Genomic DNA, 52,035 nt, shown 5'->3' on the forward strand with positions numbered 1-52,035 from the left:
CCTCTACGGCCCCCCCACCCCCCCCCCCCCCCCCCCCCCCCCCCCCCCCCCCCCCAAAACCCCCCCCACCCCCCCCCCCCCCCCCCCCCCCCCCACCCCCCCCCCCACCGGCGTTCGTCGTCGGCGGGTCGCTCAGCCCAGGAGGCCTCCGAGCGCCCCGCCACCCGTGGAACCGCCCGAGGAGCCACCGGACGAGCCGCCCGAGGAGCCGCCGGTGCCGCCACCGGTGGAGCTGCCCGTCGACGAGCCCGAGGAGCTGCGCGGCGGGGCCGCGGGCGCCTGGCGGGGGCTCTGCGGGGCGGGCCGGACGCTGCCCGTGCCGCTGCTGGACTGCCCGGCGCCGGCCGTCCCGGCGGGCGTACGGGCCGTACCGGCGGGCACCGACGGGGTGGCGCTGGCGGTGGGCACCTTGCGGTTCGAGGCGCTGGGCTTCGGGGTGCCCGCGGTCGCCGGGCCGTGGGAGCCGCGCGGGGCGGACGAGGACGGCCGCTGCGGGAGCGGGGAGCCGGGGAGGCTGTTGGCCGGCGGGGTGGGCGCGCCGGGGGCCTGGGCCACCCGGGAGGAGCGCACGGCGCCGCCGAGCATCGAGCCGGCGATGAGGGAGATGCCGATGAGGACCGTGGCCATGACCGTGCCGCGGCGCAGGACGCGGCGGCGCAGCTCCCACAGCTCGGCGCGGGGGCCGAGGCGCCGCCAGGCCTCGCCGGCCAGCCGGCCGTCCACGCTGTAGAACGGGGCCCCGGCGATGACCAGGGGGCTCCAGGCGGCCAGGTAGATGAAGTCGGGGGCCTCGTAGACCGGGACGCTGCGCCAGCTGACCGTGACGATGAGGATCGCGGAGAGCAGGGCGCCGATGCCGGCGGCGAGGCGCTGCCAGAGTCCGAAGATGGTGAGGACGCCGACGACGACCTGGAGGAAGGCGACGGTGAGCCCGGCCCCGACGGGGTGGCTCAGGGCGAGGTCGCGCAGCGGCTCCGCGGCGGACCAGGGGTGGAGCTGGTGGAGCCAGGCGACCATCGAGCCGCGCTTGCCGCCGTCGAAGTAGACGGGGTCGCAGAGCTTGCCCATGCCGGCGTAGATGGAGATCAGGCCGAGGAAGACGCGCAGCGGGAGGAGGACGACGCCGAGGTTCATCCGGCGCCCGGGGTAGTAGGCGTGGCGGACGGAGTCGCCGCGCCGGCCGGGGTCGTCGTCCTCGTCGTCCTCCAGCTCCTGGTCGTCGTACTCGTCGTACTCGGGGTCGGGGTCGTCGAAGGCGCCGCGGGCGGGGCGGACGCCGCGCAGCAGCGGTCCGGGGTGCCCGGCCTCCTCGGCGGGGCCGCGGGGGGAGATGACCGTGGTGGGCGGGCCGTCGTCGACGCCGACGCGCGGCAGGACCTGGGTGGCGCCGGCGTCCCCGCCCCCGGCGGCCGTACGGAGGGACCCGGCGGTGGCGGAGTCCCTGACGGCCTGCTGGAGGAGCTGGGTGGAGGCCGCGTCGTCCGGGCCGGTCCGCCCGCTCCACACCAGAGGGGCGCGGCGCTTGGCGCCCGCGCCCTTGATCGAGGGCAGCTGTGCCGTGTCCGGCCCGCCGGCGAACTGCCGGGAGGCGCGCGGGGGCCGGGCGAGCTGCACCCGGAAGCTCAGGTGGTTGACGATGACCTGCGCCGGGTCCGAGGGGACCTTCACCGTACTCAGCGCGGGCTGGTCGTCGTACCCGGAAGAGCTTCCCCCCGTAGGTGTGCGGGGTGTTCTGGTGTCCACACTCATCTAACCGAGTGACCGGAGGTTAGGACACTGCCTTGACCGGTTCGATGTGTCCGAGACCCGTCAAGATCATGAAGTGAACGTCCGGTGGCCGGGGTTGATCACCCCGGCCACCGGACGTTTCATCTCATTCCGCTACGCGCACGCTCCGTGAGGCGGAGGTCAGGCGCGGCGGCGCGCCGCCTCGTAGAGCACGACACCGGCGGCGACACCGGCGTTGAGCGACTCGGCGCCACCCGGCATGGGGATGCGCACGCGGTAGTCGCAGGTCTCGCCGACGAGGCGGGACAGGCCCTTGCCCTCGCTGCCGACGACGATGACGACCGGGCCGTCGAGGGCGTCGAGCTCGTGGAGCTCGACATCGCCGTCCGCCGCGAGGCCGACGACCATCAGGCCCTCCTTCTGGTACGCCTCCAGCATCCGCGTCATGTTGGTGGCGCGGGCGACGGGCGTCCGCGCCGCGGTGCCGGCGGAGGTCTTCCAGGCGCTGGCGGTCATACCGGCCGCGCGGCGCTCGGGGACGACCACGCCGTGGCCGCCGAAGGCGGAGACGGAACGGACGACGGCGCCGAGGTTGCGCGGGTCGGTGATGCCGTCGAGGGCGACGATCAGCGGGTCCTCGCCGTTGTCGGCGGCGCTGGCCGTCAGGTCCTCGGGGTGGGCGTAGTCGTACGGCGGCACCGACAGGACCAGGCCCTGGTGGTTGAGGCCGTTGGTCATGCGGTCGAGCTCGGGACGGGGGGCCTCCATGAGGTTGAGGCCCTTCTCGGTGGCGAGCTGGAGTGCCTCGCGCACGCGCTCGTCGCTGTCCACGAACTGCTGGACGTAGAGCGTGTTCGCGGGCACGCCCTCGCGCAGCGCCTCGACGACCGAGTTGCGGCCGACGACGAGCTCGTTGGTGCCCTTGGGGCCGCCGCGGCGCGGGGCCGGGCGGCGGGCCGCGTGCTTGGCCTGGGCGGCGGCGACACGGTTCTTCTTGTGTCCCTTGCGCATGCTCGCGGGCGGGGTCGGGCCCTTGCCCTCCAGGCCCCGGCGCCGCTGGCCGCCGCTGCCGACCGTCGCGCCCTTCTTGTTGGACGTGCGACGGTTCCTGCGCTGGCTGTTGCCGGCCATGGGGGTCACCTATCTCTTTACTGCTGAGAGCCGCATGGGGTGCGGCCCATTAGACGTGCGTACGAAAAGTGTCCCTCAGGACAGGGTCCAGCGGGGGCCGGACGGGGTGTCCTCGATCGCGAGGCCGGACTGCTGGAGCTGGTCGCGGATGGCGTCGGCGGTGGCGTAGTCCTTACGGCCCCGGGCCGCCTCGCGCTGGTCGAGCACCAGCCTGACCAGGGAGTCCACCACGCCGTGGAGATCCTCGCCACGGGCGGCGGCGCCACCGGTCCAGCGCTCGTCGAGCGGGTCCAGGCCCAGCACGCCGAGCATGGCGCGGACCTCGGCCAGGCGGGCGACGGCCGCTTCCTTGTCGTCGGCGGAGAGCGCGGCGTTGCCCTGGCGGACGGTGGTGTGCACGATCGCCAGCGCCTGCGGGACGCCCAGGTCGTCGTCCATGGCCTCGGCGAACGCCGGCGGCACCTCGGCGGCGGGCTCGACCGGGCCGGCCTTCTCCACCACGCGCTGGACGAAGCCCTCGATGCGGGCGAAGGCGGACTCCGCCTCGCGCAGGGCCTCCTCGCTGTACTCGATCATCGAGCGGTAGTGCGGGGTGCCCAGGTAGTAGCGCAGGACGATGGGGCGCCAGTGCTTGACCATCTCGGAGACGAGCACCGAGTTGCCGAGCGACTTCGACATCTTCTCGCCGCTCATCGTCACCCAGGCGTTGTGGGCCCAGTACGCGGCGAAGTCGTCACCGAAGGCCTTGGCCTGGGCGATCTCGTTCTCGTGGTGCGGGAAGATCAGGTCGATCCCGCCGCCGTGGATGTCGAAGGCCTCGCCCAGGTACTTGTGGGCCATGGCGGAGCACTCCAGGTGCCAGCCCGGGCGGCCGCGGCCCCAGGGGGTCTCCCAGCTGGGCTCGCCCGGCTTGGCGGCCTTCCACATGGCGAAGTCGCGCGGGTCGCGCTTGCCCGTCTCGCCCTCGCCGGAGGGCTGGAGGAGATTGTCCAGCTCCTGGTTGGAGAGCGACAGGTAGCCGGGGAAGGAGCGCACGTCGAAGTAGACGTTGCCGTCGGCGGCGTAGGCGTGGCCACGCTCGATCAGGCCCCGCATCATCTCGATCATCTCCGGCACATGGCCGGTCGCGCGCGGCTCGACGGTCGGCGGCAGGCAGCCCAGCGCGTCGTAGGCATCGTTGAAGGCGCGCTCGTTCTCGTGGCCGATCGCCCACCAGGGGCGGCCCTGCTCCACGGCCTTGGCGATGATCTTGTCGTCGATGTCGGTGACATTGCGGACGAACGTCACGTCGTAGCCGCGGTAGGCGAACCAGCGGCGCATGATGTCGAAGTTCAGACCGGAACGGATGTGCCCGATATGAGGGGCGGCCTGCACGGTGGCACCGCACAGGTAGATCGAGACGCAGCCCGGGCGGAGCGGGGTGAAGTCGCGGATCTGCCGGGCGCTGGTGTCGTACAGGCGAATGGTCACGGCACAAGGGTAGTGGGCCGGAGGGGGTGCCCACGGCAATGGATGGCGTTCAATCATTCGAGCGCGGGGCGCCGGGGCATCACGTATCCGGAAGGGGAGATTCCGGATCACTCCGGGCAGCACACTTCACCGCCACTGCGGCACGTTTTGCCCCTTATTTGCCTTTTGCATCATAAAGAGAATTACTTCTGGTAGCTTCCCCGGCACAGCCCGCGGAACCCCAGGAGGGGCGCGTTGCACTCCACGCTGCCGGTGCGGCAGGAACACCCGGACCACCCGGAACACCGACTGGACCCGGCGAAGGAGCCGGTGGAGGACCCGGCGGAGCGGCCGGCGGAGGAGAGACCGGCCGCCGGGGCGGACGGGCGGCGGGAGCGGCTGGCGGCCCTCGACGGGCTACGGCTGCTGGCCGCCCTGATGGTCGTCGCCTACCACTACATCGCCTTCGACAGCGGCGCCTGGAGCGCGCCGGCGCGGACCGTCTTCCCCACCGCCCACCTGCCCGCCTCCTACGGCTGGCTCGGGGTGCAGCTGTTCTTCATGATCAGCGGATTCGTCATCTGCATGAGCTGCTGGGGCCGGGGCCTCGGCGACTTCGCCGTGGCGCGCGTGGCCCGGCTCTACCCGGCGTACTGGTTCGCGGTGCTCACCGTCGCCCTCGTCGTCCGGCTGTGGCCGGAGGTGAACGACCCGGTGGCGCTGCGCAGCGCGGCGGTCAACCTGACGATGCTCCAGGACCCCCTGGGAGTGAAACCCGTCGACGGGGTCTACTGGACCCTCTGGGTCGAGCTCCGCTTCTACCTGCTGTTCGCGCTCGTCGTGCTGCGCGGGCTGACCTACCGGCGTGCCGTCGGCTTCTGCGTGACCTGGGCCTTCGCGGCCGTCATCGCCGAGGCGTCCGGGGACGCGACGCTGCGGCAGATCCTCATGCCGCACGACTGCTGGTACTTCATCGCGGGCATCGCCTTCTACCTGATGCACCGCTTCCGCCCCAACGCCGTCCTGTGGCTGCTCGTCGCCGGCAGCCTGCTGATCGCCCAGCACGACCTGCTCTCCCTCCAGGCGAGAGCGGAGGGGCACATGGGCCACCGGGTGCCGCAGTGGCCCACCGCGGTGCTGGTGACGCTCTTCTTCCTGGCGGTGATGGCCATCGCCCTGGGCTGGACCCGGCGCGCGACCTGGCGGTGGCTGCCGGCCGCCGGGGCGCTGACCTACCCCCTCTACCTGCTCCACGAGCGCGTCGGCTGGCTGGTGATCAAACACGCCGACGGCCATGTGCCCCGCTGGCTGCTGCTGCCCGCGCTGGTCGCCGGAATGCTGCTCGCCGCCCGCCTCGTCCACGACCTCGTCGAGCGGCCGCTGGCGCGTGCGATCAAAGACGGTATGCGCCGAGCCGTACGGGACATCCGTCATGGGTGAGATGGAGGAATTCAAAAGAAAAAAGGACCGGAGGAGAGAACCGTCACGGCCCGCGGACGGCAATTCTGTGTCAGCATGCCTGCGCGAACGCCACGCGTAGGATGAGCCGACCAGTGCAATGGGAGAGGACGACATGCGCTTCGCCAGACGAGGTGATCTCGATGGCGGCCGGACAGCCGTCCGGCAGAAGTCGGCAGCCAGGCCCAGACTCTACGTACTGGACGGACTCCGTCTCGTAGCGGCCCTGATGGTCGTCGCCTTTCACTACACCGCCCTGCGCGGCGGCTGGGGACGCAGCTCCAAGGAGGTCTTCCCCGACCTGGAGATCGTCACCCGGTACGGCTGGACCGGCGTCGAGGTCTTCTTCCTCATCAGCGGATTCGTCATCTGTATGAGTACCTGGGGACGCTCGCTCGGCGATTTCGTCGTCTCCCGGGTGACCCGGATCTATCCCGCCTACTGGGTGGCGATCTTCCTGACGGCCGGAGTCGTCGCGCTATGGCCACAGGTCCGCAGCGTGAAGAACTGGGACGTCGTACTCACCAACCTCACGATGCTCCAGCAGGGCATCGGGGTCTGGGACGTCGACGGCGTCTACTGGACGCTCTTCGCCGAGCTGAAGTTCTACGTACTCTTCGCGATCGTCGTGGCCACCGGCGTCACGTACCGCAAGTGCGTCCTGTTCTGCGGCGTGTGGACGGTCGCGGCGATCACCGCCCCGTCCGTCGACAACGACCTGCTGAGCATGTGGGCGATGCCGCTGTTCGCGCCGTACTTCATCGCCGGCATCGGCTTCTACCTGATGCACCGGTTCAAGCCCACGGCGCTTCTCTGGGGCATCGAGATCATGTCCCTGCTGCTGGCACTCCACACCGTGCCCAAGCGGGTCCACGACAACGCCGAGGGCGTCATACCGACATGGCCGGCGACTCTGATCGTCGTCATCGCCTTCGTCCTGATGGCCCTGATCTCGACCGGTGCCTTCGACCGGGTGCAGTGGCGCTGGCTGGCGACGGCGGGCGCCCTGACGTACCCGCTGTACCTGCTGCACCAGTACATCGGCATGACGATCATCTACGCCCTGCGCGAGCGGATGGCGCCGGGGCTGCTGGTGAGCCTGCTGATCGTGGCGATGCTGGGCGCGGCCTACGTCATGCACCGCTGCGTGGAACAGCCCCTGGGCAAGAAGCTGCGCGTCGCCCTGCAGAAGGGCATGGACGAGATGCGGCGCAACTCGGTGGGCCCGGAGGCCACGGGCCCGGCCCGCAAGGCCGTCACCCCCGCGCTGCCGCTGCTCAAGGAGACGCTCCGGTACGAGCCGCCGGTCGGCGAGGACCAGCGGGTGGGTGCCACCGCCGCGAAGTCGTCGGACGGCGTCTGAGGCTTTTACGGGCTACGGGCCGGGGCCGTCGCGGCCGCCTCAACGGGCGGCGGCGGCGGCCCCGCGTCGTTCAGAGCGACCCCACGACCTTGCGCGGGGAGACCCGGACGACCACGCGCTGGGCGTCCTCGCCCGCCGCCGGATTGAAGTCCGCGTAGTCCTTGCCGGTGTACTTCCGCGACAGCTCGTCGATGAGCTCCGGGCCGCCCTCGGTCGTGATCTCGGCCGTGCCGCGGATCTCCGCGTAGGTGTACGGGGCGTTCGGCGGGTTCACCAGGACGGTGACGCGGGGGTCGCGGCGGAGGTTGCGCTCCTTGCGGCGGCCGACGGTGGTGGAGATCAGGATGTCGTCGCCGTCGCGCTTGATCCAGGTGACGGTGAGTTGGGGACTGCCGTCGGGTTGGAGGGTGGCGACGGTGGCGAAGACGGGGTTGTCGTCGATGTATTTCTTGAGGTCGTCGGAGAGCGACACGGTTGTCCTTACGGGGGTGGGGGGCTGACCGTGGATCTCTCCCCTGACCCGCCCCTTCCCGAAACCGGGGCTCCGCCCCGGACCCCCGGTCCGTGCTGACGCGCGTCGTCCTCAAACGCCGGACGGGCTGAAATCAGCCCGTCCGGGCAGCACCCCCCAGGAAGCGGACGGGCTACACCCGGTACACCAGCGCCGTCGCCATGGCCGCCAGGCCCTCGGCCCGGCCGGTCAGGCCCAGGCCGTCCGTCGTCGTGCCCGATACCGACACCGGGGCACCGACGGCCGCCGAAAGCGCCGCCTGCGCCTCTTCCCGGCGCTTGCCGATCTTCGGGCGGACGCCGATCACCTGGATGGCGACGTTGCCGATCCCGAAGCCGGCCGCGCGGACGATGCGGGCCGCCTCGCCCAGCAGCGTGACGCCGGACGCGCCGGACCATTCGGGGCGGTCCGTGCCGAAGTGGGCACCGAGGTCGCCGAGGCCGGCCGCGGAGAAGAGGGCGTCGCAGGCCGCGTGCGCGGCGACGTCGCCGTCGGAGTGGCCGGCCAGGCCGTGGCTCGCGTCCTCCCAGAGCAGGCCCGCGCACCACAGCTCGCGGCCCTCCTCGAAGGCGTGGACGTCGGTGCCGATGCCGACCAGCGGCAGTACGGGCTCAGAAGCCATCGTTGGCCCTCCTGCGGGCGAGTACGGCCTCGGCGAGGACGAGGTCCAGCGGGCGGGTCACCTTGAAGGCCTCCTCGTGGCCGGGGATGAGGACGACCGGCACGCCGAGCCGTTCCACCATCCCGGCGTCGTCCGTGGCGCCCTCGCCCTCCAGGGCGACCTTCTCGTGCGCCTCGGCGAGCGTCTGCCGGTCGAAGCCCTGCGGGGTCTGCACGGCGCGCAGCAGGGCGCGCTCGGGCGTGGCCACGACGGGCTCGGGCTCGCCGGCCCGGTCGCCGGTGCGTGGCTCGACCTGCTTGACGGTGTCGGAGACGGGCAGCGCGGGCACGACCGCGGGGGCGCCGGCGCGTACGGCGGCGGCGACCGCGTCGACGGTGTCGACGGGCACCAGGGGGCGCGCGGCATCGTGGACGAGGACCGCCGTGACGTCGTCGGGCAGGGCCGCGAGGCCGAGCCGCACGGACGCCTGGCGGGTCTCGCCGCCGGGGACGACCACCACGTCGGTACGGGTGCTGTCGCGGTCGGCGAGCGGGTACTCGTCGAGGAGGTGGCGGACCTCTGCGGCGCCGTCCGGCGGGGCCACGACGACGACGAGGGAGACCGCGCGGGAGGCGGCCATGGCGCGGACGGCGTGGACGAGCATGGGCGTGCCGCCGATGGCCCGCAGGGCCTTGGGGGCGCCCGGACCGAGCCGTACGCCCCGGCCGGCGGCCGGAATGACGACGGCGGTGCGCGCGGGGGCTCCGGCGGACGGAGCGGCGCCCCGATCGGACAATGGTGTGGCGTTCAGGTTTGCTTCCTCGGCCGAATTGGGTATGGCCTCAGCGTGCCGGGCACGATGCCCCGACCAGCCCCTTCCGTGACGACTGGCCGGGACGGCTGCCCGGGCCCGGCACGCCAAGCACGACATGACAACGGAGCCGGATACGCCGCAGCGCCCGCCGGCTGACAGATGTCACCACACGGGCACCACGGGGGCACTCTTTTACGCTGTGCGTCGGACGGTCGGCACCGGAGGCCGGCACCTGTCGCGTCAGGACGCGAGGACCTCGTCGAGCAGGGCCTCGGCCTTGTCCTCGTTGGTGTTCTCCGCGAGGGCCAGCTCGCTCACCAGAATCTGCCGCGCCTTGGCGAGCATGCGCTTCTCACCTGCGGAGAGACCGCGCTCGCGCTCCCGGCGCCACAGGTCGCGGACGACCTCGGCGACCTTGATCACGTCACCGGACGCGAGCTTCTCGAGGTTTGCCTTGTAGCGACGGGACCAGTTCGTCGGCTCTTCGGCGTAGGGTGCGCGCAGCACCTCGAAGACCCGGTCAAGCCCGTCCTGGCCGACCACATCGCGAACACCGACGAACTCTGCATTGTCCGCCGGCACCCGAACCGTCAGGTCACCCTGGGCGACCTTCAGCACCAAGTAGGTCTTGTCCACGCCTTTGATCTGGCGAGTTTCGATGGCCTCGATCAGCGCGGCCCCGTGATGGGGATAGACCACGGTGTCGCCAACCTTGAACGTCATGTGACAGGTACCCCTTCCGTGGCTATCCAGTCTAACACGGGGCCCGCACGTTCTGAATGGCGTTTCCGCAGGTCAGGGCATATCTCGGGGCTTGACAACAGTAACCGGAACGTGCTGCGGGAGGCTTCCGGAAGCAGGTATTCGCAGGTCGGAGCGGTTGTCCGGGCGGGGTGAAACGCGCACGTTACACGTGTCGGACAGGCCCCGCGAGCGGCTGAACGTCCCGTTTTGCCGGGCTCCGGTCGGCGCGGTTCCGGTACTCCGTTCGGGGCGCACGGGTCGCATGGGCTCCCATTCCGGAATTGATCAAGTCGAACTTGATCAATTCCGGAACGCGTTCCCCGGGAGACCCCCCGGGAGGTTCACCCGGAGGGCACCGCATTCATTCCAAGAAATCCACCCAGGAGGTCTCCGGCGTTCCCGGCCGGTTCACGATCAGCGGCCCTTCCCGGGCGCCCGTCGGGGACCGAGTTGACCATGGGGGCGGGTCGGGTGCGGCGGCCTGACGGCGGCTCGGTAACCTAAGCCCGCTGACAGAACCCTTATCCGTACGTACCCCTCAGATCCCTGTACGCACGCGTACTACCTCGTCCAAGGAGATGCCGCCGCCGTGAGCAGCAGCCTTCGACGCGGCGTTCTCGCCGCTTCCGCCCTCGTGCTCTCGATCGCCTCGCTCTCCGCCTGCGCGGCGGGCAACAGCGCGCAGACGCTTGAGGTCAAGCCGGACAACGCCGCCACCTCGGTCGGCGACGTCAAGCTCCAGAACATCAACGTGATCACCCAGCCGGACGAGAAGACGCAGGGTCCGTCCGTCGTCACGGGCCGCGTGTTCAACAACGGCCGCAAGGACCAGGAGCTGCGCGCGATCACGCTGCCCGGCAAGAACGTGACGGTGAAGCTGACGGGCGCCAAGGGCGCCTCGAAGATCGTCGTCCCGGCCGGCGGCGCGATCACCCTGGGCGGCAAGGACAACCCGTCCGCCGTGCTGCCGAACGGCCGCGAGGGCATCAAGGACGGCGAGTCCCAGGACCTCGCCTTCTCCTTCAGCTCCACGGGCGAGGTGAAGATCTCCGCCTTCGTCGTCCCGGCGAAGAGCTACTTCAAGGAGTGGGGCCCCGCCGAGGCGGCCTCCCCCGCGGGCCAGCCTGCCGGCGGCAACGCCAAGCCGGGCGGCTCCCCCGCCGCGTCCACCGCCCCCTCGGGCGCGCCGGAGGCCGGCCGCCAGGGCGCCGACAAGGCCGGCGAGAAGAACGCCTCCCCGGCGGCGAGCGGCACGCCCCAGGGCGGCCAGCAGAAGCCGAACGCGGGCCACTGAGCCACGCGAAGGGGCCCGGAAGCACTCGCTTCCGGGCCCCTTCGCATATATGGCGTACGGGTATATGGCGTACGGGCCGGGTCTACGGCTCGAACTTGTAGCCGAGGCCGCGGACCGTGACCAGGTAGCGCGGCGCGCCCGGGTCCGGCTCGATCTTGGCGCGCAGGCGCTTGACGTGGACGTCCAGGGTCTTGGTGTCGCCCACGTAGTCGGCGCCCCAGACCCGGTCGATCAGCTGCATGCGGGTGAGCACGCGGCCCGCGTTGCGCAGCAGCATCTCCAGGAGGTCGAACTCCTTCAGCGGCAGGTCGACCTTGGCGCCGGAGACGGTGACCACGTGCCGGTCGACGTCCATACGGACCGGGCCGGCCTCCAGCGCGGCCGGGGTGACCTCCTCCGGCTCGCCGCGGCGGCGCAGCACGGCCCGGATGCGGGCGACCAGCTCGCGGGAGGAGAAGGGCTTGGTGACGTAGTCGTCCGCCCCTATCTCCAGCCCGACGACCTTGTCGATCTCGCTGTCCTTGGCGGTCACCATGATCACGGGCACATTGGAGCGCCCGCGCAGCTGCCGGCAGACCTCGGTGCCGGGCAGGCCCGGCAGCATCAGGTCCAGCAGGACCAGATCGGCGCCGTTGCGTTCGAACTCGTCCAGCCCGTCGGGGCCGGTGGCCGCGACGGCGACCTCGAAGCCCTCCTTGCGGAGCATGTAGGACAACGCGTCGCTGAAGGATTCCTCGTCCTCGACGACGAGCACTCGGGTCACGAGACGACCTCCGGTGGGGTCTTTGGGCAGAGCCGTGCGATGAGAGAGAAGAAACCGGCCCCGCCGGCGCCGGTCATGGGATGACCTGCCGGGTGGGACCGGAGGAAAGCGGTTCGTCGGGGAAGGCGTCCTCGCCCTCGGTGTCCTCGCGGTCCTCGGGACCGATGAGCGGGCGGCCGCGCTCGCGCTCCCGGCGATCGCGGTCGCGGTCCCGGTCGCGGCCCACGCCCGCCTCCGGCAGGCGCAGGGTGAAGGTGGAGCCCTGGCCCTCGGCGCTCCAGACGCTGACCTCGCCGCCGTGCGAGGCGACCACGTGCTTGACGATCGACAGGCCCAGGCCGGTGCCTCCGGTGGCACGCGAGCGGGCGGGGTCGACGCGGTAGAAACGTTCGAACACCCGCTCGCGGTCCTTCTCGGAGATCCCGATGCCCTGGTCGGTGACGGCGAGCTCGATGAGATCGCCGCCGGGCGCGGCGACGCGGCGGGCCGAGATGCCTACCCGGGTCCTGGCCGCGCTGTAGTTCACGGCGTTCTCGACCAGATTGCCGAGGGCCGCGGCGAGCTGACCGCGGTTGCCCCAGACGTGGAGGTCGGCGGTGCCCCCGGTGGCCATGGTGATCTGCTTGGTGCTCGCCTGGTGGCGGCAGCGGTCGATGGCCTCGGCGACGAGCTCGTCGACGCGGACGGGCTCGGCGTCCTCCAGCGGGTCGTCGTTCTGCACCCGGGAGAGGTCGATGAGCTCCTGGACGAGGTTGGTGAGCCGGGTGGCCTCGACCTGCATCCGCCCGGCGAAGCGGGTGACCGCCTCCGGGTCGTCCGAGGCGTCCATGACGGCCTCGGAGAGCAGGGACAGGGCCCCGACCGGCGTCTTGAGCTCGTGGCTGACGTTGGCGACGAAGTCGCGCCGGACGGCCTCGATGCGGCGGGCCTCGGTGAGGTCCTCCACCAGCAGCAGCACCAGCCGGGAGCCCAGCGGGGCGACCCGGGCGGAGACGGCGAGGGCGTCGCCGCGGCCGGTGCCGCGGCGCGGCAGGTCGAGCTCGACCTGGCGTATCTCGCCGTCGCGCCGGGTATCGCGGGCCATCTGGAGCATCGCGTCGACGGAGAGCCGGCCGCCGCGGACCAGCCCGAGGGCGTAAGCGGCCGAGCTGGCCTTGACCACGGCGTCGGCCTCGTCGAGGACGACGGCCGAGGAGCGCAGGACGGAGAGGACGGTGTCGACGCCGGGCGGGAGCACGGCGTCGGTGTGCAGGGAGCTACGGGTGGGGCGGGCCTGGTCGCGCTCGCTCCAGCGGAACGCCAGCATGGCGATCACACCGGTGCACACTCCGGCGATCGCTGCCGCTGCGGCGAGGGCCGCGTCCAGGTTCATGTCTCCAGGTTATGCGGGTGCCGGGCCGTGACCACAGCCAAATGGGTGCCGCCTCGAACACACGTTGCCGAGAGTTCACCTTGGCGTCGGTGGTGGTTCACTCCTGCGGTCTTCGGACGTCGGGTTCCGGCCGGACCGTGGGAGCGTGGGTGGACGAACGCAGTCCTCCCACCGGTAGTACTCGAGGCGAGAGAAGGTCACCAATGCGGGACGCGTACCACGAGGAGCTGGATTCGATCGGCGACGGCCTGGTCGAGATGGCCCGGCTCGTCGGCTCCGCGATCGGGCGCGCCACCACGGCGATCCTGGACGCGGACCTCAAGCTGGCGGAGTCGGTGATCGCGGCCGACAGCAAGGTCGACGACCTCCAGCGGGACCTGGAGGCGCGGGCGATCGCGCTGCTGGCCCGGCAGCAGCCGGTCGCCACCGACCTGCGGATCGTCGTGACGTCGCTGCGCATGAGCGCGGACCTGGAGCGCTCGGGCGACCTCGCCCAGCACGTGGCCAAGCTGGCCCGGCTGCGCTTCCCGGAGACGGCGGTGCCGCGCGACCTCCACGCCACGATCCTGGAGATGGGCCAGCTCGCCCAGCGCCTGATGGCCAAGGCGGCCGAGGTGATCATCACCAAGGACGTCGACCTGGCGCTCCAGCTGGAGCAGGACGACGACGCGATGGACCTGCTGCACCGGGCGCTGTTCCAGCACCTGATGGACGACCGCTGGCAGCACGGCATCGAGACGGCCGTCGACGTGACGCTGCTGGGCCGCTACTACGAGCGGTTCGCCGACCACGCGGTCTCGGTGGCCAAGCGCGTGGTCTACCTGGTGACCGGCGAGCACGCCGACGAGCTGACCCAGGACGCCGGGCGCCAGGGGGAGCCCGCGTAGCTCCGCGCGCCCCTCCGACTCTCGCCGAATGCTCCAACGCGCCCCCGTCGCGCCCGCACATGCGTGCGCGACGGGCATTGACGGTCGGTGCCGTCGGCCCTTGACTGGTTGAAGGCAGACATCCTTCGAGGAGGTAAGCGAATGAGCGGCTGTCAGTGTGGACCCGGGTGCTCGTGCGGCTGCCAGAACGGCGGCTCCTGCCAGTGCGGCGGCGGTTGCTGACGGCGCCCGCGCACGTCACTCATGGATGAGGGCCCCCGGCCGGTGGTGACACCGGCCGGGGGCCCTTCCCATGGAGCGTGACCCCTGGGGCGTGACCCCTGGGGCGTGACTACTTCTTCTTGCCCTGGTTCTTCACGGCCTCGATGGCGGCCTTGGCGGCCTCCGGGTCGAGGTACGTGCCACCCGGCTCGACCGGGCGGAAGTCGGCGTCGAGCTCGTAGGCGAGCGGGATGCCGGTGGGGATGTTCAGGCCCGCGATGTCGGCGTCGGAGATGCCGTCGAGGTGCTTGACCAGGGCGCGCAGGCTGTTGCCGTGGGCGGCGACCAGGACCGTGCGGCCGGCGAGCAGGTCCGGGACGATGCCGTCGTACCAGTACGGCAGCATGCGCGTGACGACGTCCTTGAGGCACTCGGTGCGCGGACGCAGCTCGCTCGGGATCGACGCGTAACGCGGGTCGTCGCTCTGCGAGAACTCGGAGCCGTCCTCGAGCGCCGGCGGCGGGGTGTCGTAGGAGCGGCGCCAGAGCATGAACTGCTCCTCGCCGAACTCGGCCAGGGTCTGGGCCTTGTCCTTGCCCTGCAGAGCACCGTAGTGGCGCTCGTTCAGACGCCAGGAGCGGTGGACCGGGATCCAGTGGCGGTCGGCGGCCTCCAGGGCGAGCTGCGCGGTGCGGATCGCGCGCTTCTGCAGGGAGGTGTGGACCACGTCCGGGAGCAGGCCGGCGTCCTTCAGCAGCTCACCGCCGCGGACCGCCTCCTTCTCGCCCTTCTCGTTGAGGTTGACGTCCACCCAGCCGGTGAACAGGTTCTTCGCGTTCCATTCGCTCTCGCCGTGGCGGAGGAGGATCAGCTTGTACGGTGCGTCGGCCATGCCCCTGAGCGTAATCGACGCGCCGAGATGCCCGCGCCCGGGACGTTTGACGGCAATCGTCAATTCATTGGCGTGCACACGCTCACCCGAGTAAGTTGCCAATCCGGATAGTGCCACTTACATCTCGGGGGGTCGCCGCCATGCCGGCAGCGAAGGTCGGACAAGCCGTGAGGCGCAACGTGTCGGGGCTCCCCCGGGAGTTCTGGTGGCTGTGGACCTCCACCCTCATCAACCGCCTCGGCGCCTTCGTCGCCACCTTCCTGGCCCTCTACCTCACCCTCGACCGCGGCTACTCGGCCTCCTACGCCGGCCTGGTCGCGGCCCTCCACGGGCTGGGCGGCGTGATCTCGGCGCTGGGCGCCGGCGTGATGGCCGACCGGCTGGGCCGCCGGCCCACCCTGCTGATCGCCCAGTTGTCCACCGCCGCCACCGTGGCGCTGCTGGGCTTCGTGACCGACCCGGTGCCCATCGCGGCCGTCGCCTTCCTGGTGGGCATGGCGAGCAACGCCTCGCGGCCCGCCGTCCAGGCGATGATGGCCGACATCGTCGCCCCCGCGGACCGCGTCCGGGCCTTCGCCCTCAACTACTGGGCCATCAACCTCGGCTTCGCGTTCTCCTCGCTCGCCGCCGGTCTGGTCGCCGAGTACAGCTATCTGATCGGCTTCCTCGGCGAGGCCGCGCTCACCTTCGCCTGTGCCGTCCTGGTCTTCGTCAAGCTGCCCGAGTCCCGGCCCGCCGCGGCGGACGGCGGCGCGGGCGCCGCGGCCGGCGAGCCGCCGGTCAGCATGCTGACCGTGCTGCGCGACCGGCGCTTCATGGCCGTGGTGTTCCTGTCGTTCCTGATGGCCTTCGTCTTCATGCAGCACACCACCGCCCTGCCGGTGGCCATGGGCGAGGACGGCTTCTCCCCGGGCGACTTCGGCACCGTCATGGCGATCAACGGCGTGCTGATCGTGGCGCTCCAGATCCCCGTGACGCGCCTCCTCGAGAACCGCGACCCGCGCACCCTCCTCACCGTCGCCGCGCTGCTCGCCGGCTACGGCTTCGGGCTCACCGCCTTCGCCGACTCGCTCGGCTTCTACGCGCTGACCATCGTCGTCTGGACGCTGGCGGAGATCATCAACTCGCCCATCCAGATGGGCCTCGTCGTCCGCCTGTCCCCGGCCCACGGCCGGGGCCGCTATCAGGGCATGTTCACCATGTCCTGGTCCGGGGCCGCCCTGATCGCCCCGCTGGTGGGCGGCTGGCTGATCGACGGCTACGGCGCGGGGGCCCTGTGGGCGACCTGTGCCGGCGTGGGCACCGTCGCCGCCGTGGGGTACTGGCTGCTCATGCGCGGCCTGCCCACGGAGGCGAAGGACGGCGGCTCCCAGGAGACGGCGGGCGCGGCGGCCCCGTCGGAGCCCGCTGCGGCCTGATCCCCCGTCACCGTCCGCGCGGAGCGCGGCGCATCAGCCCTCCTCGCGCGTCAGCCCTCCTCGCGCGTCAGCCGTTCGAACGCGTCGAGGTTGCGCGTCGACTCGCCGCGCGCCGTGCGCCACGCGTACTCCTTGCGGATCGCGCTGGCGAAGCCCATCTCCAGCAGGGTGTTGAAGCTGCCGTCCGCGTGCTCCAGGACCTGGCCCAGTATCCGGTCGATCTCCGGCGGGGTGACCGCGGCCAGCGGCAGCCGTCCGACCAGGTAGATGTCGCCCAGTCGGTCGACGGCGTAGGCGAGGCCGTAGAGCCTGGTGTTGCGCTCCAGCAGCCAGCGGTGCACCGCCTCGTGGTTCTCGTCCGGACGGCGGACGACGAAGGCGTTGACGGACAGCGAGTGCTTGCCGACGACCAGGGAGACGGTCGTCGACAGCTTGCGCGTACCGGGCAGCGCGACGACGTACGTGCCGTCGGAGCCGGACGGGGTCTCCCACTCGAGCCCCGCCTCGCGCAGCGCGTGCTCGATGGTGGTCTTCGGGTCAGTCGGGTCAGACATGAGCCGAGCGTAGGCGACGCCGCCGCTCGCCCATCGCCGCGGTGTACACCTCGGCCGTGCCGGCCGCCGCCGTGTCCCAGCCGAAGGACCGGGCGTGCCGGGCCGCCGCCTCACCCATCCGGCCCACCAGCGCCGGCTCCTCGGCGAAGCGGAGCAGGGCCGCGGCGTAGTCGGCCGGGTCGTGGCCGTCGACGAGGAAACCGCTGACGCCGTCGCGCACCGCCACCGGCAGCCCGCCCACCGCGGCCGCCACCACCGGCGTGCCGCAGGCCTGGGCCTCCGCCGCCACCAGCCCGAACGACTCGCTGTGGGACGGCATCACGAGCACGGACGCCGCCCGGTACCAGTCGGCCAGGCGCTCCTGGCCCACCGGCGGGCGGAACCGGACGACATCGGTGATGCCGAGCCGGGCCGCCAGCTTCTGCAGGCCCTCGGGCTTGGCCAGGCCGCTGCCGCTGGGGCCGCCGACGACGGGCACCACCATCCGGGCCCGCAGCTCGGGCCGCCGGTCCAGCAGCTCGGCCGTCGCGCGCAGCAGCACGTCGGGGGCCTTGAGGGGCTGGATGCGGCCGGCGAACAGCGGGATCAGGGCGTCGGCCGGCAGCCCGAGCCGCTCCCGGGCGGCGGCGCGGCCGTCGGCGGGCCGGAAGCGGTCGAGGTTGACGCCGGGGTGCACCACGGCGACCTTGGCGGGGTCGGCCTCGTAGTGGTGGACCAGCTCGGCGGCCTCGCCGTCGGTGTTGGCGATGAGCCGGTCGGCGGCCCGGACGATCTGGGTCTCGCCGATCACGCGCGCGGCGGGCTCGGGCGCGTCGCCCTCGGCGAGCGCCGCGTTCTTGACCTTGGCCATGGTGTGCATGGCGTGGACGAGCGGCACGCCCCAGCGCTCGGCGGCCAGCCAGCCGACGTGGCCGGACAGCCAGTAGTGGGAGTGCACGAGGTCGTAGTGGCCGGGGCGGTGACCGGCCCAGGCACGCATCACGCCGTGGGTGAAGGCGCACAGCTGGGCGGGCAGCTCCTCCTTGGCCAGCCCCTCGTACGGGCCCGCGTCGATGTGCCGGACGAGCACGCCGGGGGCCAGCTCCACGCTGGGCGGCAGGGCGCCGGTGGTGGCGCGGGTGAAGATCTCCACCTCGATGTTGATCGCGGCCAGCCGCTTGGCCAGCTCGACGATGTAGACGTTCATCCCGCCCGCGTCGCCCGTGCCGGGCTGGTGCAGCGGGGAGGTGTGGACACTGAGCATCGCCACGCGCCGGGGGCGGCGGGGGCTGCCGAGACGGAGCCGCTGGGGCTTGGGGAAGGGACCGAGCGTACGGCCGCGGCGGGCGCCGAGACGGGTTGCGTACTGGCTCACCGTGCGTTTCCTCCGTCCACCTCGGGGGCTGTCCGCCCCTGGGGACGTGCTCTGTGCGTCTGTGCTCTGTGCGGCTGTGCTCTGGGCGTCTGTGCTCTGTGCCGGCGTTCGTGCCGGCGCTCTGTGGTTCTCCACCCTCCCAACACGGGAGGGCGGGTCGCCATTTCCACTTTGCCAAAGCGTGATGAAGCGCCACTCCCGGGGGCTACCGACGGGTCAGCGCGATCCCGGCGGCGAGCTGCGCGGTGGCCGTGACCAGCAGCGCGGCCAGCGGTGCCGTCCAGCCCCCGGTGGCGCCGTGCAGCAGGCCGACCGCCAGCGGGCCGAGGGCCGCCAGGAGGTAGCCGGCCGACTGGGCGAGCGTCGACAGCGCCGTGGTCTCCTCCGGGGTGCCGCCGCTCCGCGCGATCACGGCGAGCACCAGCGGGAACGAGCACATCCCCAGCCCCAGCAGCACCGCCCACACCCAGACCAGCGCCACGGGCGCCACCAGCAGCCCGCCGAACCCCGCCAGCATCGCCACGGACACGACGACGAACGCGCCGCGCGGCCCGCCGCGCCCCTTGGCCGGCGCGATGACGGCGAACGAGAGGGGGATGCCCACGGCCTGGGTGACGGCGAGGACCGCGCCGGCGGCCGCGTCGGACATGCCCTGACCGGACAGCAGGGAGGGCAGCCAGCCGTTGACGGCGTAGGCGTTGAGCGCCTGGAGGCCGAAGTAGACGGTGATCAGCGCGCCGGCGCGGGTACGGGCCAGGGCCGCCACGCCGCGCGGGCCGGAGGCCGTACGGGCGGCCGGGGCGGAGCCGGGCGCCGGGACGCGGCTCGCCGCCGCCCAGACGAGCGCGGCCGCCAGCGCCGGGAGCGTCCAGACGGCGAGCCCGGAGGACGGCGACCCGGCGGCATCGGCCACGGGCACCGCGGCGGCGGAGGCGAGGGCGGCCCCCAGGGCCAGCACGGTCGTGCAGACGCCCGTGACGAGCCCGGTACGGGTGGGGAAGCGGGTACGGACGAGGGTGGGCAGCAGGACGTTGCACAGCGCGAGCCCGGACATGCCGAGCACGGTCCCGGCGAGCAGCGCCCAGCCGGCGGGCACGGCCCGGACGGCGAGCCCGGCGGTGAGCGCGGCGAGCGCCAGCGCGACTGTGCGGTCGGTGCCGAGCCGCCGGGCGAGGGCGCCCGTGCCGGCCCCGGCGGCGGCGAAGCAGAGCATCGGCAGGGTGGGCAGCAGGGCGGCGACCGGGCCGGGCAGGGCGAGCGCGGCGCGCAGGGCGTCGAGGAGGGCGGCGGCGCTGCTGATGCCGAGCCGGAGGTTGAGGGCCACGAGGACGACGGCGACCGCGACGAGCCGGGCCCGGCGAGGGGCGGGCATCGGGGCGGAGGCCTGCCGCCGCGGCTGGGGCGCCCGGCCCGTCCGGTGCGCCTGCTGGGTCTGCCGCGTAGGAATCACCTCGTAAACGTAAGACGTCTGACGTCTGATGTCCAACGTTCGCCCATCGGCCCTGCCCGTCCCCGGCCCGGTACCGTGTCCGCATGACTCTGGAACCGGTCCGCCGCGCGGCGCTGTCCGACGAGGTCATCGACCGGATCCGGGCCCACATCGCCTCCGGCGAGTGGCCCGTCGGCAGCCGCATCCCGCCCGAGCCCGAGCTGATGCGGCGGCTCGGCGTCGCCCGCGGCACGGTCCGCGAGGCCGTCCGCGCCCTCGCCCACGCCGGCCTCCTGGAGGTGCGCCGCGGCGACGGCACGTACGTCCGGGCCACCAGCGAGCTGTCCGGAGCCGTCGCCCGCCTCTACGGCACCAGCGGCCTCGGCCAGCTCCTGGAGGTCCGCGAGGGCCTCGACGCCCAGGCCGCGCGGCTCGCCGCCGCCCGGGCCGACGCCGCCGCGCTCGACGGGCTCGCCGACGCGCTGGAGCGCCGGCGCGCCGCCTGGGAGGCACGGGACTTCGAGGGCTGGGTCGCCGCCGACTGGGACTTCCACCTCGGCGTGGCCCTCGCCTCCGGCAACGACCTGCTCGCCGAGCTCTACCGCGACCTCGCGGGCCCGCTGCGCGGCGCCATGGCCGACGCCTGGGCCACCCCCGGCTTCCAGGGCGCGGACCCCGTCGGCCACGACGCGCTGCTCGCCGCCCTGCGCGACCGCGACCCGGCCCGCGCCCGCCGCGAGGCCGAGGCCAACATCTCCGACTCCCGCGCCTGGGACGAGCGCGCCCACGAGGCATCGGACGGCGCCCGGTGACCGCCCGGACGCGCCCGATCGGCTCCGCCACCCGGGGCACCACCAACCCCAACCGGCTGCGCCGCATGGACCGCTGGATCGCCGCCACCCACGCCGCGGCCCTGCGCCGGTCCGCCGACCCCGTCGCCGTGGACCTCGGCTACGGTGCCGCGCCCTGGACCGCCGTCGAGCTGCTCGGCCGGCTGCGCACCGTACGGCCGGACGCGGAGGTCGTGGGCATCGAGATCGACCCGGAGCGGGTCGCCGCCGCCAAGCCGTACGAGGGCGCGGGCCTGTCCTTCGCGCACGGCGGCTTCGAGGTGCCGCTGCCGGGCCGCCGGCGCCCCCTGCTGATCCGGGCCGCCAACGTCCTGCGGCAGTACGACGAGGACGAGGTCGCGGAGGTCTGGGCGCGGCTGTGCGGGCGGCTGGCGCCGGACGGCCTGCTCGTCGAGGGCACGTGCGACGAGATCGGCCGCCGTCACGTCTGGGTCGCGCTCGGCCCCGAGGGCCCGCGGACCCTGACCTTCGCGGCCCGCCTCGGCTCCCTCGACACCCCCTCCGACCTGGCCGAACGCCTGCCGAAGGCGCTGATCCACCGCAATGTGCCGGGCGAGCCGGTGCACGCCTTCCTGCGCGACTTCGACCGCGCCTGGGCGGCCCTGGCCCCGTACGGGGCGCTCAGCGCGCGGCAGCGGTGGATCCGTACGGCCGCCGCGCTGCGCGCGGACTGGCCCGTCGTCGACGGCCCGGGCCGCTGGCGGCAGGGCGAGCTGACGCTGCGCTGGGACGCGCTGGCCCCCAGAAGCTGAGCCCGCCCCAGAAGCCGAGGCCCCCAGAAGCCGAGGCCCCCCGAAGCCGAGGCCCTCAGGAACCGGGCCCGCCCCGCCCGGGTGGGCCGGCCGTCAGCCCAGGACGTCCAGCAGCGCGTCCACCAGCGGCCGGTCCCGGTCGTGGGTGAGCCGGAGCCGCGCGGCGGCCGGTGGCAGCCATTCGATCCGGTCCACCTCCCGGCTCGGGACGAACATCCCGCCCACGGCCTCGGCCAGCCAGTAGCGGACCTCCTTGGGCCGCCCGTCGACCTCGTACCGGGAGGTCTCCAGCGCCGCGCCCGGCACGCACCGCATGCCGGTCTCCTCCAGCACCTCCCGCACGGCGGCCCGCAGCGCGTCCTCGCCGCGCTTGAGCTTGCCTTTCGGCCACGACCAGTCGTCATATTTCGGCCGATGGACCAGCGCCACCTCGATGGGGTGGGGGTCGCCGCGCCGCCACAGGACGCAGCCCGCCGCCCGCACCACCCCGCCGTCGCCAGTACCGGGGCCGTCGCTCACGTCGCCACCCGCAGCCAGATCCGCCCGAACGCGTACCGTGCCGACTCCACCTCGTGCCGCTGGTCGGCGTGGAGCACGCCGAGGGCGTAGGCCGTCGCCGGGGCGATGCGCGGGGTCCGGGCGGCGGCCGCCGCGGCAGCCGCCGCCTCGGCCGCGTCCCGGTGCCGGTCCAGGGCCTGCCCCGCGCTCAGCAGCCGCACCGACAGCGCGGGCTCGGCCTCGGCCTGCTCGTGCTCGTCGAGGACCTCCTGGGCGTAGCGCCGCAGCCGCACCAGGCGTCGCGCCTGGTGCCAGGGCGCGTCCTGGCGGCCCTCGGCGGGCGGCGCGTCGGCCGCGGACGTGGCCGCCAGGCCGTGGGTGAGCGCCTCCGCGTTGTACGGCCGTCCGGCCAGTGCGAGCGGCAGCGCGTCCACGGCGTCGGTCAGCCGCCGGTGGGTCTGCTCCACCAGGCAGGGCAGTGCCTCCCGCGCCGCCAGCTCCCGGGCAGACGGGTCCAGCGGCGCCTCGGAGGCCAGGACGGCCACCGCGTCGGCCACCGCGTGGAAGCGGGAGGAGCCCAGCGCCTGCAACGCCGCCGAGTGGGAGCGGGTACGGGCCAGGCCGATCTGCCGGTCCAGCAGCGCCCCGGCGCGCGCGGCGCCCACGGTCGGCGCCGGGGGGCCGTCCGCCTCCCCGTCCGCGCCCGCCAGCCGGTGCAGCGCCCCGCGCAGCCGGGCCAGCCGGGCCGCGTACGCGTGCTCGCGGCCCAGGACGCCGGTCAGCCAGACCAGCTCGGCGCCCAGCGGGTCGGTCCACGTGGTGTCGGTGAGCGGCCGGTAGACGCGCAGCGCCCCGGCGATGCGGCGCGCGGAGCGGCGCAGCAGCCGGGCGGCCTCCCCCGCGTCCTCCGCGTCCGATCCGCTCTCCGCGTGCAGCCGCAGGCTGCGCAGGAATTCCGTCGCCTGTGCGTGGAGGTAGCCCGACAGCACGTCCCCCGCGGTCGCCGTGTCCACGGCCCCGGCCCCCGTCACCCTCGCCGGGCCGACGGGGCCCGGTCGTTCCGTCATCATCGTTTCCTGCCCCCCAGAGGCGGTCGCCGCGACCGTAACCGGCGGGTCATGAGGTCGGTGAGCCACGCCGGCGCCTCCGGGCGTCGATGAGCATCTCCTGCACGTTCCGCAGCGGCCGGCCGTCGGCGTCGGTGGCCCGTCGCGTCCAGTCGCCGTCCGGGCCCAGGTGCCAGGAGGCGGTGCCGTCGGACACCCCGAGCTCCAGCAGCTTGCTCAGCGAGGCCCGGTGGGCGGGGTCGGTGACCCGTACCAGCGTCTCGATGCGCCGGTCGAGGTTGCGGTGCATCATGTCGGCGCTGCCCAGCCAGACCTCGGGCTCGCCGCCGTTGCCGAAGGCGAAGACGCGCGAGTGCTCCAGGAAGCGCCCCAGCACGCTGCGCACCCGGATGTTCTCCGACAGCCCCGGCACGCCCGGCCGCAGCGCGCAGATGCCGCGCACCCAGATGTCCACCGGCACCCCGGCCCGGGCCGCCCTGTAGAGGGCGTCGATGACCGCCTCGTCCACCATCGAGTTGACCTTGATGCGTACGGAGGCGGGCCGGCCGGCCCGGTGGTGGGCGACCTCCTTGGCTATCCGCGCGACCAGCCCGTCGCGCAGCGACCGGGGGGCGACGAGCAGCCGCCGGTAGGTCTCGCGCCGGGAGTAGCCGGAGAGCCGGTTGAAGAGGTCGGACAGGTCGGCGCCCACCTGCGGGTCGGCGGTCAGCAGCCCGAAGTCCTCGTAGAGCCGGGCGGTCTTGGGGTGGTAGTTGCCGGTGCCCACGTGGGAGTAGCGGCGCAGGGTGTCGCCCTCCTGCCGCACCACCAGCGACAGCTTGCAGTGCGTCTTGAGGCCCACCAGCCCGTACACGACGTGGCAGCCGGCCTCCTCCAGCTTCCGCGCCCACTTGATGTTGGCCTGCTCGTCGAAGCGCGCCTTGATCTCGACCAGCACGAGGACCTGCTTGCCGGACTCCGCCGCGTCTATCAGCGCGTCGACGATCGGCGAGTCGCCCGAGGTGCGGTACAGCGTCTGCTTGATCGCCAGCACGTCCGGGTCGGCCGCCGCCTGCTCCAGGAAGGCCTGCACAGAGGTGGAGAAGGAGTCGTACGGGTGATGGAGCAGGACGTCCCGCTCGCGCAGCGCGGCGAAGACGTCGGGCGCCGAGGCCGACTCGACCTCGGCGAGGTCCCGGTGGGTGCCGGCGACGAACTTGGGGAACTTCAGCTCGGGCCGGTCCAGCGCCACGATGTCGAAGAGCGCGGTGAGGTCGAGCGGGCCGGGCAGCGGATAGACCTCGGCGTCGGAGACCTTCAGCTCGCGCACCAGCAGGTCCAGCACGTACGGGTCGATGGTCTCCTCGACCTCCAGCCGCACGGGCGGGCCGAAGCGGCGCCGCATGAGCTCCTTCTCCAGCGCCTGGAGGAGGTTCTCGGCGTCGTCCTCCTCGACCTCCAGGTCCTCGTTGCGGGTCACCCGGAACATGTGGTGGGCGAGCACCTCCATGCCGGGGAAGAGCTCCTCCAGGTGGGCCGCGATGACGTCCTCCAGCGGGACGAAGCGCTGTGGGGAGGCCTCCAGGAAGCGCGGCAGCAGCGGCGGCACCTTCACCCGCGCGAAGTGGTCGTGGCCGCTGACGGGGTTGCGCACGACGACGGCGAGGTTGAGCGAGAGCCCGGAGATGTACGGGAAGGGGTGGGCGGGGTCCACGGCCAGCGGCGTCAGCACGGGGAAGATCTGCTGCCGGAAGAGGGTGAAGAGCCGGCCCTGCTCCTTGTCGGTCAGCTCGGGCCAGCGGATCAGGTGGATGCCCTGCTCGGCCAGCTCGGGGGCGACGTCCTGGTGGTAGCAGGCGGCGTGCCGGGCCATGAGCTCGCGGGAGCGGGTCCAGATCAGCTCCAGCACCTCGCGGGGCTGGAGGCCGGAGGCCGAGCGGGTGGCGACGCCGGTGGCGATGCGGCGCTTGAGGCCGGCCACCCTGACCATGAAGAACTCGTCCAGGTTGCTGGCGAAGATCGCCAGGAAGTTGGCCCGCTCCAGCAGCGGGGTGGCCGGGTCCTCGGCGAGCTCCAGCACCCGCTCGTTGAAGGCCAGCCAGCTGCGCTCGCGGTCGAGGAACCGTCCCTCGGGCAGCGCCTCGGGCACCGCGGCGACCGCCTCCTCGCCCGGGACCACGCCCTTGAGCTCGTACGCGTCCAGCTCGTCCCCCAGCTGTGGCACCCCCGCCACGACAGCCGCGTTCGGCCGGTGGGCCGCGATGAACCCTACCGAGTCGGTGCTGTCGCGCGCAGGTGCGCCGGACGACTGGTCCATGTCTTCATGGTGCCGCGCCACGGGCGACACCGGCGCGTCGGAGGCCGGGGCGGCGGCAGCGCGGAGCCGTCGTCCGGTCGTACGAGGGGTGGCGGGCTGCATTGGGCAAGGCTCGCAACCGAGGTTGAATCACGGGTAACGAGCGCGTGACATGGAGGAATCGCCGGACGGGCCGGAACGTCACGGCGGCGTGGACGGCCCGCCGGGGCGCGCGGGAAGGCGCCCCGGCGGCAGGGGCCGCTGGGTACGTGCCCCGGCGGCAGGGGCCGCTGGGGCACGTGCCCCGCTCAGCACGGGTACGTGCGGCGGAGCAGCCGGAAGGCCCCGACGGCCGCCAGCCCGGCGAGCGCCAGCGTGATCCCCGCCTCGGCCCACTGGAGGGGCCACAGGTGGGAGGCGGGGTGGAAGTCCAGATACCAGCCGGTGGCCCCGTGCTGCTCGGCGCACCGGGCCGGGCTGACACCGACCTTGCAGTCCGGCTCGGGGAGGCGGCCCCCCGAGCGGGCGATCAGGCCGCGCTCGACGACCCAGGCGTCGCCGTTGACGCCCTTGATCAGCCCCGGCATGTCGGCGGACAGCTCCGTGACCGGCGGCCGCAGCCCGGGCCGCAACGACGACAGGCCCGTGACCAGCACGTAGTACGTCACGAGGGTGCCGGCCATGGCGGGCACGACGCGCTTGACGGCGAGCCCGGCCAGGGCACCCACGGCCAGCGCGAGCAGCGCCTGCGCGACGGGGGCCGGGCCGATCATGTCGTAGGAGCGGTACCAGCGCTGGCCGGGCAGCGTCAGCACCGGCGCCGCCCGCCAGGTCCAGGTGTAGACGGCGGAGAGCAGCGAGAGCCCGGCCAGGACGGCCACGGCGGGCACCGCCAGCTTCACCGTCAGCCAGCGCAGCGGCGAGACGGACTGCGTCCACGCGAGCCGGTAGGTGCCGCTCTCCATCTCCCGCGCGATCACGGGGCCGGCGACGAACAGGCCGATCAGCAGCGGCAGGAGCTCGATGAACCGGCCCGCGTAGTGCAGCAGGTCGCCGAACCGCTCGTCGAAGGACTCGACCGCCGTCCCGTCGCCGACGCAGTCCCACTCCGCGCCGCAGGCGGTGATCAGGTGGTTGTCGCGGACGAATTCCGTGATCTCGGCGCGCAGCACCACCAGTCCCAGGACGAGGGCGGTCAGCACGCCGAGCGCGGCCCAGGCGGTGGCGCGGTGCTGTCGCAGTACGAACCGGATCAGGGCGCCCGTCCCGGCGGTGGCCGTCATGCCGCCCACCTCGACGCGGGCATGCGCGGCTCGGCGCTGGGGGCGACGAGCGCGGGGGCGCCCGGCGAGCGCAGGTGGGCGAGGAGCAGTTCCTCGAGAGAGGGCTCGGATATCGCCCAGTGACCGCGGATGGGGCCCTCGGGGCGTACGAGGGCGGTGAGCTGACGGCCCGTCGTGCGCGCTTCCACGATCGTGTGGGCGGCGAACTCGCGGGGCGTGCCCACGTCCTCGTAGCGACCGACGACGACCCGGTGCACCGAGAGCAGGTCCTCGACCTCGCCGGCGAGCCGCACCCGGCCGTCGGCGAGCAGGAGGAGGTAGTCGCAGGCGCCCTCCAGCTCGTCGATGATGTGCGAGGCGATGACGACAGTGGTGGCGTTCTCGGCGGCCTCGGACATCAGGGCGGCCATCATCTCGTGACGGGCCAGCGGATCGAGGTCGCCCATCGGCTCGTCCAGCAGCAGCAGTTCGGGCCGCTTGCCGAAGGCGAGGGCCAGGGCCAGGCGGGTGCGCTGGCCGCCGGAGAGGGAGCCGACGCGGGTGGTGGGCGCGAGGTCGCCGGCGCGCACCAGGCGCTCGGCCGCGGCGGCGTCCCAGCGGCCGGGGTTCAGGGCGCGGCCCATGCGCAGCGTGTCGTCGACGGTGAAGTGGCGGTAGAGCGGCTTGTCCTGGCCGACGTGGGCGATGCGGGGGCGCACCCCGGGGGCGCCCGGCTCACCGCCGAGGACGCGCAGCCGGCCCCCGGAGGGGCGGCGCAGCCCGGCCGCGAGGGCGAGCAGGGTGGACTTGCCGGCGCCGTTGGGGCCCACCAGCGCGCACACCCGGCCGGCGGGTATCCGGAAGGTGCAGTCGCGCAGCGCCTCGCGCCGCCGGAAGGCCACCCGCAGCCCGACCGCCTCCAGGGCGGTGCGGTCGGGGTGGAAGGTCAGGTCGGTCACGCGGTCCCCTCCGTCGCACGGTGCGGCGCCGGCGCGTGGTCCGCGAAGCCCTCCTCCAGGGCGGAGGCGACCAGCGCCTCCACGTCCTGGCGGTCGAGCCCCGCCGCGCGGGCGCGGGCCGTCCAGTCGGCCAGTTCGGCGCGCAGCGGCGAGTCGGCGGCGGCGCCCGGGCGGGCCAGCGACTTCCGTACGAAGGTGCCCAGTCCGGGGCGCGCCTCGACCAGGCCCGCGCGGTCGAGCTCGCGGTAGGCCTTCAGGACGGTGTTGGGGTTGATGGCGGTGGCCGCGACGACCTCTTTGGCGGTGGGCAGCTTGTCGCCGGGGGCGAGCAGGCCCAGCCGCAGGGCCTGCTCGACCTGGTGCACGATCTGCAGATAGGTGGCGACCCCACTGCGCCGGTCGATGCGGAACTCGACCACGCGCATCACCCTTTCACTACTTGACTAGTGAAAGGGTGATCGCAGGGGTCCGCACCTGTCAAACAGCGGCATCCTGCCGGGCGGCTCAGCCCTCGGTCCGGTACATCAGGTCGGTCTCGTGGGTGGTGAAGCCCAGCCGCTCGTAGACGCTGACGGCGGCCGCGTTGTCCGCGTCGACGTAGAGCATCGCCGTGGGCAGCCCCCGGGCCGCCAGATGGCGCAGGCCGAGCGTGGTCAGCGACTTGCCGAGCCCGCCGCCCTGCGCGCCGGGCCGCACGCCCAGCACGTAGACCTCGCCCAGGCCCTCGTCGGCGTGCACCTTCGTCCAGTGGAAGCCGATCAGCTCGCCGCCGCGCTCGGCCAGGAAGAAGCCGTCCGCGTCGAACCAGGCCTCCGCCTTGCGGTCGTCCAGGTCGCGCTGGGTGAGCGAGCCCTGCTCCGGGTGGTGGGCGAAGGCCGCCGCGTTCACCGCGAGCCACGCCGCGTCGTCCTCGCCCGGACGGAACGCCCGGACGGTCACGCCCTCGGGCAGCACGGGCTCGGGCAGCTCCATGCCCTCCAGCGGCCGGCGCATCTGGCGCAGCTCGCGGAACAGGCTCAGCCCCAGCACCTGGGCGAGGTGCCGGGCGGCCGGGTGCCCGCCGTGCGCCCAGACCCGCAGCCGCCGGCCCGACTCGGCCAGCAGGGCACTGCCCAGCGCCCTGCCGTGCCCGCGGCCCCGCTGCTTGGGGTGCACCACGAACTCGCCGGCCGGCGCCTCCACCGGATCGGTGTCCTCCAGTTGGCCGTATCCGACGAGCTCCTTGTCCATCGAACGCAGCAGGACGTGCCGTACGCCCGCGCGCCGCCCCTTGAGCTGGAGCCGGCCCTGCTCGGAGACGGCCGGCTGACCGTCCTCGGCGGCGGCCTCGCCGATCAGCCGCAGCACCTCGGACGCCAGCTCGGGGTCCAGCTCCTCCAGCACCTCGATGCGCCGCTGTCCGCTCACGTCTTTCACCACGTCACTCATGAGGCGAGCCTACGACCTGTCCCCACGCCGGAGAGGGCCCCACGTCACCCATCCGTAACCCCACCCCTCCTGCGGGGCTACGCGCGTCAACCGTATGCTGCGGCCGACCTGATACACCCCCAGCACTTTTCTCAAAAGGGGAACGCATGCCCGCCAAGCCGCCGCCGCGCAAGCGCAGCACCGTCAGACGGCTGACCGCCACCACGGCCGTCCTCGCCGCCACCGCCGGCGTCCTGACCGCCGGTACCTCCCAGGCCGGCGCCTCCGACGCCTACGGGAAGAACCGCGGCCGCACGGTGGACGTGCAGCTGCTGTCCTTCAACGACCTCCACGGCAACCTCGAACCGCCGCAGGGCTCCTCGGGCACCGTGACCGAGAACCAGGCCGACGGGACCAAGAAGGTCATACCGGCGGGCGGCGTCGAGTACCTCGCCAACTCCCTGCGCACCGCGCGCAAGGGCCACGAGTACTCCATCACCGCGGCGGCCGGCGACATGATCGGCGCCAGCCCGCTGATGACCGGCCTCTTCCACGACGAGCCGACCATCGAGGCGCTCAACAAGATCAAGCTCGACGCCACCTCGGTCGGCAACCACGAGTTCGACGAGGGCCGCGCCGAGCTGCTGCGCATGCAGCGCGGCGGCTGCCACCCCAAGGACGGCTGCTTCGAGAAGGGCAAGACCTTCAAGGGCGCCGACTTCCCCTACCTCGCCGCGAACGTCACCGACGAGAAGACCGGCCGGCCCATCCTCAAGCCCTACACGATCTGGAAGCACAAGGGCGTGAAGATCGGCATCATCGGTCTCACGCTGGAGGGCACCCCGGACGTCGTCACGGCCGAGGGCGTCAAGGGCCTGAAGTTCCGCGACGAGGTCGAGACGATCGACAAGTACGCCAAGGAACTCGACCGCCAGGGCGTGAAGTCCATCGTCACCCTCGTCCACGAGGGCGGCATGCCGGCGTCCGGCTCGTACAACTACGACTGCGACACCCCCGGCGCCGGCGCGGGCATCTCCGGCGCGATCGTCGAGATCGCCAAGAAGGTCACGCCCAAGGTCGACGCCTTCGTCACCGGCCACACCCACCAGGCCTACGCCTGCACCATCCCCGACCCGTCGGGCGCCCCCCGCACGGTGACCTCGGCCGCCTCCTTCGGCCGCCTGTACACCGACACCACGCTGACGTACGACCGCCGCACCAAGGACATCGTGCGCACCAGCGTCAAGGGCCCCCGCGCCACCAACCACGTCGTGAACCGCGAGCAGCCCAAGGCCGCGGACATGACGAAGCTCATCGACCGCTGGAAGACCCTCGCGGCCCCCGTCGCCGACAAGCCGGTCGGCTACATCACGGCCGACATCAACGGCCGCGGCTCGGAGGACTACGAGAAGCCGCTGGGCGACGTCATCACCGACGCCCAGGTCGAGGCGCTCGCCCCGGCGGACAAGGGCGGCGCCCAGATCGCCTTCATGAACCCCGGCGGCATCCGCTCCGACCTGGCCTTCAAGGCCTCCGGCAAGGAGGGCGACGGCGTCGTCACCTACGGCGAGGCCTTCACGGTCCAGCCCTTCACCAACCTGATGCAGGTGAAGACCCTCACCGGCGCCCAGGTCGTCGCGGCCCTCCAGCAGCAGGTCAGCGGCCCCAACGAGCGCGAGCCGAAGATCCTCCAGGTGAGCAGGGGCCTGACCTACACCCTGGACCTGACGAAGAAGGGCGCGGACCGCGTCGTCGCCTCGTCGGTCAAGCTGAACGGCACCCCGATCGACCCGGCCAAGACCTACCGCGTCGCGGCCAACGAGTTCCTGATGGGCGGCGGCGACGGCTTCCCCGCCTTCAAGGACGGCACGAACAAGCTCGTCGCGGCCTCCGACCTCGACGTCTTCGTTAGCTACCTCCAGAACCACTCGTCGAAGACCTCGCCGCTGGCGCCGCCGAAGGCGGAGCGGATCACGGTTGTGAAGTAGTCGTACGTGAGGGTGCCCGTCCGGCCGCCACGGCGGACGGGCCCCCTGCGGGGCCGCTCAGGCGGCCACCAGGCCGTTCGGGGTGCTGCGCGGGCTCCGGAGGTGGTGCAGGGCCCGGTGCAGGGCCAGTACGTCCCCCTCGGGATCGAGCTGGTCGCCCAGGGCGCGCCACGCGGACTCGTAGTCCCAGCAGACCGCTTGCCAGGCATCCCGCCGCACCAGCGACAGGGAGAGTTCCTCGGAACTCCTGACGGCGGCGAGCCACTCCGCGCTACGGGTGATCGGCGAGAGCTCCGGGGCCCATCCCGTCGGCTCGGTCTCCAGATCCTGTCGCACGTTCTCCAGCCGTCGCTCGGTCTCGTCGCTGACGTCGGCGACCCGCCGCTCGGTGTGCCGGGGGTCGGACCACGCCGCGTCGTCCAGGAGCTCGTCCAGTTCGGGCAGCCCGGGCGGCAGCCCGCAGCGGACCACGACGGCGGGGTCGGCGATCTGCCGGACCACCCGCACCAGCCGTTCCCGGTCCCGCCAGTCGTTGCCGCCGTTCCTCGCGAACTGGTGGACGGCCTCCCACGCCGCGCGGTCGCCGTCGAACCACCGGGCGACCACGTCCGGTCCGGCCAGGAGCTGCTTTCTCCGCTCGCGCCAGGCGAGTTCCATGGCCCGCGCCGCGCCCTGCAGGATCCGGCGGTGGTACGCCCTGAGCTCCGCCGCCACGGGGCGCTCCGGCCGGCAGTGGTCGGGGAAGGCGTGCGGATAGATCTCCCGCTCGAACCGGACGAACCGGGGCTCGCGGCGCAGCACGTTGAGGTCGGGGTCCTGGATGAGCAGCCACGACCGCATCAGGGACGAGGAGCCGGCCCGGTCGGTCCGTGTGGCGTCCTCGAGCTGTCCCACGGCCAGCCCCGCCAGCCGCTCCCGCTCCTCCACCAGGGCCGGGTGACTCATGGCCGCCGCGTAGACGCAGGCGGCGTTGTAGCTGTCCAGCCAGGGACGGCGCGGCCACGGCAGGTCCCTCCTGACCCGGCGGAGGACGGACCTGTCCAGCACGGTCCGCACCTTCGCCTCGAGCGCGCCCGCGTCGTGGAGCCACTTCGGGCGCTCCGGCATCCCCGGGATCCTGTCCGGCCCTTCCTGTCTCCCGGAGTCGGCCCACGCGAGGCGCAGCGGCGCCCACAGCTTGTAGTTGAGCCGGAGCGAGGCCCTGGTCAGTGTTCCGCGCCGGTGCCACCCCACGACGCGGAGCAGCGTGGCCCAGGGCCAGTCCCGGGCGAGCTGGCGCATCTCCTCGACACAGGCGCGCTGGAAGACCAGCCGCACCAGCCATGTCTCCCGGTGCTCGCGCAGGAGCCCCTCCAGCCAGGCCTTCGTCCTCCTCTCCCCCTCGGCGTCCCGCCCGGCTCCGATCCAGTCGGTGAACACCCTCCAGTAGCGTTCCGCGAAGGCGGGCGCCATCGCCTGCCGGATCTCCTCACGGGCGTGGGCCCGCCGCGGGTAGTGGTCGTCGTCCGACGAACTCCTGCACCACTGAAGGGCGGAGTACTCGCCGACGCCCAGGACGACGGCGTAGCGGTAGCGCACCTCCAGCAGGCCGTTGCTCCACCACCGGTAGCGTCGTCGCAGGATCCGCAGCGGGTTCCAGGAGCTCATCGCGAGACGCCGCGCCCGCTGCCGGTTGGTGCACCCGTCCAGGAGCATCGCCCCGTAGTAGGTCTCCAGGGCGTCGATATGGAGCCAGAGCTTCTCCTGGATGCCGGCGATCTGGGCGCGCAGGTACAGGTTCGAGGGATCGATCCGCAGGGCGGCGTAGTAGCGGTCCAGGGCGTCGTCGAACTTCCGTTCCTGGCTGAGCCGCCTGCCGTCCTGGTACGCGGCGAACAGCACGGGGCTCAGGTCCCGCCCGCGCCACTCCTGCCAGGGAGGCCGCCGGCCGGCCCGCGTCACCGGCACGAGGGCCGCCATGACCCAGTCCCCGGCCAGTCGTACGGTGTCCTCCCAGGTGCGTCCCCACAGCGTGTCCGTACGGCTGCCCCTCGTGGCGTACGACGTGACGGTGACCGTCACCCCGAACCTCGGCTCCTCCTCCCGCTCCCGCAGCACTCCGCGCACCGTGTAGGCGACCTTGGGCCGTATCCGGCTGAAGAGCCGCACCAGGCTCGTGCCGAACTTCTTGGGCTCCAGGTCCACGTCACCGAGCAGGTCGATGAAGTTCTCCGCCGGCACCTCGGCGGGCAGTGCGCTCGGTGGATAGAGGTTGGTCTCCGACAGGTATTTGCGCCACTGCGCGGTGAGCCCCTCCACCTGGCGCTCGACCTCCGGACGCGAGGCGACGAGCTTCTGCACGTCCACCGGGCCCGGCCGGTGGGCGTTGCGGGCGAGCAGCGCCCGGCGCCAGAGGACGAGGAGGGCGAGGAGCAACAGCAGACAGCCGAAGCGCACGTTCAGCGGGGCTCCGTCACGCCCGATCGTCACCAGCCGCGCGCCCCCGCCGACGCACTGCATCACGAACTCGGCGAGCCCGTCGAAGGGCCCCCACCAGTCCCCCTGGACGTGCCACGCGCCGGGCTCCCGCTTCCCGACCGCGTGCACCGCGAACACCAGGGCCAGAGCGGCGAGCACGGTCAGGACCGCCGTCCGCCGGACGTGCGGCACCGGCAGCAGCGAGGCCTCGGTGGTGCCGTGCCGCTCCGGTCGTGAGGACATGCCGACCCCCAACCACTCGGTGGCCGTCACTTCCAGTCTTCTACGGAACCCGGCCGCGGCAAGTCGGCCCACCGGCCCCGGCCCCGGCCCCGGCCCCGGAGCGCACGGTGGCACAGGACCGGCGCTCGCGCGCAGCCGTGGCATACCCGGTGGGGCCGTTCGGTAGGACGTGGCCCATGAAGCCGATGCAGCGTCTCCTCGCCGCCCTCGCCACCGCCGCCGCTCTCTGCGCCGGCTCCGCCGCCCTCGCGGCGCCGGCCCGGGCCGACACGGTCGTCGATGTGAACGCCGTCGTCGCGGCCCTCCACGCCAACGACTACGTCGGGCTATCCGCCCTCGGCACCCCGGTTCTCACGCTTCCCGTCTCCGTGGACGGCTGACGCCGAGGCCCCTGACAGGGCGAAAAGGGCGAAACGCTCGCGTAACAGTCCCCCTGTAGCGTCCGCGCAGCAGGAAGGGAGCAGCACTGATGCGCGAGCGCACCACCGCGATACGGGTCCGGCCGGGAACGGGCGACGATCTCGTCGCCCTGACCGCGCTGTACAACCACTACGTGGTCCACACCCCGGTGACCTTCGACATCACCCCCGTCGACGTCGAGGCCCGCCGCGCCTGGCTGGACGAGCACCCCGCCACCGGCCGGTACCGGCTGCTGGTCGCCGAGGAGGGCGGCACGGTGCTCGGCTACGCGACGAGCAGCCCCTTCCGCGACAAGCAGGCCTACGAGACCTCGGTCGAGACCAGCGTCTACCTCGCCCCCGGGCACACCGGCCGGGGCCTCGGCCGGCTGCTCTACGACGCGCTCTTCGACGCCCTGGCCGCCGAGGACGTCCACCGCGCCTACGCCGGCATCACCCAGCCCAACGAGGCGTCCATGCGGTTGCACGAACGCCTCGGCTTCCGCCCGGCCGGCGTACTGGCCCAGGTCGGGCGGAAGTTCGGCACGTTCTGGGACGTGGCGTGGCTGGAGAAGCCGCTCGGCTAGCCGGCGGCGACCCCGGCGGCGGTCCCCACCCGGTGGCCCTCGCCCGCCGCGGCGCTCAGCAGCACGTCGGCCAGCTCGTCCGGTACGGACAGCATCGGCCAGTGGCCCGTGGCGAGTTCGAAGAAGGTCGTCCGGGGGTCCAGCAGCTTCCGCACGCTCGGCTCCCCGGAGGCCACCGCGGCCTCGACCATGGCGATGGTCATGCCGTTGCCGCTGCACATGACGCCCGTCAGCGGCAGCGCCTCGACCGCCTCCGACAGCCGGACCGGCTGGACGAGCGTGCCCACCGGCTGCGGCGCGGCGAGCCGGACCAGCCGCTCCACCACCTCCTCGGGAACGCCGTCCAGGCTGCCCCAGGTGCGCCACTCGTCGATCGGCGGCAGGGGCAGCCGCCAGCCGTCCTCCGCCCCCGCGAGCCGCTCCCGCACCCGCTCCTGGAGCTCCTCCGGCAGCCCGTCCACGGGCGAGAGGCCGTCCCGCGGCATTCCCCCGTCCACGCAGACGACCCGCGCGATCCTCTCGATCCTGCGGTCGGCCGCGCCCATCACGGGGTGGATGCTGTAGCAGTGCCCGACCAGCACCAGCTCCTCCGCGTCCAGCTGGTCGATCAGCTGGACCAGGTCCTCGACGTGCAGCTCCAGGTCGGTCGCGGGCCCGCCCAGATGGCGGCGGTCACCGAAGCCGGTGAGCGTCGCCGTGTGGACCTCCGCGCCGGCCTCCCGCAGCCGGGCGGCCGTCCGGTCCCAGACCCAGCTGCCGCAGTACGGTCCCGGTACCAGCACGAATGTGGTCATGGTGGTCATGATCGCCTCCTCGCGTTCCTTGCTCGCGGGTACGGTAGGAACTCCCCCTGAGGGAGGTTCAAGCCTTGCTGCCCGACGACCTGTGGAGCATCGGAGAGCTCGCCGAGCGCGCGGGCGTCACCGTCAAGACGGTCCGCTTCTACTCCGACCGCGGCCTGCTGCCCGAGGCTGCCCGCAGCTCCGGAGGGCACCGCCGGTACGACCCCGGAGCCCTCGACCGGCTCCACCTCATCCGCTCCCTGCGCGGCCTCGACCTGCCGGTCCCCGAGGTCGGCCGGGTGCTCGAGCGGGAGGAGTCGCTGGGCGACGCGCTGGAGGACGTCATCGCGGGCCAACTGCGCGAGGTCGGCGGCCGGTTGACCGCCCTGCGCTGGCGGGAGGCCGCCCTCCGGCTCCTCCACGACTGCCCGCCCGAGGAGCGCGCCGAGCGGCTCCGCCTCGTCGGATCGCTGACCACCCCGCCCGGCACGGCCGCGCTGGAACGTTTCTGGCGCTGCTGGCTGCCCCCGCGGATGCCGGCCCGGACGGTCACCCTGATCCTCGACCGCGCCGTCCCCGTACCGCCGGACGACCCGACCCCCGCCCAGGTGCTGGCCTTCGCCCGCCTCCAGGCCTTCGTCACCGGCGCCCTGCCCAGCAAGAGGTACGCCCGGCCGGAGGCCCACCGGTCGGGACGGGGATACCGCCCCGACGTCCTCTACGAGGGCCTCGCCGAGGCCTACGCCCTGGCCGCGCCCGACCTGCTGGCCGGGCGCCCGCCGCGCGGCGGCGAGGCCCTGGACTGCTTCGCCGAGGCCCACGCCCGTTCGCTCGGCGTCCGGGACACCCCCGGATTCCGCCGCCGGCTCACCGGCCTGCTCGCCGCCGAGCCCCGCATCGACGCGTACTGGCGGCTCGTCGGCGAGCTCTCCGGACCCTCGGCGCCGCCGACGCCCGGCGCCACCGACAACTGGCTCCGCGCGGCCCTCGGCGAGAGCACCACCGCGGATCCCGGCACGCCTCGCGCCGCCGCATGAACCGGACCCCGGGGCCCTCCTGACGATCGGTCAGCGAGAGACGAGACGTCCGGAAAGTACAAGACCGGGCACCCCTTCCCCTTTCGCCACCACCGGGGCTTCACTGGCTGGTGCGTGCAACCATCCGGCACCGAGCACGCTCGAAGGAGTTCCCGTGCACCCTGTTTCGCCCCAGGCCCACGGCGGCTGGTACGTCGACTCCCGCTGTACGAACTGCGACGTGGCGCGGCAAATGGCGCCCGACCTCATCCACGAGGTGGACGGGCGCGCCGAAGTGGTCCGCCAGCCGCGGACCGAGGAGGAGGAGCGCCGGATGCACGCGGCGGCGTACGCCTGCCACACCCGTTCCATCCGGCAGCCGGACCGGCGCCTCGACCCCGCGCTGGACCCGTACCCCCTCGCGCTCGACGCGACCGTCTCGCTCTGCGGGCACAACTCCCCGCACACCGCCGGCGCCAACTCCTACCTGCTGCACCGGCCGGACGGCACGGCCATGATGATCGACACCCCGCGCTGGAGCCCGGCCCTCGCCGACCGTTACGAGGCGTCGGCCGGCGGGCGGATCACCGACGTCCTCCTCACCCACCGGGACCACGCGGCACACGGACGGCAGTACGCCGACCGCTTCGGCGCCCGGCTGTCGATCCACGAGGGCGACCTCGACGCGCGCCCCGACGCCGACCACGTCCTGCGCGGCACGGACCCGGTCGTGATCGCCGACGGCGTGGTCGCCCACCCGCTCCCGGGCCATACGCGCGGCAGCGTGCTCTACGTCGCCGATGAGCGGTACTGCTTCACCGGCGACAGCTTCTACTGGTCGCGCACGACGGGAGACCTCGAAGTGGCCGAGACCGTCGTCTGGTACTCGATCACGGAGCTCGCCGCCTCGCTGGCCCGGACGGCCGGCCGGCTGCGGTTCTCGTGGGTGCTGCCCGGGCACGGCGACCGGAAGCGGCTGCCGGAGGACGAGATGGCCCGCCGGCTGCGGGGGCTGACGGAACGCACCCGGGCGCTCGAACCCCGGCCCGTGGACTTCACCGCGCTGCGCTGGTGACGCGCGGCGCGCCGACGGCCCCCGGCCCGCGCTACAGCGTGGCCGTGAGCTCCTCGTTGGCGTAGTCGAAGCCGTCCGGGTCGAGGTAGTGGACGGCGACCTTGATCTTGTCGCCCTTGGCGAAGTGCGCGCCGAGCTCCGGGCGGAGATCCAGCCGCAGCTTCCGGCTCTCGTAGTCGCAGACGAGCTTCTCCGGCTTGACGAGGGCCGCGGCCCGGTCCCGGAAGTGCCGGTCGTGGACCACTTCGGCCCGGGCGACGAGCTGGTACTCGCTGCCCGGGTCGCAGGAGTACGTGAGGTCGACCCGCGGGCCGTCCGCGCCGAGCGCCACCTTGTCGATGGCCAGCAGGTTGGCCTTGGCCGCGGCGGGCGACGCCGCGGCCAGGCCGGCGACACCGGCCATGATCAGGGCGGCGGCGGCACCGGCGGCACGGCGCCGGACACGGGATGACGTCATCGGGATTCCTTCCCCCCGCGCCGCCGTACCGGGCGGCGCATCATTTTCGATCTTGGTCGAGAACCCTACGTCCATCATGTCCGTGTTGGCGACCGGAATATGAGCCTTTGTCAGGCCCGACCACTACCGCACACGTCGCGTGATCGTCGCGACTCCCCCGAGCGCGTGTCATGGGGTCACGCTAGAGGGCGCGGTCGGCCACGGGGAAACCCCGGGAGGGAACACCTTTCGAACGGCCGAAAAACATCGCCGGGGTGCGCGGATCACATCTCGGACCCGCGTTCGATCCGCGTGCGGCGTGGCGCGAACGACTCGTAAAAAGCGGAATGGACCTTGCGTTCGAGGGCATGCGCCGTGTTGGGATGGAGCGATGCGGACCCCCACCGACCTCTCCGCCCGCCCCGCCGTTCCCGCTGGTCCCGTCGTGCCCGGCGACGGTCCGGGGACGCCCACCGGCCCCGGCCCCGGCCCCGCGGACGACCGCCCCGCCGACCCGCCCCTCTTACCCGGGCCGCCGCCGCGCGGTCACCGGCGCCGCCGCCCCCGGCCCCGTCGGCACGCCGGGCCCCGGCGGTCGCGCCCGCCCCGGCGCCCCCGCCGGGCACGCGGCGGACGGCGGCCCCCCAGCCCCCTGCGGACGTACCGCCGGGCCACCAAGCTCCTCCTCGCCCTCCTCTTCGGCACCGCCTTCCTCCTGCTCGCCGACCGCTGCGCGGTGCTGTACGCGGAGAAGAAGGCCCAGGAGAGACTCCAGCAGGCCCTGCACCTGGAGGCCCGGCCGCAGGTCGACATCCGGGGCTTCCCGTTCCTGACGCAGGTGCTCACCAAGCGGCTGCGGCAGGTCGACGTCACCGTGCCGGACGTGGCCGCTGACCGGGTCTCGCTCGCCAGGGTGCGGGCGAGCGCCCTGGACGTCCGGCTCACCGGCAGCCTGCCGGACGCGATCCGCGGGGCCGTCGTCGGCCGGCTCGACGGCGGCGTCCTGCTCGCCTTCGACGACATGAACCGCGAACTCGGCGCCTCCCAGGTCCGCTTCAGCGACCTCGGGGGCAACACCGTCGGCGCCCGCGGCCGGCTGTCCGTCGCCGGGCAGGAGCTGGTGCTGCGGGCGCGGGCGCGGATCCGGCGCGACGGCGACCGGGCCGTCTCCACCGACGTCGAGGACATGAGCCTGGACGTCCCCCACCTCGCCACCTACCGGCCGGGCCCCGGCACGGGCCGGACGCTCACCCTCCACCCCGAGGCCGCCGAGCGCCTGAGCCGCGACGCGGCCCGGGTACGGGCCATGCTGTCCGTACCGGCCCTCGCCGCCCGGCTCGGCGTGCCCGACGACGCGGTCGGACTCGCCCTGGAGAGCGAGGAGAAGCTGCACGAGATCACGGGCGCGCCCCGCTTCGTGGAGCGGCTCACCCGCGTCAACCTCCTCGACGCGGTCGTCGACCACCCGTGGCTGCTGGAGCGGCTCGGCATCGACCCCCGGCTGCTCGACGCCCTGCTCCAGCTCCAGCCGCCCGCGCTCGCCGAACGCCTCTCCCTCTCCTTCCGGCTCCCGCCGCGGGCCGACGACCTCCACCTGCGCGCGGTACGGGTACGGAGCGACGGCATCCGGGTGGAGCTGACGGCCGCGGAGCTGCGGATCGGCGGCTGAGGCCGGCGCCTCAGAGCCGCGGCGGCTCCGTCGCCGCGCCCGGGACACGGACCGTGGCCACCGTCCCGCCGCCGTCCGCCGGGGCGAGCGTGACCTCGCCGCCCGCCTGCCGGACCGTGTGGGCGACGATGGCCAGGCCCAGGCCGCTGCCCGGCAGGCTGCGCGCGGTCGGCGAGCGCCAGAAGCGGTCGAAGACGTGCGGGAGTTCGTCGGCCGGGATGCCCGGGCCGTGGTCGCGGACGGTCAGTTCGCCGCCGACGAGCCGTACCTCGACGGCTCCGCCCGGCGGGCTGAACTTCACCGCGTTGTCCAGGAGGTTGACCACGGCCCGTTCCAGCGCGGCCGGCTCGCCGCGCACGTACCAGTCGTCGATCCGCGCGTCGACCGAGAGGCCGGCGCCCGCGGCCCGCAGCCGGGCCCGGCCCACGGCCCGGCCCACGGCCTCGTGCAGCGGGATCACCTGGAGCGGGCCGCCGCCCGGGGCGTCCGGGCGGGCGAGCTCCTGGAGGTCGCCGATCAGCGACGCCAGCTCCGTCATCTGCGCCTTGACGCTCTCCAGCAGCTCCCTGCGGTCCTCGGCGGGGATCGCCCGGCCGGTCGCCTCGCTGCGCACCAGCAGGTCGATGTTGGTCCGCAGCGAGGTCAGCGGCGTCCGCAGCTCGTGCCCGGCGTCGGCGATGAGCTGCTGCTGGCGGTCGCGCGAGGAGGCGAGGGCCGCGGTCATGGCGTTGAAGGACGCCGACAGCCGGGCGATCTCGTCCTCGCCCTCGACGGGGATGCGGACGGCGAGGTCCTCGGTGCGGGCGATGTGCTCGACGGCCCCGGTGAGCCGGTCGACGGGTTTCAGCCCCGCCCGCGCGACCCACAGACCGGCCGTCGCGGCGCCCAGCACACCGAATCCGGCCACCGCCGTGAGCACCAGCGCCAGGGCGTTCAGCGGCCGGTCGATCTCGCTGAGCGGCTGGGCGATGGTCACGGCCGTGCCGGCCACCGGGCCGGGGGACGTCGCGACCCGCATCCAGGTGCCGTCCTCGGCGCGCGCGTCGTGGAGGGCCTGGTCCCGCTGCCGCTGGGCGACGAGGAGGTCGTCGGCCTCGATCTTGATCGGGGACTTGCCGACCGTGCTGCAGATGAAGCCGTCGCCCGTGATGATCTGCACCGTGTAGGGCCGGAACAGCGCGGACGGGCCGGTGGGCGCCGTGCCGCAGTTGCGCAGCAGGCCCTTGACCGTGGTGTCGTCGGCGCGCACGCTCGTCAGCGTCGTGTCCCGCTGGTGGGCCAGCTCCTGCCGGGTGACCAGCCAGCACGCGACGGCCGCGACGGCGACGGCGACGGCCACGGCGGCGGCGGTCAGCAGGGCCAGCCGGGAGCGCAGCGGCAGCCGCCGGAATCTGGTGATCATTCGGTGCCGCCGTCGGCGCGCAGGACGTAGCCCACTCCGCGCACGGTGTGCACCAGCCTCGGCTCGCCGCCCGCCTCGGTCTTGCGGCGCAGGTACATCACGTAGACGTCCAGCGAGTTGGACGAGGGCTCGAACGCGAATCCCCACACCGACTTCAGGATCTGCTCCCGGGTGAGCACCTGCCGGGGGTGGGCCATGAACAGCTCCAGCAGCGTGAACTCGGTCCGGGTGAGCTCGACCGGCCGTCCGTCGCGCGTCACCTCGCGCGTGGCCGGGTCCATGCGCAGGCCGGCGTAGGACAGGATGTGCTCGTCGGCGGCGGTGGCGGCCGGGGCCGCGTAGGAGCTGCGGCGCAGCAGGGCGCGGATGCGGGCCAGCAGCTCGTCGAGTTCGAAGGGCTTGACGAGGTAGTCGTCGGCTCCCGCGTCGAGTCCGGTCACCCGGTCCCCCACGGTGTCGCGGGCGGTCAGCATCAGGATGGGGACCCGTACTCCGGAGGCGCGCAGCCGGCGGGCCGCGGTGAGGCCGTCCATGCGGGGCATCAGCACGTCGAGGACGATCAGGTCGGGGTTGTGGGTGCCCACCGCCGCGATCGCGTCGAGTCCGTCGACGGCCTGCTCCGTGGTGTAGCCCTCGAAGACGAGGCTGCGGCGCAGCGCCTCGCGGACGGCGGGCTCGTCGTCCACGATCAGGATGCGGGCGGGCGTCTCGCCGTGCTCGGCGGGGCTCATCTGCGGTACCTCACGGTGTGCGTCACGGTCGGGGACGCTCTCAGCGTCGCACGCGGGCGGGCTCAGGCGTTGCCGCCGCCGGCCCGGAGCTTGGCCAGGTCCGCCTTGACGGTGTCGATGGGGATGGCGAAGCCGAGGCCGACGCTGCCGGCCGAGTCGGAGGAGCCGCCGGAGGAAGGGGAGGCGTACATGGCCGAGTTGATGCCGATGATGCGGCCGCTCATGTCGATGAGGGCGCCGCCGGAGTTGCCGGGGTTGAGGGAGGCGTCCGTCTGGAGGGCCTTGTAGGTGGTCTTGGAGGAGCCGGTGTCGCCGTTGTACTGGTTGCCGCCGAACTCGAACGGCCACTGGGGGACGCCGCGCTCCCGCTGGCCGCGGCCCTCCTCCTTGGAGACGGTGACGTCGCGGTTGAGGGCGGAGACGATGCCGCTGGTGACGGTGCCGGTGAGGCCCTCGGGGGAGCCGATGGCGACGACCTGGTCGCCGACCTTGACCTTGCCGGAGTCGCCGAGGGTGGCGGCCTTGAGGCCCTTGGCGCCCTGGATTTTGATGAGGGCGAGGTCCTTGCCGGGGTCGGTGCCGACGACCTTGGCGGTCTTCACGGAGCCGTCGCTGAGCGAGACGCGCACGGTGTCGGCGCCGGAGACGACGTGGTTGTTGGTGACGACCTCGCCGTCGGCGGTGATGATCACGCCGGAGCCGGTGGACTGGCCGGAGCCGGTGCTGGCCTTGATCTCCACGATGCTGGGGCCGACGGCGTCGGCGACGGCCGCGACGCCGCCGCCCTTGGCGGAGACGTTCTGGACGGGGGTGGAGCCGGCGGAGCCGTGCGAGCGCTGCGTCAGCTCGCCGACGAGGGCCGCGGAGCCGCCGCCGACGAGGGCCGCGACCAGGGCGCAGGCGGCGATGAGGGCCGCCGGGCGGCGGGTACGGGGGGCGCGGTGGGCCGGGGGCTCCGGCGCCGGCGCCGGGCCCGGGGCGGGCGCGGCGAAGCCGGCGTACGGGGGGTGGGCCGGGGGCGCCGGGTACGCGTACGGCGGCTGCTGGGCGTCAGGGGTTTCCGTCATGTCTATGACTGTGCTCCGGGTTCATGAGAACAGTCTGAGTGCGGACTGAAAACGGGGGCAGAAGCGTGTTCATTACCCGTAAAGGTGACGTCAGCCGCCGCAGCCGCAGGAGCGGCGGACGACCAGCCGGGACGGGAACTGCTTGAGGCGTTCCCGGCGGCTGCCCGCGACGCGCAGGCCGTCGTCCAGGACCAGGTCCACGGCCGAGCGGGCCATGGCCTGGCGGTCCGAGGCGACGGTGGTCAGGGGCGGGTCCGTCAGGGCCGCCTCCTTCACGTCGTCGAAGGCGGCGACGGCCAGCTCGCCCGGCACGTCGATGCGCAGCTCGCGGGCCGCCCGGAGCACGCCGATGGCCTGGTCGTCGGTGGCGCACATGATGGCCGGCGGCCGGTTCGGGCCGGCCAGCAGCTCCAGGGCGACCTTGTAGGCCTCGTAGCGGTTGTAGGGGGCGGGGAAGAGGCGGCCCTCGGTGGTCTTGCCGGCCTCGCGCATGGCGCGGCGCCAGCCCTCGACGTGGTCGGTGACCGGGTCGCCCACCATGGGCGTCTCCTCCGTGCCGCCGAGGCAGGCCACGTAGGGGTGGCCGTGCTCCAGGAGGTGGCGGGTGGCGAGCTGGGCGCCGCCGACGTCGTCCGTCACCACGGCGACGTCGTCGATGGCGTCGGGCCTGCGGTGCATCAGGACCACGCGGGCGTCCCAGGCGTCGATCTCCAGGGCCGCGGTCTCGCTGGGGCCCTGGCTGATGAGGATGAGGCCGGAGACCCGCATGCCCAGGAAGGCGCGCAGGTAGTGCACTTCGCGCTCGTCCAGATAGTCGGAATTGCCGACGAGGACCATCTTCCCGCGCTCGGCCGCCGCCTGCTCGACGGCGTGCGCCATCTCCGCGAAGAAGGGCTGGCGGGCGTCCGGCACGATCAGGCCTATGAGGTCCGTCCGGCGGGACGCCATCGCCTGCGCGACCCGGTCCGGCCGGTACCCCAGCTCCTTGATCGCGGCAAGCACCCGCTCCCGCGTCGCCGGTGCCACCGGGCGCGGTCCATTGTTGATGACATAGCTGACGACCGCGGTCGACGTCCCCGCAAGCCGTGCCACATCGTCCCGCGTCACCTTGGCCACGCGCGGCAGTCTACGCGGGTCCACCTACCGTTTCACCGGGCGAGCGGCCTCGGTTTCGACGGTGCGTCCCGGCGCGGTCCGCGACCGCCCGCCACCGGTGTCGGCCGCGGCCTCCCCGTCGGGGCGGTCGGCGGCGTCCGGCGCCTTCTCGGGCACAACGAAGCGGTAGCCGACGTTCCGGACGGTGCCGATCAGTGACTCGTGCTCCGGGCCGAGCTTGGCCCGCAGCCGCCGCACGTGCACGTCCACGGTACGGGTACCGCCGAAGTAGTCGTAGCCCCAGACCTCCTGGAGCAGCTGGGCCCGGGTGAAGACCCGGCCGGGGTGCTGGGCGAGGTACTTCAGCAGCTCGAACTCCTTGAAGGTCAGGTCGAGGACCCGGCCCTTGAGCCTGGCGCTGTAGGTCGCCTCGTCGACGGAGAGGTCGCCGTTGCGGATCTCCATGGGACTGTCGTCCGTGGTGATCTGCTGGCGGCCCATGGCCAGCCGCAGCCGCGCCTCGACCTCCGCGGGGCCCGCGGTGTCGAGCAGCACGTCGTCCACGCCCCAGTCGGCGGTGACTGCGGCCAGGCCGCCCTCGGTGACGACGAGGAGCAGGGGACAGCCGGGGCCGGTGGAGCGCAGCAGCTGGCAGAGGCTGCGGACATGGGGCAGGTCACGGCGGCCGTCGATCAGTATGACGTCGGCCCCGGGGGTCTCCACCAGGGCCGGGCCCTCGGCCGGGGCCACGCGCACGCTGTGGAGCAGCAGGCCCAGCGCGGGCAGCACCTCGGTCGACGGCTGGAGTGCGTTGGTCAGGAGCAGCAGGGAGCTCATCGGCTCTCACCCGCTCCGGTGGTCGCCTGCCACCCCGCGCGGCTCCCGCGGGGTCCGTTCTCTTGCCGTGCGCTTCGCTCGCCCATTGCGTCGGTTCCTCCTCGGTCCTTGCGAGGACGGTGGGGCACTGCTCGTCGTCCGAATGCACAAAAGGACCCGGGGGCCACTCTGCCCGGATCCTCATCGCTCAGCAGAATAACCCACGTGACTTTCGGAGGTACCGGCGATTTTGCACGACCTTGTGTTTCGTCGCTCACTTCGAGTGGTGGCCGCTTCGCGCCCTTGACGGTCACCCCGGCTCTCCGCCGCCTACCAGTCTGCCGCGCCGGGACGGCCCGGGGCCAGCACCGGGAGGCTCCCGCGGAAGGAGCCTCCCGGCGCGGTGCGCGGCCCGCGCGGGGGCGCTACGCCACTTCCTCCGCGACCGGCTGGGCGAACTGCGCCTCGTACAGACGGGCGTACGCCCCGCCCGCCGCCAGCAGCGCGTCGTGGGTGCCCTGCTCCACGATCCGGCCGGACTCCATCACGAGGATCACATCGGCGTCCCGGATGGTGGACAGCCGGTGCGCGATGACGAAGCTCGTACGGCCGGACCGCAGCCGGCTCATCGCCTGCTGGATCAGCACCTCCGTACGGGTGTCGACGGAGCTGGTGGCCTCGTCCAGGATCAGGATCTCGGGCTCGGCCAGGAAGGCGCGGGCGATCGTGATGAGCTGCTTCTCGCCCACACTGACGTTCGCCCCCTCCTCGTCGATCACCGTGTCGTAGCCGTCCGGCAGGGTGCGGACGAACCGGTCGACGTGGGTGGCCCTCGCCGCCTCGACGATCTTCTCCATCGGGATGTCCGCGGCCGCGCCGTACGCGATGTTCTCCGCGATCGTCCCGCCGAAGAGCCAGGTGTCCTGGAGCACCATGCCGATATGGGACCGCAGCTCCTCGCGCGACATGGCCGCCGTGTCGGTGCCGTCGAGCGTGATCCGGCCACCGCCCACCTCGTAGAACCGCATCAGCAGGTTCACCAGCGTGGTCTTGCCCGCGCCCGTCGGGCCGACGATGGCGACCGTCTGGCCCGGCCGCACGGTCAGCGACAGGTCCTCGATGAGCGGCTTGTCCGGCTCGTAGCGGAACGAGACCTTCTCGAACGCCACCTCGCCGCGCACCGCCTCGGGGACGATCGCGTCCTTCGCGTCCGGCGACTGCTCCTCGGCGTCCAGCAGCTCGAAGACCCGCTCGGCCGAGGCCACGCCGGACTGCACCATGTTGGCCATGGACGCCACCTGCGTGAGCGGCTGGCTGAACTGCCGCGAGTACTGGACGAACGCCTGCACGTCACCGATCGACAGCGAACCGCTCGCCACCCGCAGCCCGCCGACCACGGCGACCAGCACGTAGTTGAGGTTGCCGATGAACATCATCGCGGGCTGGATGACGCCGGAGATGAGCTGCGCCTTGAAGCCGGCGGCGTAGAGGGCGTCGTTCTCCTCGCGGAAGGTCTCGGCGGACTCCTTCTGGCGCCCGAAGACCTTCACCAGCGAGTGGCCGGTGTACATCTCCTCGATGTGGGCGTTCAGCCGGCCCGTCGACTTCCACTGCGCCACGAACTGCGGCTGCGCCCGCTTGCCGACCTTCGTCGCGACGAGGATCGACACCGGGACGGTGATCAGCGCGACCAGCGCCAGCAGCCAGGAGATCCAGAACATCATGGCCAGCACGCCGACGATGGTCAGCAGCGAGGCCATGATCTGGCTCAGGGTCTGCTGGAGCGTCTGCGCGATGTTGTCGATGTCGTTGGTGGCGCGCGAGAGCACCTCGCCGCGCTGCTGCCGGTCGAAGTAGCTCAGCGGCAGCCGGCCGAGCTTCGCCTCGACGTCCTCGCGCAGCCGGAAGACGGAGCGCTGCACGATGTTGGTGGCGAGGCGGGCCTGGACGAACATGAACAGCGAGGCGCCGGCGTAGATCAGCGCCACCCACAGCAGCACCTCGCCGACCGCGTCGAAGTCGATGCCCCGGCCCGGGGTGAAGTCGACGCCGGAGAGCAGATCGGCGATCTTGCCGTCGCCGCGCTGCCGCAGCCCCTCCAGCACCTCGGCCTTGGAGACGCCCGGCTTCATGTCCCCGCCGATCACACCGGCGAAGATCAGGTCGGTGGCCCGGCCGAGGACCTTCGGCGCGACGACGCTCAGCGCGACGCTGGCGACGCCGAGGGCGAGCGCCAGCACGATGAGGGCCCGCTGCGGCCGGAGCTGGGCCAGCAGCCGGCCGGCGGAGCCGCGGAAGTCCATGGACTTCTCGGTCGGCTGCCCGCCCATGAAACGGCCGATGCCGACCGCGGGGGCCGGGCCTCTGCGCTGCGGCCCGGCGCCGCCGGGGCCCTTCCCGGCACCGGCACCGCCGGGGCCGCCGCCGGGCGCGCCGCCCGGCCTGTCGGGGGACGTCACGCCGCCTCCTCCTCGGTCAGCTGGGAGAGCACGATCTCCCGGTAGGTCTCGTCGGTCCCCATCAGTTCGGTGTGGGTGCCGGTGCCGACGACACGGCCCCCGTCGAGGACCACGATGCGGTCGGCGTCGCGGATCGTCGAGACCCGCTGCGCGACGATCAGCACCGCCGCGTCCTGCGTCTCGCGGGACAGCGCCGCCCGCAGCCGGGCGTCGGTGGCGTAGTCGAGGGCGGAGAAGGAGTCGTCGAAGAGGTAGATCCCGGGCTTGCGCACCAGGGCCCGGGCGATCGCCAGGCGCTGGCGCTGGCCGCCCGAGACATTGGTGCCGCCCTGGGCGATCGGCGCGTCGAGCCCGCCCTCCATGGCCTCGACGAAGTCGCGGGCCTGGGCCGTCTCCAGCGCCTGCCACAGCTCCTCGTCGGTGGCCTCCGGACGCCCGTAGCGCAGGTTGGAGGCGACGGTGCCGGAGAACAGATACGGCTTCTGCGGCACCAGCCCCACGGCGTCGGACAGCACGACCGGGTCGAGGTCGCGCACGTCCCGGCCGTCCAGCGAGACCGTGCCGGCGGTGGCGTCGAACAGCCGGGGCACCAGGCCCAGCAGCGTCGACTTGCCGCTGCCCGTGGAACCGATGACGGCCGTGATCTCACCGGGCCGCGCCACGAGCGAGACGTCCTTGAGGACCGGCTCCTCGGCGCCCGGGTAGCGGAACTCCACCCCGGACAGCTCCAGGTGCCCGCGCCGGCGCAGCTCCGTGACCGGGGCGGCGGGCGGGACCACGCTGGAGTCGGTGGTGAGCACCTCCTGGATGCGCTCGGCGCACACCTCGGCGCGCGGCACCATCATGAACATGAAGGTGGCCATCATGATGGCCATGAGGATCTGCATCAGATAGCTGAGGAACGCCGTCAGCGCGCCGATCTGCATGTCGCCGTCGGCGATGCGGTGGCCGCCGAACCACACGACGGCGACCGAGGAGATGTTCACGACCAGCATCACGGACGGGAACATCGTCGACATCAGCCGGCCGGCCCGCAGCGAGACGTCCATCAAGTCGTCGTTCGCGGAACGGAATCGTTTCCGCTCGTGGGTGTCCTTGACGAACGCGCGGATGACGCGGATGCCGGTGATCTGCTCGCGCAGCACCCGGTTGACGACGTCGATGCGCTCCTGGACGCCGCGGAAGATCGGCCGCATCCGCCAGACGATCACACTGACGATGGCCGCCAGGACCGGGACGATCACCAGCAGCAGCGCGGAGAGCGGCACGTCCTGCTGGATCGCCAGCACGACGCCGCCGACGCACATGATCGGCGCCGAGACCATCAGGGTGAAGGTCATCAGCACCAGCATCTGGACCTGCTGGACGTCATTGGTGGTGCGCGTGATCAGCGAGGGGGCGCCGAACTGGCCCATCTCCCGCGCCGAGAAGGACTGGACCCGGTCGAAGACCTCCGCGCGGAGGTCGCGGCCGACCGCCATGGCCGTCCGGGCGCCGTAGTAGACGGCGCCGATGGCGCAGACGATCTGCGCCAGGGTCACCGCGAGCATCAGCCCGCCGGTGCCGAGGATGTAGCCGGTGTCGCCCTTCACGACGCCTTTGTCGATGATGTCCGCATTGAGAGTGGGAAGGTAGAGCGTCGCGAGCGTCTGCACGAGCTGCAGCAGGACGACCATCGCGATCGCTCCGGAATAGGGCCGCACATAAGCCCGGAGAAGTCGTACCAACACACAGGCAGCCTATGCGAGCACCCCTCCGCACGGCCCCTCCTTTCCCGCCGGGGGACCGTGCCCGGCCCGGCACCCGTCATCATGGTGGGCGGCAGGATGCCGGAAAGAACGGAAGGGGTCGCCGTGGCGACGACACACACGGCACGACCGGCGTGCCCGCCGGCGCGGCCGGGGCAACCGGAACCGCCCGCCGGCACCATCCGCTACTGGGCCGCCGCCAAGGCCGCCGCCGGTACGGCCGAGGAGCCGTACGCCGCGCGGACGCTGGCGGACGCGCTCACGGCGGCCCGGCTCCGGCACGAGGAACGTCCCGAGTTCGCGCGCGTGCTCGCGCGCTGCTCGTTCCTCGTGGACGGCACTCCTGCCGGCACACGCGACCACTCGACGGTCCGACTGACCGAGGGCGGCACGGTCGAGGTGCTCCCGCCCTTCGCAGGAGGGTGACCCCGGCAGCATGAGCGATCAGCACCACCACGGCGGCCCGTACGAGCCGCACGATCCGTACCCGCCGTACGACCCCCACGGCTCCTACGACGCCCAGGGCGCCCAGGGCTCGTACGGCTCCTACGACCCCCACACCGGCGACGGCCGGCAGCCACCGTCCGCGTACGACTACGGCCAGGGCTACGGCACCCAGGACCCGGCGGCGCACCAGGCGCCCGCCGCGCCCGCGTGGCCGCAGCCGCGGCAGGAGTACCCGGCGCACGACGAGCCGGCCACCCAGACCTGGCAGACCCAGTCCTGGGACGCCCGGGCCTGGCAGCAGCAACAGCAGCCGGCCGCGCCGGCGCCGGCCGCCGAGCCGGCGTACGACGCGTGGAGCGGCGGCGGCACGGGCGCCGCGGCCTGGGACCGGCCGGAGCACGGGTCCGCGCACCCGGCGCCGTACGCGGCCGCGCCGGTGGCATCGCCGGTGGCGGAGCCCATGCCCGTGGCCGGGATGCCCGCGGCGGCGGCACCGCTGTCGCACCCCTCCCCCGCCGAGCTGGACGACGGCCCCGCGCACGAGCGGCCGATGACGGCCGCCGAGAAGGCGAAGGCCGAGGGTCGCCCGCAGATCCTCTCCCCCGGCTTCAAGCCGGCGCTGATCACCACGGTGCTGGCCGCGCTGCTGGCGGCCGCGGCCCCGCTGGCCGAGGCCGCGCTGGTGGTGCCGGTGGTGCTGCTCCAGGCAGTGACGGCGGCGGGCTGGTTCCGGCTGAACGGCATGTGGCCGGCCCGGCAGGGCATCGCGCTGGCGTTCCTGGGCGGTGTCGTCGCCGACGTGGCGCTGCTGCTCACGGACCCGCCCCAGGCGCCGACCGCCATGCTGGGCACGCTCGGCGTATGGATTCTGCTGGTCGTGATCCTCCAGCTGCGCAGCCACGCCGCGCCCGACGAGCGGCTCTACGGCCTGACGGCGGCCACCGCCTCGACGGCCCTCGCGGTCATGGCGGCCGGCCACCTCGCGGCCGACCCCGACGCGGTGGTGGTGGGCGCCTTCGGTGTGGCCGCGGCCGTGCTGGCGCGGGCGCTGCCGCTGCCGTCCCTGGCCTCGCCGGTGATCGCGCTGGTCGCGGCGGCCGGCGCGGGCATCGCGGGCGGTCAGGTGACCGGCATGGGGACGACGGGCGCGCTGCTGGGCCTGGCGGCCGGGGCGTGCGCCCTGGTGGGCCTGCGGGTGGCCAGCTACGACTACCCCTCGCGGTTCGTGCACATGACGGCGGGCGTCGCGCTGCCGCTGGCGCTGGCGGCACCGGCCGTCTACGTCCTGGGCAGGGCGCTCGGCTGAGGGTCGGCCGGCGGTCGGCGGTCGGCGGTCGGCGGTCGGCGGTCGGCTGACAGACGACCCCCCTCTGATCGATACTGATCGACATTCGCCGGATCGGTTACAGATCGGTTACGCAACCGACCCGGCGTTTGTCCGACCGGCCCGGTTAGGCTCGCGGGACAGGCCGGGGAGGCCTGACCCGACAAGGGCCGACCGGGCCCTCCGATCCACGCGTGGGGGGACCGACCAACCGATGCGCGCTCTTCGCATACTGCTCATCACCGCCATCGTCCTCGGCGGTCTGTTCGTCGCCGCCGACCGGGGCGCCGTCTGGTTCGCCGAGAACCAGGCCGCCGAGAAGATACGCAGCAGCCAGGGACTCTCCGGCACCCCCGACGTATCGATCAAGGGCTTCCCCTTCCTCACCCAGGTCGCCGGGTCCGAGCTGGAGGAGGTCGACATCAAGCTCGACGGCGGGATCACCGCCGGCGCGGGCGACCGCACCATCACGGTGAGCGGCTTCGACGCCCGCCTCCACGACGTCCGCATCGACAGCAGCTTCTCCTCCGCGGTCGCGGGCCGCGCGACGGGCACCGCGCACATCTCCTACGCGGACCTCACCAAGGCCACCGCCGACCCCGGCGTCAGCGTCGGCTACGGCGGCAAGGACGGCGCCGAGCGCAGCAGCCAGGTCAAGGTGACGGGCACGGTCCCGGTGATGGGCCAGCCGATCACCCGCAGCGTGGTGTCCACGGTGTCCGTGGTGAACGGCGACACCATCCGGGTCCACGCCGACGAGATCCCGGCCCAGGGCATCCCGGGGCTGGAGCAGGCCGTCCGCGCCAAGACCGACTTCGACCGCAGGATCAGCGGCCTGCCCAAGGGCCTCAAGCTCGACAAGGTCGTCACCACGCCGAACGGCGTGGACGTCACCCTCACCGGGACCCAGGTCAACCTGGCCGGCTGACCGGCCGGCGATCCGACGCCCGGGCCGCGCGCGGCCCGAACACGACGGGGTCCACGTTCCGAGACGCCCGTGTCCGTACATCAGTCCGCGCGGCCCGATCCGGGGCCGCGCGCGGCTCCGGGGGGCCCTCCCGGGCCACGTCGGTGACCACCCATCCCACCATCCGGAATATCTTGTCTCATTATTCGGCGCCCTGGTGACAGCGCCCGCCGCCCTCCCTACGATCGCCCCTATGAACCGACAGGCGGACCTCACGAAGCGGCGGGCAGTCGACCTGTGCCGCGTCTCCGCCATGCTCTGTCGCCGTGTCTGACCGAAGCCGTTCTTCCGGTT

The 52,035-nt window shown here is 73.1% G+C and carries 46 protein-coding genes; 16 read left to right on the forward strand and 30 right to left on the reverse strand.

Annotated features, from left to right (window positions below; translation table 11 throughout):
- Nucleotides 1–132: 132 nt before the first annotated feature.
- From AC07BS_RS06595 to cysS, 3 genes are all read right to left on the reverse strand, one after another.
- The gene (locus AC07BS_RS06595) at nt 133–1,749 is read right to left on the reverse strand and encodes a DoxX family protein (protein ID WP_478646531.1); all 1,617 of its coding nucleotides are present in this window, start codon (nt 1,747–1,749) and stop codon (nt 133–135) included.
- A gap of 159 nt (nt 1,750–1,908) precedes the next feature.
- Nucleotides 1,909–2,859, reverse strand: a complete 951-nt coding sequence (gene rlmB / locus AC07BS_RS06600) for a 23S rRNA (guanosine(2251)-2'-O)-methyltransferase RlmB (protein ID WP_478646534.1) — start codon at nt 2,857–2,859, stop codon at nt 1,909–1,911.
- A gap of 75 nt (nt 2,860–2,934) precedes the next feature.
- Nucleotides 2,935–4,329, reverse strand: a complete 1,395-nt coding sequence (gene cysS / locus AC07BS_RS06605; protein WP_478646537.1) for a cysteine--tRNA ligase — start codon at nt 4,327–4,329, stop codon at nt 2,935–2,937.
- 234 nt (nt 4,330–4,563) lie between these two features.
- Between cysS and AC07BS_RS06610 the strand changes: the two genes are divergently transcribed.
- Together AC07BS_RS06610 and AC07BS_RS06615 are read left to right on the forward strand one after the other, a co-directional pair.
- Nucleotides 4,564–5,748 (forward strand): acyltransferase family protein, encoded by a 1,185-nt coding sequence (locus AC07BS_RS06610; RefSeq protein ID WP_478646539.1) that lies wholly within the window; start codon nt 4,564–4,566, stop codon nt 5,746–5,748.
- Nucleotides 5,749–5,995: 247 nt separating this feature from the next.
- On the forward strand, nt 5,996–7,129 hold the full coding sequence (locus AC07BS_RS06615) for an acyltransferase family protein (protein WP_478646541.1): 1,134 nt from the start codon (nt 5,996–5,998) through the stop codon (nt 7,127–7,129).
- Nucleotides 7,130–7,199: 70 nt separating this feature from the next.
- On the opposite strand, the gene AC07BS_RS06620 is transcribed toward AC07BS_RS06615, so the two are convergent.
- The 4 genes from AC07BS_RS06620 to AC07BS_RS06635 all read right to left on the reverse strand — a co-directional run bounded on the left by AC07BS_RS06620 (nt 7,200) and on the right by AC07BS_RS06635 (nt 9,778).
- Complete coding sequence (locus AC07BS_RS06620; RefSeq protein ID WP_478646543.1) at nt 7,200–7,601, reverse strand: PPOX class F420-dependent oxidoreductase; 402 nt, start codon at nt 7,599–7,601, stop codon at nt 7,200–7,202.
- A 172-nt stretch (nt 7,602–7,773) separates the two neighbouring features.
- Nucleotides 7,774–8,262 carry a 2-C-methyl-D-erythritol 2,4-cyclodiphosphate synthase gene (gene ispF, locus AC07BS_RS06625; protein ID WP_478646546.1) on the reverse strand — a complete coding sequence of 163 codons (489 nt, stop codon included), beginning with the start codon at nt 8,260–8,262 and terminating at the stop codon, nt 7,774–7,776.
- Complete coding sequence (ispD, locus tag AC07BS_RS06630) at nt 8,252–9,037, reverse strand: 2-C-methyl-D-erythritol 4-phosphate cytidylyltransferase (protein WP_478646548.1); 786 nt, start codon at nt 9,035–9,037, stop codon at nt 8,252–8,254. Before ispD ends, ispF begins: the two co-directional genes overlap by 11 nt.
- Before the next feature lie 258 nt (nt 9,038–9,295).
- The gene (locus AC07BS_RS06635) at nt 9,296–9,778 is read right to left on the reverse strand and encodes a CarD family transcriptional regulator (RefSeq protein ID WP_003953493.1); all 483 of its coding nucleotides are present in this window, start codon (nt 9,776–9,778) and stop codon (nt 9,296–9,298) included.
- Between the two features lie 610 nt (nt 9,779–10,388).
- Here AC07BS_RS06635 and AC07BS_RS06640 point away from each other — a divergent pair.
- Nucleotides 10,389–11,093 carry a DUF461 domain-containing protein gene (locus tag AC07BS_RS06640; RefSeq protein ID WP_478930628.1) on the forward strand — a complete coding sequence of 235 codons (705 nt, stop codon included), beginning with the start codon at nt 10,389–10,391 and terminating at the stop codon, nt 11,091–11,093.
- Between the two features lie 82 nt (nt 11,094–11,175).
- On the opposite strand, the gene phoP is transcribed toward AC07BS_RS06640, so the two are convergent.
- Both phoP and phoR read right to left on the reverse strand, forming a co-directional pair.
- On the reverse strand, nt 11,176–11,847 hold the full coding sequence (phoP, locus tag AC07BS_RS06645) for a two-component system response regulator PhoP (protein ID WP_466134857.1): 672 nt from the start codon (nt 11,845–11,847) through the stop codon (nt 11,176–11,178).
- 82 nt (nt 11,848–11,929) lie between these two features.
- Nucleotides 11,930–13,228 (reverse strand): two-component system sensor histidine kinase PhoR, encoded by a 1,299-nt coding sequence (phoR, locus tag AC07BS_RS06650; RefSeq protein ID WP_478646553.1) that lies wholly within the window; start codon nt 13,226–13,228, stop codon nt 11,930–11,932.
- A gap of 203 nt (nt 13,229–13,431) precedes the next feature.
- On the opposite strand from phoR, the gene phoU reads away from it, so the two are divergent.
- The gene (gene phoU, locus AC07BS_RS06655; RefSeq protein WP_478646555.1) at nt 13,432–14,115 is read left to right on the forward strand and encodes a phosphate signaling complex protein PhoU; all 684 of its coding nucleotides are present in this window, start codon (nt 13,432–13,434) and stop codon (nt 14,113–14,115) included.
- A 331-nt stretch (nt 14,116–14,446) separates the two neighbouring features.
- Here the strand turns inward: phoU and AC07BS_RS06660 are convergent, their stop codons facing one another.
- Entirely contained in the window at nt 14,447–15,208 is a 762-nt protein-coding gene (locus AC07BS_RS06660; RefSeq protein WP_478646558.1) for a phosphoglyceromutase, read from the reverse strand.
- A gap of 140 nt (nt 15,209–15,348) precedes the next feature.
- On the opposite strand from AC07BS_RS06660, the gene AC07BS_RS06665 reads away from it, so the two are divergent.
- The gene (locus tag AC07BS_RS06665; protein WP_478930630.1) at nt 15,349–16,626 is read left to right on the forward strand and encodes an MDR family MFS transporter; all 1,278 of its coding nucleotides are present in this window, start codon (nt 15,349–15,351) and stop codon (nt 16,624–16,626) included.
- Between the two features lie 50 nt (nt 16,627–16,676).
- Here AC07BS_RS06665 and AC07BS_RS06670 read toward each other — a convergent pair whose 3' ends face one another.
- From AC07BS_RS06670 to AC07BS_RS06680, 3 genes are all read right to left on the reverse strand, one after another.
- The gene (locus tag AC07BS_RS06670) at nt 16,677–17,180 is read right to left on the reverse strand and encodes a type III secretion system chaperone family protein (protein WP_478930632.1); all 504 of its coding nucleotides are present in this window, start codon (nt 17,178–17,180) and stop codon (nt 16,677–16,679) included.
- A complete protein-coding gene (mshA, locus tag AC07BS_RS06675; RefSeq protein ID WP_478930634.1) occupies nt 17,173–18,534 on the reverse strand; it encodes a D-inositol-3-phosphate glycosyltransferase in 1,362 nt (453 codons plus the stop codon). Before mshA ends, AC07BS_RS06670 begins: the two co-directional genes overlap by 8 nt.
- Before the next feature lie 205 nt (nt 18,535–18,739).
- The gene (locus AC07BS_RS06680) at nt 18,740–19,984 is read right to left on the reverse strand and encodes an MFS transporter (protein ID WP_478930636.1); all 1,245 of its coding nucleotides are present in this window, start codon (nt 19,982–19,984) and stop codon (nt 18,740–18,742) included.
- An 83-nt stretch (nt 19,985–20,067) separates the two neighbouring features.
- Between AC07BS_RS06680 and AC07BS_RS06685 the strand changes: the two genes are divergently transcribed.
- Both AC07BS_RS06685 and AC07BS_RS06690 read left to right on the forward strand, forming a co-directional pair.
- Entirely contained in the window at nt 20,068–20,775 is a 708-nt protein-coding gene (locus AC07BS_RS06685; protein WP_478646568.1) for a FadR/GntR family transcriptional regulator, read from the forward strand.
- Nucleotides 20,772–21,566 (forward strand): class I SAM-dependent methyltransferase, encoded by a 795-nt coding sequence (locus AC07BS_RS06690; protein WP_478646569.1) that lies wholly within the window; start codon nt 20,772–20,774, stop codon nt 21,564–21,566. Before AC07BS_RS06685 ends, AC07BS_RS06690 begins: the two co-directional genes overlap by 4 nt.
- A gap of 93 nt (nt 21,567–21,659) precedes the next feature.
- Here the strand turns inward: AC07BS_RS06690 and AC07BS_RS06695 are convergent, their stop codons facing one another.
- The 7 genes from AC07BS_RS06695 to mshD all read right to left on the reverse strand — a co-directional run bounded on the left by AC07BS_RS06695 (nt 21,660) and on the right by mshD (nt 29,055).
- Nucleotides 21,660–22,085, reverse strand: a complete 426-nt coding sequence (locus AC07BS_RS06695; protein ID WP_478646571.1) for an NUDIX hydrolase — start codon at nt 22,083–22,085, stop codon at nt 21,660–21,662.
- Nucleotides 22,082–23,134 (reverse strand): CHAD domain-containing protein, encoded by a 1,053-nt coding sequence (locus AC07BS_RS06700; RefSeq protein ID WP_478646574.1) that lies wholly within the window; start codon nt 23,132–23,134, stop codon nt 22,082–22,084. The genes AC07BS_RS06695 and AC07BS_RS06700 overlap by 4 nt, the downstream gene beginning before the upstream one ends.
- 46 nt (nt 23,135–23,180) lie before the next feature.
- On the reverse strand, nt 23,181–25,427 hold the full coding sequence (locus tag AC07BS_RS06705) for an RNA degradosome polyphosphate kinase (RefSeq protein ID WP_478646576.1): 2,247 nt from the start codon (nt 25,425–25,427) through the stop codon (nt 23,181–23,183).
- 287 nt (nt 25,428–25,714) lie between these two features.
- On the reverse strand, nt 25,715–26,689 hold the full coding sequence (locus AC07BS_RS06710; protein WP_478930639.1) for an ABC transporter permease: 975 nt from the start codon (nt 26,687–26,689) through the stop codon (nt 25,715–25,717).
- Nucleotides 26,686–27,627, reverse strand: a complete 942-nt coding sequence (locus tag AC07BS_RS06715) for an ABC transporter ATP-binding protein (protein WP_478930641.1) — start codon at nt 27,625–27,627, stop codon at nt 26,686–26,688. The genes AC07BS_RS06710 and AC07BS_RS06715 overlap by 4 nt, the downstream gene beginning before the upstream one ends.
- On the reverse strand, nt 27,624–28,052 hold the full coding sequence (locus AC07BS_RS06720) for a GntR family transcriptional regulator (protein ID WP_478646583.1): 429 nt from the start codon (nt 28,050–28,052) through the stop codon (nt 27,624–27,626). Before AC07BS_RS06720 ends, AC07BS_RS06715 begins: the two co-directional genes overlap by 4 nt.
- Nucleotides 28,053–28,131: 79 nt before the next feature.
- Nucleotides 28,132–29,055 carry a mycothiol synthase gene (gene mshD, locus AC07BS_RS06725; RefSeq protein ID WP_478646585.1) on the reverse strand — a complete coding sequence of 308 codons (924 nt, stop codon included), beginning with the start codon at nt 29,053–29,055 and terminating at the stop codon, nt 28,132–28,134.
- Between the two features lie 146 nt (nt 29,056–29,201).
- Here mshD and AC07BS_RS06730 point away from each other — a divergent pair, with 146 nt between their 5' ends.
- Nucleotides 29,202–31,022, forward strand: a complete 1,821-nt coding sequence (locus tag AC07BS_RS06730) for a bifunctional metallophosphatase/5'-nucleotidase (RefSeq protein WP_478930643.1) — start codon at nt 29,202–29,204, stop codon at nt 31,020–31,022.
- Between the two features lie 57 nt (nt 31,023–31,079).
- Here the strand turns inward: AC07BS_RS06730 and AC07BS_RS06735 are convergent, their stop codons facing one another.
- The gene (locus AC07BS_RS06735) at nt 31,080–33,722 is read right to left on the reverse strand and encodes a hypothetical protein (protein ID WP_478930645.1); all 2,643 of its coding nucleotides are present in this window, start codon (nt 33,720–33,722) and stop codon (nt 31,080–31,082) included.
- Between the two features lie 176 nt (nt 33,723–33,898).
- Here AC07BS_RS06735 and AC07BS_RS06740 point away from each other — a divergent pair, with 176 nt between their 5' ends.
- Both AC07BS_RS06740 and AC07BS_RS06745 read left to right on the forward strand, forming a co-directional pair.
- Nucleotides 33,899–34,102, forward strand: coding sequence for a hypothetical protein (locus AC07BS_RS06740; RefSeq protein ID WP_478930647.1), 204 nt, complete (start codon nt 33,899–33,901; stop codon nt 34,100–34,102).
- Nucleotides 34,103–34,191: 89 nt separating this feature from the next.
- On the forward strand, nt 34,192–34,707 hold the full coding sequence (locus AC07BS_RS06745) for an N-acetyltransferase family protein (protein WP_478646592.1): 516 nt from the start codon (nt 34,192–34,194) through the stop codon (nt 34,705–34,707).
- Here the strand turns inward: AC07BS_RS06745 and AC07BS_RS06750 are convergent.
- The gene (locus AC07BS_RS06750) at nt 34,704–35,510 is read right to left on the reverse strand and encodes an alpha/beta fold hydrolase (RefSeq protein ID WP_478930649.1); all 807 of its coding nucleotides are present in this window, start codon (nt 35,508–35,510) and stop codon (nt 34,704–34,706) included. The two genes, AC07BS_RS06745 and AC07BS_RS06750, sit on opposite strands and share 4 nt — an antisense overlap.
- 65 nt (nt 35,511–35,575) lie before the next feature.
- On the opposite strand from AC07BS_RS06750, the gene AC07BS_RS06755 reads away from it, so the two are divergent.
- Together AC07BS_RS06755 and AC07BS_RS06760 are read left to right on the forward strand one after the other, a co-directional pair.
- Nucleotides 35,576–36,526: a helix-turn-helix domain-containing protein gene (locus tag AC07BS_RS06755; protein ID WP_478930651.1), complete on the forward strand. Its 951-nt coding sequence runs from the start codon at nt 35,576–35,578 to the stop codon at nt 36,524–36,526.
- A gap of 154 nt (nt 36,527–36,680) precedes the next feature.
- Nucleotides 36,681–37,580: a 4Fe-4S domain-containing protein gene (locus AC07BS_RS06760; RefSeq protein ID WP_478930653.1), complete on the forward strand. Its 900-nt coding sequence runs from the start codon at nt 36,681–36,683 to the stop codon at nt 37,578–37,580.
- Nucleotides 37,581–37,611: 31 nt separating this feature from the next.
- Here the strand turns inward: AC07BS_RS06760 and AC07BS_RS06765 are convergent, their stop codons facing one another.
- Nucleotides 37,612–38,037, reverse strand: coding sequence for a hypothetical protein (locus AC07BS_RS06765; protein ID WP_478930655.1), 426 nt, complete (start codon nt 38,035–38,037; stop codon nt 37,612–37,614).
- 370 nt (nt 38,038–38,407) lie between these two features.
- Between AC07BS_RS06765 and AC07BS_RS06770 the strand changes: the two genes are divergently transcribed.
- On the forward strand, nt 38,408–39,685 hold the full coding sequence (locus tag AC07BS_RS06770) for an LmeA family phospholipid-binding protein (RefSeq protein ID WP_478646599.1): 1,278 nt from the start codon (nt 38,408–38,410) through the stop codon (nt 39,683–39,685).
- Nucleotides 39,686–39,695: 10 nt separating this feature from the next.
- Here the strand turns inward: AC07BS_RS06770 and AC07BS_RS06775 are convergent, their stop codons facing one another.
- The 7 genes from AC07BS_RS06775 to AC07BS_RS06805 all read right to left on the reverse strand — a co-directional run bounded on the left by AC07BS_RS06775 (nt 39,696) and on the right by AC07BS_RS06805 (nt 48,985).
- Nucleotides 39,696–41,087 (reverse strand): sensor histidine kinase, encoded by a 1,392-nt coding sequence (locus AC07BS_RS06775; protein WP_478646601.1) that lies wholly within the window; start codon nt 41,085–41,087, stop codon nt 39,696–39,698.
- Complete coding sequence (locus AC07BS_RS06780; RefSeq protein ID WP_478646602.1) at nt 41,084–41,818, reverse strand: response regulator transcription factor; 735 nt, start codon at nt 41,816–41,818, stop codon at nt 41,084–41,086. Before AC07BS_RS06780 ends, AC07BS_RS06775 begins: the two co-directional genes overlap by 4 nt.
- A gap of 62 nt (nt 41,819–41,880) precedes the next feature.
- Nucleotides 41,881–42,885 (reverse strand): S1C family serine protease, encoded by a 1,005-nt coding sequence (locus AC07BS_RS06785; RefSeq protein ID WP_478930657.1) that lies wholly within the window; start codon nt 42,883–42,885, stop codon nt 41,881–41,883.
- Between the two features lie 90 nt (nt 42,886–42,975).
- Entirely contained in the window at nt 42,976–44,001 is a 1,026-nt protein-coding gene (locus AC07BS_RS06790; protein WP_478646607.1) for a LacI family DNA-binding transcriptional regulator, read from the reverse strand.
- A 24-nt stretch (nt 44,002–44,025) separates the two neighbouring features.
- Nucleotides 44,026–44,817, reverse strand: a complete 792-nt coding sequence (locus AC07BS_RS06795; RefSeq protein ID WP_478646609.1) for a response regulator transcription factor — start codon at nt 44,815–44,817, stop codon at nt 44,026–44,028.
- A 404-nt stretch (nt 44,818–45,221) separates the two neighbouring features.
- A complete protein-coding gene (locus tag AC07BS_RS06800; protein WP_478646749.1) occupies nt 45,222–47,126 on the reverse strand; it encodes an ABC transporter ATP-binding protein in 1,905 nt (634 codons plus the stop codon).
- Nucleotides 47,127–47,251: 125 nt separating this feature from the next.
- Nucleotides 47,252–48,985: an ABC transporter ATP-binding protein gene (locus AC07BS_RS06805; RefSeq protein WP_478646612.1), complete on the reverse strand. Its 1,734-nt coding sequence runs from the start codon at nt 48,983–48,985 to the stop codon at nt 47,252–47,254.
- Between the two features lie 123 nt (nt 48,986–49,108).
- On the opposite strand from AC07BS_RS06805, the gene AC07BS_RS06810 reads away from it, so the two are divergent.
- The 3 genes from AC07BS_RS06810 to AC07BS_RS06820 all read left to right on the forward strand — a co-directional run bounded on the left by AC07BS_RS06810 (nt 49,109) and on the right by AC07BS_RS06820 (nt 51,702).
- The gene (locus AC07BS_RS06810; protein WP_478646615.1) at nt 49,109–49,429 is read left to right on the forward strand and encodes a MoaD/ThiS family protein; all 321 of its coding nucleotides are present in this window, start codon (nt 49,109–49,111) and stop codon (nt 49,427–49,429) included.
- Nucleotides 49,430–49,439: 10 nt separating this feature from the next.
- The gene (locus AC07BS_RS06815) at nt 49,440–50,756 is read left to right on the forward strand and encodes a hypothetical protein (RefSeq protein ID WP_478930660.1); all 1,317 of its coding nucleotides are present in this window, start codon (nt 49,440–49,442) and stop codon (nt 50,754–50,756) included.
- A gap of 232 nt (nt 50,757–50,988) precedes the next feature.
- Complete coding sequence (locus AC07BS_RS06820) at nt 50,989–51,702, forward strand: LmeA family phospholipid-binding protein (RefSeq protein ID WP_478646619.1); 714 nt, start codon at nt 50,989–50,991, stop codon at nt 51,700–51,702.
- Nucleotides 51,703–52,035 lie beyond the last annotated feature (333 nt).

Source organism: Streptomyces sp. NPDC044063, assembly GCF_056434285.1.

Coding starts and splice junctions, on each gene's coding strand:
- AC07BS_RS06595 (WP_478646531.1), bottom strand. CDS start 1,749: ATGAGTGTGGACACCAGAACACCCCGCACACCTACGGGGGGAAGCTCT.
- rlmB (WP_478646534.1), bottom strand. CDS start 2,859: ATGGCCGGCAACAGCCAGCGCAGGAACCGTCGCACGTCCAACAAGAAG.
- AC07BS_RS06615 (WP_478646541.1), top strand. CDS start 5,996: ATGGTCGTCGCCTTTCACTACACCGCCCTGCGCGGCGGCTGGGGACGC.
- ispF (WP_478646546.1), bottom strand. CDS start 8,262: ATGGCTTCTGAGCCCGTACTGCCGCTGGTCGGCATCGGCACCGACGTC.
- AC07BS_RS06635 (WP_003953493.1), bottom strand. CDS start 9,778: ATGACGTTCAAGGTTGGCGACACCGTGGTCTATCCCCATCACGGGGCC.
- phoR (WP_478646553.1), bottom strand. CDS start 13,228: ATGAACCTGGACGCGGCCCTCGCCGCAGCGGCAGCGATCGCCGGAGTG.
- phoU (WP_478646555.1), top strand. CDS start 13,432: ATGCGGGACGCGTACCACGAGGAGCTGGATTCGATCGGCGACGGCCTG.
- AC07BS_RS06660 (WP_478646558.1), bottom strand. CDS start 15,208: ATGGCCGACGCACCGTACAAGCTGATCCTCCTCCGCCACGGCGAGAGC.
- AC07BS_RS06665 (WP_478930630.1), top strand. CDS start 15,349: ATGCCGGCAGCGAAGGTCGGACAAGCCGTGAGGCGCAACGTGTCGGGG.
- AC07BS_RS06670 (WP_478930632.1), bottom strand. CDS start 17,180: ATGTCTGACCCGACTGACCCGAAGACCACCATCGAGCACGCGCTGCGC.
- AC07BS_RS06685 (WP_478646568.1), top strand. CDS start 20,068: ATGACTCTGGAACCGGTCCGCCGCGCGGCGCTGTCCGACGAGGTCATC.
- AC07BS_RS06700 (WP_478646574.1), bottom strand. CDS start 23,134: ATGATGACGGAACGACCGGGCCCCGTCGGCCCGGCGAGGGTGACGGGG.
- AC07BS_RS06705 (WP_478646576.1), bottom strand. CDS start 25,427: ATGGACCAGTCGTCCGGCGCACCTGCGCGCGACAGCACCGACTCGGTA.
- AC07BS_RS06710 (WP_478930639.1), bottom strand. CDS start 26,689: ATGACGGCCACCGCCGGGACGGGCGCCCTGATCCGGTTCGTACTGCGA.
- AC07BS_RS06720 (WP_478646583.1), bottom strand. CDS start 28,052: ATGCGCGTGGTCGAGTTCCGCATCGACCGGCGCAGTGGGGTCGCCACC.
- mshD (WP_478646585.1), bottom strand. CDS start 29,055: ATGAGTGACGTGGTGAAAGACGTGAGCGGACAGCGGCGCATCGAGGTG.
- AC07BS_RS06730 (WP_478930643.1), top strand. CDS start 29,202: ATGCCCGCCAAGCCGCCGCCGCGCAAGCGCAGCACCGTCAGACGGCTG.
- AC07BS_RS06735 (WP_478930645.1), bottom strand. CDS start 33,722: ATGTCCTCACGACCGGAGCGGCACGGCACCACCGAGGCCTCGCTGCTG.
- AC07BS_RS06740 (WP_478930647.1), top strand. CDS start 33,899: ATGAAGCCGATGCAGCGTCTCCTCGCCGCCCTCGCCACCGCCGCCGCT.
- AC07BS_RS06745 (WP_478646592.1), top strand. CDS start 34,192: ATGCGCGAGCGCACCACCGCGATACGGGTCCGGCCGGGAACGGGCGAC.
- AC07BS_RS06750 (WP_478930649.1), bottom strand. CDS start 35,510: ATGACCACCATGACCACATTCGTGCTGGTACCGGGACCGTACTGCGGC.
- AC07BS_RS06765 (WP_478930655.1), bottom strand. CDS start 38,037: ATGACGTCATCCCGTGTCCGGCGCCGTGCCGCCGGTGCCGCCGCCGCC.
- AC07BS_RS06770 (WP_478646599.1), top strand. CDS start 38,408: ATGCGGACCCCCACCGACCTCTCCGCCCGCCCCGCCGTTCCCGCTGGT.
- AC07BS_RS06775 (WP_478646601.1), bottom strand. CDS start 41,087: ATGATCACCAGATTCCGGCGGCTGCCGCTGCGCTCCCGGCTGGCCCTG.
- AC07BS_RS06780 (WP_478646602.1), bottom strand. CDS start 41,818: ATGAGCCCCGCCGAGCACGGCGAGACGCCCGCCCGCATCCTGATCGTG.
- AC07BS_RS06785 (WP_478930657.1), bottom strand. CDS start 42,885: ATGACGGAAACCCCTGACGCCCAGCAGCCGCCGTACGCGTACCCGGCG.
- AC07BS_RS06795 (WP_478646609.1), bottom strand. CDS start 44,817: ATGAGCTCCCTGCTGCTCCTGACCAACGCACTCCAGCCGTCGACCGAG.
- AC07BS_RS06800 (WP_478646749.1), bottom strand. CDS start 47,126: ATGGGCGGGCAGCCGACCGAGAAGTCCATGGACTTCCGCGGCTCCGCC.
- AC07BS_RS06815 (WP_478930660.1), top strand. CDS start 49,440: ATGAGCGATCAGCACCACCACGGCGGCCCGTACGAGCCGCACGATCCG.
- AC07BS_RS06820 (WP_478646619.1), top strand. CDS start 50,989: ATGCGCGCTCTTCGCATACTGCTCATCACCGCCATCGTCCTCGGCGGT.